At 61.4% G+C, this 55,190-nt stretch carries 58 protein-coding genes, 2 tRNA genes and 1 pseudogene (1 of these 61 running past the window's edge); 29 read left to right on the top strand and 32 right to left on the bottom strand.

Annotated features, from left to right (window positions below):
- The 9 genes and pseudogenes from NKH60_RS22615 to NKH60_RS22575 form a co-directional block, all read right to left on the bottom strand.
- On the bottom strand, positions 1–340 hold the start of the coding sequence (locus NKH60_RS22615) for a DNA alkylation repair protein (RefSeq protein ID WP_352873401.1). 365 nt of this gene lie to the left of the window's left edge; 340 of the gene's 705 nt are visible here — the first part of the coding sequence; the start codon lies at positions 338–340; the stop codon falls past the left edge of the window.
- 9 nt (positions 341–349) lie between these two features.
- Positions 350–1,225 (bottom strand): annotated as a pseudogene (locus NKH60_RS22610) (NAD(P)-dependent oxidoreductase); the annotation flags it as partial.
- 58 nt (positions 1,226–1,283) lie between these two features.
- Complete coding sequence (locus NKH60_RS22605) at positions 1,284–2,111, bottom strand: ABC transporter permease (protein WP_352502421.1); 828 nt, start codon at positions 2,109–2,111, stop codon at positions 1,284–1,286.
- Entirely contained in the window at positions 2,108–2,821 is a 714-nt protein-coding gene (locus NKH60_RS22600; RefSeq protein ID WP_352471895.1) for an ABC transporter permease, read from the bottom strand. Before NKH60_RS22600 ends, NKH60_RS22605 begins: the two co-directional genes overlap by 4 nt.
- A 118-nt stretch (positions 2,822–2,939) precedes the next feature.
- A complete protein-coding gene (locus NKH60_RS22595; RefSeq protein WP_352471894.1) occupies positions 2,940–3,722 on the bottom strand; it encodes an ABC transporter substrate-binding protein in 783 nt (260 codons plus the stop codon).
- Positions 3,723–3,934: 212 nt separating this feature from the next.
- Positions 3,935–4,444: a molybdopterin-guanine dinucleotide biosynthesis protein B gene (gene mobB / locus NKH60_RS22590; protein ID WP_352471893.1), complete on the bottom strand. Its 510-nt coding sequence runs from the start codon at positions 4,442–4,444 to the stop codon at positions 3,935–3,937.
- Positions 4,441–5,070, bottom strand: a complete 630-nt coding sequence (gene mobA / locus NKH60_RS22585; protein WP_352834916.1) for a molybdenum cofactor guanylyltransferase MobA — start codon at positions 5,068–5,070, stop codon at positions 4,441–4,443. Before mobA ends, mobB begins: the two co-directional genes overlap by 4 nt.
- Before the next feature lie 58 nt (positions 5,071–5,128).
- Positions 5,129–6,049, bottom strand: coding sequence for a DMT family transporter (locus NKH60_RS22580; protein ID WP_352873398.1), 921 nt, complete (start codon positions 6,047–6,049; stop codon positions 5,129–5,131).
- Positions 6,050–6,171: 122 nt separating this feature from the next.
- Positions 6,172–6,528 carry a hypothetical protein gene (locus NKH60_RS22575; protein ID WP_352448884.1) on the bottom strand — a complete coding sequence of 119 codons (357 nt, stop codon included), beginning with the start codon at positions 6,526–6,528 and terminating at the stop codon, positions 6,172–6,174.
- Positions 6,529–6,725: 197 nt separating this feature from the next.
- Between NKH60_RS22575 and NKH60_RS22570 the strand changes: the two genes are divergently transcribed.
- Positions 6,726–7,478 carry a hypothetical protein gene (locus NKH60_RS22570; protein ID WP_352873396.1) on the top strand — a complete coding sequence of 251 codons (753 nt, stop codon included), beginning with the start codon at positions 6,726–6,728 and terminating at the stop codon, positions 7,476–7,478.
- Positions 7,479–7,486: 8 nt separating this feature from the next.
- On the opposite strand, the gene NKH60_RS22565 is transcribed toward NKH60_RS22570, so the two are convergent.
- Positions 7,487–7,921 carry a hypothetical protein gene (locus tag NKH60_RS22565; protein WP_352873395.1) on the bottom strand — a complete coding sequence of 145 codons (435 nt, stop codon included), beginning with the start codon at positions 7,919–7,921 and terminating at the stop codon, positions 7,487–7,489.
- 94 nt (positions 7,922–8,015) lie between these two features.
- The gene (moaA, locus tag NKH60_RS22560) at positions 8,016–9,011 is read right to left on the bottom strand and encodes a GTP 3',8-cyclase MoaA (protein WP_352681223.1); all 996 of its coding nucleotides are present in this window, start codon (positions 9,009–9,011) and stop codon (positions 8,016–8,018) included.
- A 199-nt stretch (positions 9,012–9,210) separates the two neighbouring features.
- Here moaA and NKH60_RS22555 point away from each other — a divergent pair, with 199 nt between their 5' ends.
- On the top strand, positions 9,211–9,564 hold the full coding sequence (locus NKH60_RS22555; RefSeq protein ID WP_023717628.1) for a gamma-butyrobetaine hydroxylase family protein: 354 nt from the start codon (positions 9,211–9,213) through the stop codon (positions 9,562–9,564).
- Positions 9,565–9,588: 24 nt separating this feature from the next.
- Here NKH60_RS22555 and NKH60_RS22550 read toward each other — a convergent pair whose 3' ends face one another.
- Positions 9,589–10,017, bottom strand: a complete 429-nt coding sequence (locus NKH60_RS22550) for a nuclear transport factor 2 family protein (RefSeq protein WP_023675023.1) — start codon at positions 10,015–10,017, stop codon at positions 9,589–9,591.
- A gap of 159 nt (positions 10,018–10,176) precedes the next feature.
- On the opposite strand from NKH60_RS22550, the gene NKH60_RS22545 reads away from it, so the two are divergent.
- The gene (locus NKH60_RS22545; RefSeq protein WP_352873392.1) at positions 10,177–10,788 is read left to right on the top strand and encodes a pyridoxamine 5'-phosphate oxidase family protein; all 612 of its coding nucleotides are present in this window, start codon (positions 10,177–10,179) and stop codon (positions 10,786–10,788) included.
- A 26-nt stretch (positions 10,789–10,814) separates the two neighbouring features.
- Here the strand turns inward: NKH60_RS22545 and NKH60_RS22540 are convergent, their stop codons facing one another.
- Positions 10,815–11,267, bottom strand: a complete 453-nt coding sequence (locus tag NKH60_RS22540) for a MarR family winged helix-turn-helix transcriptional regulator (RefSeq protein WP_254817243.1) — start codon at positions 11,265–11,267, stop codon at positions 10,815–10,817.
- A gap of 47 nt (positions 11,268–11,314) precedes the next feature.
- Here NKH60_RS22540 and NKH60_RS22535 point away from each other — a divergent pair, with 47 nt between their 5' ends.
- Positions 11,315–12,223 carry an alpha/beta hydrolase gene (locus tag NKH60_RS22535; RefSeq protein WP_352682765.1) on the top strand — a complete coding sequence of 303 codons (909 nt, stop codon included), beginning with the start codon at positions 11,315–11,317 and terminating at the stop codon, positions 12,221–12,223.
- A 33-nt stretch (positions 12,224–12,256) separates the two neighbouring features.
- On the opposite strand, the gene NKH60_RS22530 is transcribed toward NKH60_RS22535, so the two are convergent.
- Positions 12,257–12,871, bottom strand: a complete 615-nt coding sequence (locus NKH60_RS22530) for a TetR/AcrR family transcriptional regulator (protein ID WP_352471884.1) — start codon at positions 12,869–12,871, stop codon at positions 12,257–12,259.
- Positions 12,872–12,969: 98 nt separating this feature from the next.
- Here NKH60_RS22530 and NKH60_RS22525 point away from each other — a divergent pair, with 98 nt between their 5' ends.
- Positions 12,970–13,716 carry a 3-oxoacyl-ACP reductase family protein gene (locus tag NKH60_RS22525; RefSeq protein WP_352774103.1) on the top strand — a complete coding sequence of 249 codons (747 nt, stop codon included), beginning with the start codon at positions 12,970–12,972 and terminating at the stop codon, positions 13,714–13,716.
- Positions 13,717–13,935: 219 nt separating this feature from the next.
- The gene (locus NKH60_RS22520; RefSeq protein ID WP_352873389.1) at positions 13,936–15,828 is read left to right on the top strand and encodes a L,D-transpeptidase family protein; all 1,893 of its coding nucleotides are present in this window, start codon (positions 13,936–13,938) and stop codon (positions 15,826–15,828) included.
- Between the two features lie 11 nt (positions 15,829–15,839).
- Here NKH60_RS22520 and NKH60_RS22515 read toward each other — a convergent pair whose 3' ends face one another.
- Both NKH60_RS22515 and NKH60_RS22510 read right to left on the bottom strand, forming a co-directional pair.
- Positions 15,840–16,316, bottom strand: coding sequence for a hypothetical protein (locus NKH60_RS22515; RefSeq protein ID WP_352471936.1), 477 nt, complete (start codon positions 16,314–16,316; stop codon positions 15,840–15,842).
- A gap of 127 nt (positions 16,317–16,443) precedes the next feature.
- Positions 16,444–16,695, bottom strand: coding sequence for a PepSY domain-containing protein (locus tag NKH60_RS22510; RefSeq protein ID WP_023675031.1), 252 nt, complete (start codon positions 16,693–16,695; stop codon positions 16,444–16,446).
- 258 nt (positions 16,696–16,953) lie between these two features.
- Here NKH60_RS22510 and NKH60_RS22505 point away from each other — a divergent pair, with 258 nt between their 5' ends.
- On the top strand, positions 16,954–17,166 hold the full coding sequence (locus NKH60_RS22505; protein WP_023717618.1) for a hypothetical protein: 213 nt from the start codon (positions 16,954–16,956) through the stop codon (positions 17,164–17,166).
- Positions 17,167–17,200: 34 nt separating this feature from the next.
- Here NKH60_RS22505 and NKH60_RS22500 read toward each other — a convergent pair.
- Both NKH60_RS22500 and NKH60_RS22495 read right to left on the bottom strand, forming a co-directional pair.
- Positions 17,201–17,275 (bottom strand) — tRNA-Val (locus NKH60_RS22500).
- 103 nt (positions 17,276–17,378) lie between these two features.
- A complete protein-coding gene (locus NKH60_RS22495; RefSeq protein ID WP_352873387.1) occupies positions 17,379–18,062 on the bottom strand; it encodes a phosphoglycolate phosphatase in 684 nt (227 codons plus the stop codon).
- A 144-nt stretch (positions 18,063–18,206) separates the two neighbouring features.
- On the opposite strand from NKH60_RS22495, the gene rpiA reads away from it, so the two are divergent.
- From rpiA to gor, 3 genes are all read left to right on the top strand, one after another.
- Positions 18,207–18,938, top strand: coding sequence for a ribose-5-phosphate isomerase RpiA (rpiA, locus tag NKH60_RS22490; RefSeq protein ID WP_352448900.1), 732 nt, complete (start codon positions 18,207–18,209; stop codon positions 18,936–18,938).
- Complete coding sequence (locus NKH60_RS22485; protein ID WP_352873385.1) at positions 18,925–19,503, top strand: DUF2059 domain-containing protein; 579 nt, start codon at positions 18,925–18,927, stop codon at positions 19,501–19,503. The genes rpiA and NKH60_RS22485 overlap by 14 nt, the downstream gene beginning before the upstream one ends.
- A 117-nt stretch (positions 19,504–19,620) precedes the next feature.
- Complete coding sequence (gor, locus tag NKH60_RS22480) at positions 19,621–21,009, top strand: glutathione-disulfide reductase (RefSeq protein WP_352873383.1); 1,389 nt, start codon at positions 19,621–19,623, stop codon at positions 21,007–21,009.
- Between the two features lie 57 nt (positions 21,010–21,066).
- Here the strand turns inward: gor and mgtE are convergent, their stop codons facing one another.
- Together mgtE and NKH60_RS22470 are read right to left on the bottom strand one after the other, a co-directional pair.
- Positions 21,067–22,431, bottom strand: a complete 1,365-nt coding sequence (gene mgtE / locus NKH60_RS22475) for a magnesium transporter (RefSeq protein ID WP_352774094.1) — start codon at positions 22,429–22,431, stop codon at positions 21,067–21,069.
- Between the two features lie 272 nt (positions 22,432–22,703).
- Positions 22,704–24,593, bottom strand: a complete 1,890-nt coding sequence (locus NKH60_RS22470) for an ABC transporter ATP-binding protein/permease (RefSeq protein WP_352873380.1) — start codon at positions 24,591–24,593, stop codon at positions 22,704–22,706.
- A gap of 628 nt (positions 24,594–25,221) precedes the next feature.
- On the opposite strand from NKH60_RS22470, the gene NKH60_RS22465 reads away from it, so the two are divergent.
- Positions 25,222–25,656 carry a hypothetical protein gene (locus NKH60_RS22465; RefSeq protein WP_352448905.1) on the top strand — a complete coding sequence of 145 codons (435 nt, stop codon included), beginning with the start codon at positions 25,222–25,224 and terminating at the stop codon, positions 25,654–25,656.
- Positions 25,657–25,662: 6 nt separating this feature from the next.
- Here the strand turns inward: NKH60_RS22465 and NKH60_RS22460 are convergent, their stop codons facing one another.
- Positions 25,663–26,340 carry a DsbA family oxidoreductase gene (locus tag NKH60_RS22460; RefSeq protein WP_352873378.1) on the bottom strand — a complete coding sequence of 226 codons (678 nt, stop codon included), beginning with the start codon at positions 26,338–26,340 and terminating at the stop codon, positions 25,663–25,665.
- 23 nt (positions 26,341–26,363) lie between these two features.
- A complete protein-coding gene (locus NKH60_RS22455; RefSeq protein WP_352873376.1) occupies positions 26,364–28,184 on the bottom strand; it encodes an extracellular solute-binding protein in 1,821 nt (606 codons plus the stop codon).
- Positions 28,185–28,415: 231 nt separating this feature from the next.
- Here NKH60_RS22455 and NKH60_RS22450 point away from each other — a divergent pair, with 231 nt between their 5' ends.
- Positions 28,416–29,045: an invasion associated locus B family protein gene (locus tag NKH60_RS22450; protein WP_352873374.1), complete on the top strand. Its 630-nt coding sequence runs from the start codon at positions 28,416–28,418 to the stop codon at positions 29,043–29,045.
- A 110-nt stretch (positions 29,046–29,155) separates the two neighbouring features.
- Here NKH60_RS22450 and hspQ read toward each other — a convergent pair whose 3' ends face one another.
- Together hspQ and NKH60_RS22440 are read right to left on the bottom strand one after the other, a co-directional pair.
- Positions 29,156–29,479: a heat shock protein HspQ gene (gene hspQ / locus NKH60_RS22445; protein ID WP_023675043.1), complete on the bottom strand. Its 324-nt coding sequence runs from the start codon at positions 29,477–29,479 to the stop codon at positions 29,156–29,158.
- Between the two features lie 221 nt (positions 29,480–29,700).
- On the bottom strand, positions 29,701–30,909 hold the full coding sequence (locus tag NKH60_RS22440) for a UbiH/UbiF family hydroxylase (protein WP_352873372.1): 1,209 nt from the start codon (positions 30,907–30,909) through the stop codon (positions 29,701–29,703).
- A gap of 61 nt (positions 30,910–30,970) precedes the next feature.
- Between NKH60_RS22440 and NKH60_RS22435 the strand changes: the two genes are divergently transcribed.
- The 8 genes from NKH60_RS22435 (at position 30,971) to NKH60_RS22400 (ending at position 39,288) form a co-directional block, all read left to right on the top strand.
- Positions 30,971–31,909: a DUF2182 domain-containing protein gene (locus NKH60_RS22435; protein WP_352873370.1), complete on the top strand. Its 939-nt coding sequence runs from the start codon at positions 30,971–30,973 to the stop codon at positions 31,907–31,909.
- Between the two features lie 13 nt (positions 31,910–31,922).
- The gene (locus tag NKH60_RS22430) at positions 31,923–32,537 is read left to right on the top strand and encodes a DUF1326 domain-containing protein (protein WP_352471871.1); all 615 of its coding nucleotides are present in this window, start codon (positions 31,923–31,925) and stop codon (positions 32,535–32,537) included.
- Positions 32,538–32,572: 35 nt separating this feature from the next.
- Positions 32,573–33,349: a phosphatidylcholine synthase gene (gene pcsA / locus NKH60_RS22425; RefSeq protein WP_502893794.1), complete on the top strand. Its 777-nt coding sequence runs from the start codon at positions 32,573–32,575 to the stop codon at positions 33,347–33,349.
- An 18-nt stretch (positions 33,350–33,367) separates the two neighbouring features.
- Positions 33,368–34,345: a quinone oxidoreductase family protein gene (locus NKH60_RS22420; RefSeq protein WP_352736467.1), complete on the top strand. Its 978-nt coding sequence runs from the start codon at positions 33,368–33,370 to the stop codon at positions 34,343–34,345.
- Between the two features lie 152 nt (positions 34,346–34,497).
- Positions 34,498–36,090, top strand: coding sequence for an ABC transporter ATP-binding protein (locus NKH60_RS22415; protein ID WP_502906644.1), 1,593 nt, complete (start codon positions 34,498–34,500; stop codon positions 36,088–36,090).
- Entirely contained in the window at positions 36,087–37,199 is a 1,113-nt protein-coding gene (locus tag NKH60_RS22410) for an ABC transporter permease (RefSeq protein WP_352636755.1), read from the top strand. The genes NKH60_RS22415 and NKH60_RS22410 overlap by 4 nt, the downstream gene beginning before the upstream one ends.
- A complete protein-coding gene (locus NKH60_RS22405; RefSeq protein ID WP_352448916.1) occupies positions 37,199–38,173 on the top strand; it encodes an ABC transporter permease in 975 nt (324 codons plus the stop codon). Before NKH60_RS22410 ends, NKH60_RS22405 begins: the two co-directional genes overlap by 1 nt.
- Before the next feature lie 47 nt (positions 38,174–38,220).
- Complete coding sequence (locus tag NKH60_RS22400; protein ID WP_352873366.1) at positions 38,221–39,288, top strand: BMP family ABC transporter substrate-binding protein; 1,068 nt, start codon at positions 38,221–38,223, stop codon at positions 39,286–39,288.
- Between the two features lie 63 nt (positions 39,289–39,351).
- Here the strand turns inward: NKH60_RS22400 and rimO are convergent, their stop codons facing one another.
- The 4 genes from rimO to NKH60_RS22380 all read right to left on the bottom strand — a co-directional run bounded on the left by rimO (position 39,352) and on the right by NKH60_RS22380 (position 42,431).
- Positions 39,352–40,665, bottom strand: coding sequence for a 30S ribosomal protein S12 methylthiotransferase RimO (gene rimO / locus NKH60_RS22395; RefSeq protein WP_352873364.1), 1,314 nt, complete (start codon positions 40,663–40,665; stop codon positions 39,352–39,354).
- 141 nt (positions 40,666–40,806) lie between these two features.
- The gene (locus tag NKH60_RS22390; RefSeq protein ID WP_352682728.1) at positions 40,807–41,466 is read right to left on the bottom strand and encodes a TerC family protein; all 660 of its coding nucleotides are present in this window, start codon (positions 41,464–41,466) and stop codon (positions 40,807–40,809) included.
- A gap of 190 nt (positions 41,467–41,656) precedes the next feature.
- Positions 41,657–42,064: a DUF930 domain-containing protein gene (locus NKH60_RS22385; RefSeq protein WP_036238130.1), complete on the bottom strand. Its 408-nt coding sequence runs from the start codon at positions 42,062–42,064 to the stop codon at positions 41,657–41,659.
- A 277-nt stretch (positions 42,065–42,341) separates the two neighbouring features.
- Positions 42,342–42,431: transfer RNA gene (locus NKH60_RS22380), tRNA-Ser, on the bottom strand.
- Between the two features lie 460 nt (positions 42,432–42,891).
- Here NKH60_RS22380 and NKH60_RS22375 point away from each other — a divergent pair.
- From NKH60_RS22375 to NKH60_RS22335, 9 genes are all read left to right on the top strand, one after another.
- Entirely contained in the window at positions 42,892–43,623 is a 732-nt protein-coding gene (locus NKH60_RS22375) for a hypothetical protein (RefSeq protein ID WP_352873361.1), read from the top strand.
- A 273-nt stretch (positions 43,624–43,896) separates the two neighbouring features.
- Complete coding sequence (locus NKH60_RS22370) at positions 43,897–45,120, top strand: septal ring lytic transglycosylase RlpA family protein (protein WP_352873359.1); 1,224 nt, start codon at positions 43,897–43,899, stop codon at positions 45,118–45,120.
- A gap of 101 nt (positions 45,121–45,221) precedes the next feature.
- Positions 45,222–46,382: a D-alanyl-D-alanine carboxypeptidase family protein gene (locus NKH60_RS22365; RefSeq protein ID WP_352873357.1), complete on the top strand. Its 1,161-nt coding sequence runs from the start codon at positions 45,222–45,224 to the stop codon at positions 46,380–46,382.
- Positions 46,383–46,446: 64 nt separating this feature from the next.
- Positions 46,447–47,121 (top strand): dTMP kinase, encoded by a 675-nt coding sequence (gene tmk / locus NKH60_RS22360; protein ID WP_352448921.1) that lies wholly within the window; start codon positions 46,447–46,449, stop codon positions 47,119–47,121.
- Complete coding sequence (locus NKH60_RS22355; protein ID WP_352766618.1) at positions 47,118–48,173, top strand: DNA polymerase III subunit delta'; 1,056 nt, start codon at positions 47,118–47,120, stop codon at positions 48,171–48,173. The genes tmk and NKH60_RS22355 overlap by 4 nt, the downstream gene beginning before the upstream one ends.
- Positions 48,174–48,295: 122 nt before the next feature.
- Positions 48,296–49,882 carry a methionine--tRNA ligase gene (gene metG, locus NKH60_RS22350; RefSeq protein WP_352815662.1) on the top strand — a complete coding sequence of 529 codons (1,587 nt, stop codon included), beginning with the start codon at positions 48,296–48,298 and terminating at the stop codon, positions 49,880–49,882.
- Positions 49,882–50,676, top strand: coding sequence for a TatD family hydrolase (locus NKH60_RS22345; protein ID WP_352873355.1), 795 nt, complete (start codon positions 49,882–49,884; stop codon positions 50,674–50,676). Before metG ends, NKH60_RS22345 begins: the two co-directional genes overlap by 1 nt.
- Before the next feature lie 3 nt (positions 50,677–50,679).
- The gene (locus tag NKH60_RS22340; protein ID WP_352873353.1) at positions 50,680–51,498 is read left to right on the top strand and encodes an MBL fold metallo-hydrolase; all 819 of its coding nucleotides are present in this window, start codon (positions 50,680–50,682) and stop codon (positions 51,496–51,498) included.
- Positions 51,499–51,716: 218 nt separating this feature from the next.
- Entirely contained in the window at positions 51,717–52,307 is a 591-nt protein-coding gene (locus NKH60_RS22335; protein WP_352873351.1) for a hypothetical protein, read from the top strand.
- 99 nt (positions 52,308–52,406) lie between these two features.
- Here NKH60_RS22335 and NKH60_RS22330 read toward each other — a convergent pair whose 3' ends face one another.
- The 4 genes from NKH60_RS22330 to NKH60_RS22315 are packed head-to-tail and all read right to left on the bottom strand — an operon-like array spanning position 52,407 to position 55,029.
- Positions 52,407–52,961, bottom strand: a complete 555-nt coding sequence (locus NKH60_RS22330) for a DUF2076 domain-containing protein (protein WP_352873349.1) — start codon at positions 52,959–52,961, stop codon at positions 52,407–52,409.
- A gap of 32 nt (positions 52,962–52,993) precedes the next feature.
- The gene (locus tag NKH60_RS22325; protein ID WP_352448927.1) at positions 52,994–53,701 is read right to left on the bottom strand and encodes a Bax inhibitor-1/YccA family protein; all 708 of its coding nucleotides are present in this window, start codon (positions 53,699–53,701) and stop codon (positions 52,994–52,996) included.
- Positions 53,702–53,725: 24 nt separating this feature from the next.
- Entirely contained in the window at positions 53,726–54,499 is a 774-nt protein-coding gene (locus NKH60_RS22320; RefSeq protein ID WP_352873347.1) for an anti-sigma factor family protein, read from the bottom strand.
- Positions 54,496–55,029, bottom strand: a complete 534-nt coding sequence (locus NKH60_RS22315; RefSeq protein WP_502907763.1) for a sigma-70 family RNA polymerase sigma factor — start codon at positions 55,027–55,029, stop codon at positions 54,496–54,498. The genes NKH60_RS22320 and NKH60_RS22315 overlap by 4 nt, the downstream gene beginning before the upstream one ends.
- Positions 55,030–55,190 lie beyond the last annotated feature (161 nt).

Here is a 55,190-nt window from a genome sequence, read left to right as displayed (position 1 = left end):
CCGTATCGACAAAGAGATCGGAGACCCCGTCGACGATATCCCACGAGCCGAAAGTCGCCGCCCATCGTCTTGCATCCGCGGCGGAGAACCGCTCCGGATCGGCTGTCACGGAAGCGATGAACTGCGCCTCCATGATGCCTGTCTGCCAAAGCTCAAAGGCACGCTCATGGTTGCGCTTGATTTTCTTGGCAATCTGCCGCTGCACGCCATGCGAGATACCGAGCGCACGTTCGATCTTGATGCCGTAGCGCAGCATGCCAAGCCGATTTTCCTCCGAGGCGATCGAGCGCAGATGAGCAACGATTTCATCGGCGCTGGATTGAGGCGAAAGCTCGGCCACGGTGAAGTCCTATTTCTCCAGCCGCGCCAGCAGCGAGGACGTGTCCCAGCGCTTGCCGCCCATCGCCTGCACGTCCTTGTAGAACTGGTCGACAAGTGCCGTCACCGGCAGTTTGGCGCCATTGCGGTCGGCCTCGGCGAGGCAGATGCCAAGATCCTTGCGCATCCAGTCGACGGCGAAGCCGAAATCATATTTGCCGGCATTCATCGTCTTGTGCCGGTTCTCCATCTGCCAGGAACCGGCCGCACCCTTGGAAATCACCTCGATGACCTTTTCGATGTCGAGCCCTGCCTTCTTGCCGAAATGGATGCCCTCGGCCAGGCCCTGAACGAGGCCGGCGATGCAGATCTGGTTGATCATCTTGGTGAGCTGGCCAGCCCCGGCCGGTCCCATCAATCCGACCATGCGGGCATAAGCATCTATGACTGGCTTGGCCCTGTCGAAGGCGTCCGGCTCGCCGCCGACCATCACGGTCAGCACGCCGTTCTCGGCGCCTGCCTGGCCGCCGGAGACCGGGGCATCCAGAAACGAAAAGCCGAGCGCTTGCGCGTGCTGCGCCAGTTCGCGCGCGACTTCGGCCGATGCGGTCGTATTGTCGATGAAGATGGCGCCTTTCCTCATGGAGCTGAACGCGCCTGCGGCGCCGGTCGTCACCGAACGCAGATCGTCGTCATTGCCGACGCAGGAAAAGACAAAGTCCGTTCCCTCGGACGCCTCTGCCGGCGTTGCAGCGAGGCTGCCGCCATGCTGGGCAACCCACTGCTCGGCCTTGGCGCTGGTACGATTGTAGACGGTGACATCGTAACCGCCCTTGTTCTTGAGATGTCCGGCCATCGGATAACCCATGACGCCAAGACCAAGAAATGCCACCGAAGCCATGTTTTCGAATCCCTTAGAAGCCTGCTTTGCGGTCTTCTTACCGGATCAGGCAAGGCGATGGGAGTCAGCGGTGCAGGTGGATGGTGATGCGCCGTTCGATCCACTCGACGCCGTGGCGCAATGTTTCCACGATGATCAGATAGATGATCGCCGCCCAGATATACGACTGAAAGTCGAAGGTGCGCGCATAGGTGAGCCGGGTGATGCCCATCAAATCGTAGACCGTGATAATGGCGACGATTGCCGAGCCCTTGATCATCAGGATGATCTCGTTGCCATAGGGGCGTAGCGCCACAATCAGCGCCTGCGGCAGGATGATTTTCCACATCGTCTGTAGTTTATGCAGGCCGAGCGAGGCGGCACCTTCCCACTGGCCTCTCGGCACGCTCTCGATCGCGCCACGCAAAATCTCGGCCTGGTACGCGGCCGTATTCAGCGAAAAGGCGAAGATCGCGCAGTTGAACGCTTCGCGGAAGAAGCCCCACAGGCCGACCATCTCGAGTTCCGGCCGGAAGGAGCCCAATCCGTAGTAGACCAGGAAGGTCTGCGCCAACAGCGGCGTGCCGCGAAAAAAATAGACATAGGCATAGGCAAACCCCGAGAGGATCGGGTTCTTCGACATACGTGCATAGGCGATCGGCACCGACAGGATCGCGCCAAGCACAATCGAGATGGCAACCAGCAACAGGGTGATGCCGAGGCCGGATATGTAGCCGGGTGCATATTTCTGGAAGAACTCCGGGTTCCAAGCAGCGACTAGGTAGACGACCATGCCGATGCCGAGAGCGATCCACAGGCCGACCAGGACATGGCCGAGGATGCGTTGGCGCGACCAGCCGCGTGCGGGCGGCGGCGGCCGGTCGACCTTCAGCGTGTCGGTGGCCAGGCTCATCTTTTGACCTCGCTGCTGCCGACCGCTCGTTCGATCGCATTGATGCCGAAGGAGGAGACGATCGCCAGCAGGAGATAGATCAGGCCGGCAAAACCGTAAAACAGGAAGGCATGCTTGGTGACGCGAGCGGCAACCCCGCTCTGCCGGAGGATCTCGTTGAGCCCGACGGCCGAGACGAGCGCGGTGTCCTTGAGCAGGATAAGCCAGAGATTGGCAAGTCCGGGCAACGCGATGCGGATCAACTGCGGCAACACGATCAGCCGCATCGTCTGGCCGCTGGACAGGCCAACCGAATAGCCTCCCTCATATTGCCCTTTTGGAATGGCGCGGAATGCGGATAAAAACACCTCGCTGGAATAAGAGGAGAAAATGAAGCACAGCGCGATCATGCCGGCGACGAAGCTGTTGACGTCGGCGGAGGTGCCAGGGCTCACCAGCCGGACAATGTACTGCAGGATCAATGGGATGCCGAAGAAGATGAGAAATAGGGTGAGCAGCTCGGGTATTCCGCGAAAAATCGTGGTGTAGATGTTCCCGGCCAGTCTCAGCGACGGCTCTTCCGATTGTTTGGCCAGCGCCACGAAAAAGCCGAGCGTCAGCCCGAAAGGCAGAGTGGCCAGCGCAAGACATACCGTGACAAATACACCCGCGGCGATGTCGTCGAGCCAGCCTTCGGGTCCCCAACTGAGAAGCGTCAGTGCGCTCTGCATCCGCCTGCCTGTTCTCCTTGAGGCTCTTCGAGACCCGTACCGCATCACCCCTCGTGCGCGGCGTCCTTATAAGAACGGCGGGAATCTCCCGCCGTTCACGTCCTCCTATGTCGGTCGATCAGGACTCGCCGCCATAAACGTCATATTTGAAGTATTTGTCGTTGATTTCCTTGTACTTTCCGTTTGCGCGGATGGCGTCGATCGCCGCATTGAACTGGTTGACCAGATCGGTCTCGCCCTTGCGCACGGCAATGCCGGCGCCCGGACCGTGGATTTCGATAACCGGCTTGATTGTGCCGACCAGCTTGCAGCAGGCGCCGTCCGGCGAATCCAGCCATTGCTGCAGCACGACGACGTCGTCGTTGGCGGCATCGAGCCGGCCATTGGCCAGATCGAGCTGGTATTCCTGTGCGGTCGGGTACGGCTTGACGGTGCTGTCGGTATAAGTCTTGGTCGAATAGTTGAAATGCGTGGTGGACGCCTGCACGCCGATCGTTTTGCCGGCCAAATCTTCCTTGGTGACACCCTTGATGTCGGTGTCCTTGGGCGCGGCGATCGCCGGCGGCGTATTGTAATATTTGTGGGTGAAGTCGACCTTCTCGGCGCGTTCCGGCGTGATCGACATCGACGCGACGATGGCGTCGAACTTGCCTGCCTGAAGGGCTGGAATGATGCCGTCCCAGTCCTGCGCGACGAAGGTGCACTTCACCTTCATCTCGTCGCAAAGCGCCTTGGCGATGTCGATATCGAAGCCCACGAGTTGGCCGTCGGCGGTGAGGTTGTTGAATGGCGGATACGCTCCCTCGGTGCCGATCCTCAAGGTTTTTTCCTGCGCCTGGGCAACGCCAAGCGTCAGCAGCGCAGCCGAAGCGGCGAGCGCGATACGCAGTGCAATACGCATAATGGTCCTCTCTGTTGGTCCCGGCCGTCGTTCCCGAACGGCTCTGTGGGCGGTGCTTTTGACCGCCCGCTGGCGCGATACTCCCATTCTTTCCCAAGAAAAAGCAACTGCAAAACCGTCGCTTGAGGGAAGGTCATGTTCAGAAAACGGTGACGCTGGGTCAAACGCCTGAATGGAGAGAAAGTGGCCGGAAGCCCCCTGCGGCCGCGATCTCAGCGCGTCAGGCCGGTGGCGCGCTCGATGAAGTCAGCTATCGAATTCGTGTCGTCGAGATCGAAGGCCGGCAGGTCTTCGCCGACAATGTGGAAGTCGGACGCGATGGCGACAATGTGTGGATCGCCTGCCGAGAGCGGTGTCCGGTCCTTGGCCTCGAGCCGTCGCGTCTCGATTTTCTTGTGCGCCTCGCGCTTGTAACCCTCGACCAGCACGATATCGGAGGGTGCCAGCCGTGACAGGATCGCGTCCAGCGTCGGCTCGTCCTCGCCGCGCAATTCGTGCATCAGCGCCCAGCGCCTGCCCGACACGACCGCGACCTCCACTGCTCCCGCCTGCCGGTGGCGAAAGCTGTCCGCTCCGGGTTTGTCGATGTCGAAATCATGATGGGCGTGTTTTACCGTCGACACTTTCCAGCCGCGCCGGACGAACTCGGCCACCAGCTTTTCGGTCAATGTCGTCTTGCCGGAGTTCTTCCAGCCGGTGATGCCGAAGACACGTCTTTTCATGGCTCGATGCTCCGCAACAGATGCGCGGCCTGGGCAAGGTCGTCGGGGGTGTTGATGTTGAAGAACGGATCGATCTCGGCCCCGCCGGATTTCAGGATGGGAAATTCTACCTCGACAAAACCGTGCCGGTCGATGAACGCCGCAACGCGCCGGTTGTCTTCCTCGACGAGAAATTGTCGCAAGGCCTGATCTAACCCTGGCGGCCAGAGTGCAAAGGTCGGATGCCGTTTGCCGCCGGAACAGGAGACCGCGATAGAGCCCGGGCGCGCATAGGCTGCCGCGAGCAGCCGCTCGACCATATCCTTGGGCAGGAAAGGCGTATCGCCGGCAGCCGTGACCAGCGCCTGACAAGTCGTGTCGGAAGCCCATTCGAGGCCGGTCAGTATCCCGGCAAGCGGCCCGGCATAACCTTTGACGGTGTCGGCAAGCACCGGAAGCCCCGTCGCGGCAAACCGTGTCGGATCGCCATTGGCGTTTAGCGCAAGCGGACCGACCTGCGGGCCAAGGCGCGAAACGACACGGTCGAGCAGGGTACCGTCGCCAAGCGCAAGCAGCGTCTTGTCGCCGCCGCCCATCCGGCTCGACCGGCCGCCGGCCAGAATGATCCCTGCGATATGTCGGCCCATCGTTTGCTGCCCAGACCCAAAATCCAGTTTTCAAATCAGACAGTCGTCGACAGTCACTCTATATGCCGTCCGGCGCCATGTCCGGTCCAGTGCTTTCGGCGGCTGTTTTTCGCCGGCCGACGATCCGTTCGCGGTAGAGTGCATAGAGGCCTGAGCCGATGATGATCGTGGCACCGAGGATCATCGGCAGATCCGGGACATCGCCGAAGATCGTGAAGCCAAGCAGGATCGACCAGAGCAGGGCGGTGTAGCGGAACGGCGCGATGAAGGAGATATCGCCCACCCGCATCGCCGTGATGATGAAGTGGTAGCCGATGAGCACGAGCACCGCCGCCAGCGCCAGGAACGCCGTGCTTTGTCCTGTCATCGGTGTCCAACCGCCCATCGGTGAAAGCAATGCCGCGCCCAGAAACGTCATGGCAAGGGCGGTGGCGCTCGACACCAGCAATGTCGGAATTGCCTGCGGTATCCGCTTTGTGGCGAGATCGCGCACTGCACAGCATGCCACGCTGGCCAGCGCCAGCAGAGAAAAGACGCTGAACCCTTCGAAGCCCGGCCGCACGATGATCAGCACGCCGGCAAAACCGACGGCAATAGCCAGCCAGCGCCGCCAGCCGACGCCCTCGTTGAACACAAGCGCTGCGGCCATCGTCACCGCCAGCGGCAGCGCCTGCAGCACGGCGGAGACATTGGCGATCGGAAGATGCGCCAGAGCAACCAGGAAGGACACCGTGGCGCCGGCCTCGCCGGCGACGCGCAGCGCAACGGTCGGCTGCAGCATCGAACCTGGCCGGGCAAGCGCGCCGCGTTGCCACGCAAGCAGGCCAACGAAAAGCGAAGCGAAGGCGCCGCGGATCAGCATGACCTGCGCCATGTTCATCGATTCCGACGAGAATTTGGTGATAGCGTCGTTGAGGGTGAAACCAGCCATGGCCACCATCATGAACAACGCGCCGCGCAGGTTTGGCGAAAGAGGCAAGGCGATTACCGGGTGAGTCCTGCAGCAAGCGTCTAGCAGGCACCCGCAAAACAGCAACGTCAAAGGGCTGGGCCACAGCCTTTCTATGGCCCGTAACATCTGTCGCGCAAGAGCGGCAGGGCTTATTTGGGCGTCAGTACCTCAGTGCCGTTGCCTTCCTTGCCGGCAATCGTCCACAGGCCACGCAGCGAGCCGTCGTCCTGCACCTTGTAGACGACAAGACCGACCGCCTTGCCCATGACATAACCGGCGGAGAAGGCATCATCATTGCGCATGCAGATACCGTCCGAGGACGAGCCGCCTGTCTCCCAATGGATCGTGCAGGTCGTCTCGCTGGTCAGCGTGATCGTCGCGTCGCCACCATAGGACGACCCATCGAAATTGGTGCCGGCCACGGCATAGGTGCCGCCGATCGACTGAGCCGCCGCGGGCAGGGCCGCGAGGCTGAGCAATGCAAGAGAAAGAATGAGTTTGCGCATATCGTATTCCCCCACTGGGCGAAGAACCGCTCCAGAGCAGAGGCTAGGCCCGAATGGGCTTGCGGTAAATCCGGTGACCGTTTGCGGACGAGACCTTTTCTGGGTGTGGCCCCAAAAAAGGTGCCGTTCTAAAGGATAGGTCCGGAGGGCAAATTTATCACATTGCGGCTCGAGGAAATATTTCGACGAGATCAAATTTGCTCGGCAAGATTCACCAAATTGGTCATTGTAAGCTTCTGATCGTGTTGGGGAGATGGTCCATGATGAATGCACGAGGCAATGCGGACTGGCTTGGCACAGGCAGCAGGCGGCATGTTTCGTCGGCTTTCCGGTTCTCTTCTGCCCTGGCGGTCATCCTCATGGCGATAGCGCCTGCGTTCGCCGAGAACGGCGCTTCGGCGTCGGCAGTCGAACGGATGTCCACGCCGGGTCACGAAGCGGATGAGCTCGCTCGCCGCGCCGGGAAATGGTCCGTCGTCAACACGATCTGGCCAACGCCCGGTGCGCAGCCGATCGTCATGACCGGGCTGGTGGCCGAGCGCACGATGATCGGTCCCTTCATGCAGGAGGTGATGCGCCCGGCGCCCGGGTCGAAAATGCCGGACTTCCAGCGGATAGCCTATTTGAGCTATGACCGGGTGGAGGGCCGCTGGAAGTATGTCTCCATGGACACCCGTTTCCCGGCAGGGATCATGCCCGCCTGGAGTTTTGGTGGTGAGGAGGACGGCAAGATTTCACTCCTGTTCCAGCCGCTTGGTTTCGTCGGCTTCGGCCCCGAGGTCGAAGGGCGGTTCACGGCCTCCGATTTCGTCATTTCCAGGGGCGGCGACAATCACGAAGTGGCCGAGCAACATTTCCTCCAGGCCAATGGCAGCGGCAAAAAATGGCTTGCCGTACGATATGACTACGCGCCAGCCTTGATTATCAGGCTGCGAATGCTCCAGATGTGACCGAATGCTCATGGTCCTTTGAGGCTGCCGGCGATGGCTCCGACGAACGGGTCGTATTTCGATTTCAGGGTAGGCGGATATTCGATCCAGACCGTATGGATGACACCGTCTTTTCCGAACAGGCGGCGCTCGTAGAAGATGTTCTCGCCTTTGATGCCCGACAGCACCGCCCAGTCCTTGCCGGTCTTGCTGTAGGTGATCCTGTAGCCAGGTTCCTTGCTGGCCCTCTCGGCGGAGACGAAGGCTGTCGGGGTGTCATCATCGATGTTGAGGATACCCGAACAGATCAGGCTGGCGCCATCGGCAGTGAGCCATTGTTGTCCATCGCCATTGTCCGGCTCAGGCTGGCGAAGAGTGAAGATTTCATCCGGAAAGGTGCAGATGGTACCGAAGCGCTCGTTCGTATAGGTAAATGGCGCGGCAACTGCCGTGGTCCCCGCCATCACTCCGAAAAACGTCAGGACTGCAAAAAACCGCTGCACGCCTTGCCTCGCGCCGATACCAAGGCGATTATTCTTGCACGAAATCGGCGAAAAATCAGCCGCCGGTGACGCTCATATGCCGCGACACCGACGGACGGTTGGTGCGGCGATCGATGATGAAGTCGTGGCCTTTGGGCTTGCGGCCGATTGCTTCGTCGATGGCATCGGCGACCAGCTCGTTGCCTTCCGACGCACGCAGCGGCGCGCGCAGGTCGGCCGCATCTTCCTGGCCGAGGCACATGTAAAGGGTGCCGGTGCAGGTCAGCCGGACCCGGTTGCAGCTTTCGCAGAAATTATGCGTCATCGGTGTGATGAAGCCCAGCCGCCCGCCGGTCTCGGCGACTTGGACATAGCGGGCCGGGCCACCGGTCTTGTAGGGAATGTCGCTTAGCGTGAACTGGCGTTCGAGAGCCGCGCGCAGCAGCGACAGCGGCAAATACTGGTCGGTGCGGTCGGCGTCGATCTCGCCCATCGGCATGGTTTCGATGACCGTCAGATCCATGCCGCGGCCATGCGCCCAGCGTAGCATTTCCGGCAATTCGGCGTCATTGAAGTCCTTCAACGCCACGGCGTTGAGCTTTACCTTTAGCCCGGCCGCCTGCGCGGCGTCGATGCCGTCCATGACCTTGTCCAGATTGCCCCAGCGGGTGATCTGGCGGAATTTGTCGGCATCGAGCGTATCGAGCGAGATGTTAATGCGCTTGACGCCGCAGTCGGCGAGCTCGGCGGCAAAGCGGGAAAGCTGCGATCCGTTGGTGGTCAGCGTCAGCTCTTCCAGTGCACCACTCTCGAGATGCCGCGAAAGCTGGCGTACCAGGTGCATGATGTTCTTGCGCACAAGCGGCTCACCGCCGGTGAGGCGGAGCTTGCGCACACCCTTTTCGATGAAGACCGTGCAGAGCCGGTCGAGCTCTTCCAGCGACAGCAGGTCCTTCTTGGGCAGGAACGTCATGTCCTCGGCCATGCAATAGGTGCAGCGGAAATCGCAGCGGTCGGTGACCGACACGCGCAGGTAGGTAATCGTGCGACCGAAAGGATCGATCATATCCATGCGTATGCGCTTTCCGTGGCCGTGAACGGCTTCGTTATATATGGCTATGTGATACGAGCCAACTTGCCATTCAAGATAGAAGCTCGCGATCATCGGTAACATTCCGACGCCGACAGATCATGTCGGAACTTTCCATGCGGCCTTTTCCCTCGACGCGAAGCGGCGTAGGGAAGGGCGGTTCTCCGCAGGATCCACCACCATGACAGCGCCCAAGGAACTCAGGGTCTCGAAGGACCGCAAGCTGCTTTCCGTCACCTTTCCTGGCCATCAGCCGTTCGAATTGCCGGCCGAGCTGCTGCGCGTCGCCTCGCCATCGGCCGAGGTGCAGGGCCATTCGCCCGAACAGCGCGTCACCGTTCCCGGCAAGCGCAATGTAGCGATTCTGAAGATCGAGCCGGTCGGCAATTATGCCGTGCGCATCACCTTCGACGATTTCCATGATACCGGCATCTTCACCTGGAATTACCTGCATACGCTGGGTCATGAGAAGGATGCACGCTGGGCCGCCTATCTCGCCGAACTGGAAGAGAAGGGGCTGAGCCGCGACCGTTGAATGGGATCCCGCAGGACTCTCAGGTCAACGCAGGATCGCCAGTATCTCGCTGGTGTCGTGATAAAACGGCGTGCCTTCGATCAGCCGGTCATCCTTGAAGCGCAAGACTTCGGCAAACGGCTGTTTGATGGTTGCACCATTGGCCCGCGATGTCAGCGAAAGCGAGCAGCTCATGAACACCGTGTCATCGTTTTGGGCGACCTGAAGGTCCTCCACCGCCACGTCGCTCCAGATTTCCCGCATTTTGCGGAAAAGGGCGCCAACGCCGTCGAGGCCGTTCCAGTCACCGGCATAGGGCAGGGAGCGCGGCTCATGCACGACAATCTCGGCATGAAATGCGCCGGCAAGCACATCGAGGCTCTCCGACCCTGATTGCAGGAAACGCATTTCAACATTGAACATGTTTTCAATAAGTTCCATGGCGGTGCGTCGCCGGTCGAGCGGTTTATCCATTTTTGACCTCCGTATCCGTTGGCACGATCATGCAGGTAAAGCGGTTTGCCCCTGTTCGCGTTGCCTCGACACCCGTTTCCTGATGACCGGCAAACGGGCATTTGTCGTGAAAACGTCATCCATCTGGAGTAGCGCCGGCAAAGCTTTGGAGACGAAAACATGTCCATGACCACCAGCATCGAACAGCTTGAAGCGCTCTATGGCCTGCCCGGCGAGGCGTCGGTGGTCAAGGAACTCGACCAGCTGATTCGCGAATACGCAGCTATCATCGAGGCTTCGCCGTTTGCCGCGCTCGCAACCTGCGGGCCAGAAGGGCTGGACTGCTCGCCGCGCGGCGATCTCGCCGGCTTCGTCCGCATCCATGATCCGAAAACGCTGATGATGCCGGACCGGCGCGGCAACAACCGTGCCGATTCGCTAAGGAACATCCTTCGCGATCCGCGCGTCGCGCTCCTGTTCCTGGTGCCGGGTTCCGGCACGACGCTGCGCGTCAATGGCCGCGCCCACATCACCACCGATACCGGGCTCTGCGCCTCGTTCGCCGTCGAGGGCAAGCCGGCGCGCTCGGTGACGATCATCGAGATCGATGCGGTTTATTTCCAGTGCGCCCGCGCCATCCACCGATCGGAACTGTGGAATCCGGCAAGGCATGTCGACCCGAGATCGCTGCCGACTCCCGGCCAAATCCTGGAAATCACCAGCCGCAAGAACATTGACGGCGAGGTCTACGACAAGGAACGGCCAGAGCGCGCGAAAAAATCGATGTGGTGAAGCATTGGTGGTGGAGCACTGGGCTGTCAGGCGGTCTTCAAAACCTCGGCAACCCTACGCATCTGTTCGCCGATCATGTCGCATTGTTCCGGTGTCGACTGGCTCATCGCCTTCTCGATCAGCGCCATATGGACCTTCAGCGCCTGCATCAGCAGTGCCTCGCCGGCCTCGGTCAACGTCAGCCGCAGCACGCGCTTGTCCTTCTCATCGCCCTCGCGGCGCAGCAGGCCGCGGGTCTCCAGCTGCGGCAAAAGCATGGTGATGTTGGAGCGGCCGACCAGCAGCCGGCGAGCGAGGTCGTGCTGCGACATGCCGGGATGACGGTAGAGGTTCATCAGCACGTCGAGCTGCGCCGGCTTCAGGTCGAGCGGTGCAAGCTTCACCGCCAGGGTGCGTTCCAGCACATGGCAGGCGCGCGCCACCGCGACCCAGTTGCGAAAACGCGGGTTGTCCCAGGGCAGGTCTTGCTTAATGTTCATGTTTGAACTATTATGTTCATGCTTGAACCAATGAATGGATCGCCACTATGGCATCATTTGGACTGAAGGTCATCCGCGGCACGTTCGGCGTGGCTGAGCATGTGGCACCGCGACTCACCGGGCGTGCTGCATTCGAGCTGTTCTGCCGCACGCCGCACGAGAAAAGCCTGAGCGAAGGCGAGCGCCGCGCAATCGACCGCGCCGCCGATTTCATGACCCAGGCACGCCATCATCGGCTAAAGACCAGAACCGGCTGCGTCATGGTGCATGAGTTCCGGCCCGAGCCGGGCAGGGCGGCTGCCGGCACCGTGCTCGTCATCCATGGTTGGCGTTCGCGCACCGAATACATGCGCACGCTGATCGAAGCCTATCGCGATGCCGGCTACAAGGTGGTCTCGCTTGATCTGCCGGGCCACGGCCAGTCGCAGGGCCGCCGGCTTACCCTGGTCAGCGCGGTCGATGCGGCACGGGTTGCCGGCGAATGGTTCGGGCCGTTTGCGGCCATTGTCGGCCATTCCTTCGGTGGGGCCGTTGCCGCCAACGCCGTCGCCGGTTCGATCAGGAACATCCCGCGATTGGCGGCCGGGCGGCTGGTGCTTATCGCCGCGCCGAGCTCGCTGCCGGCGATCTTCGCTGATTTCAGCCGCATGCTGAATGTCGGCTCGCGCTCGCAGGCCGCCATGGCCGACCGGGTCGAGCGCATCGCCGGCCGGCCGTTGCACGAGTTCACCGGTGACCGCCAGCTCGCAAGCACGCCGCTGCCGACGCTGGTGATCCACGCGCCGGACGACCGCGAAGTGTCCGCCGAGCATGCAAGGCTCTACACGCGCGCCGGCGACCATGTGCGGCTTTACTGGGCCGACGGGCTCGGCCACCGCCGCATTCTCGCCGACAGGGGTGTGGCGGAGCGTGCCGTTGGCTTCGTTGCCGGCAGGCTCGAGCCGTCTCTGCAGTGACCTGAATATCGTTCTTGTCAGCCGGGTTCGACGTCACGCTGCCCCGGTGCTGGCCATCGCTATCCAAGCCGCCATTGCCCCGGCCACCGTCGCCAGAAGAGCCGAGCGCGACGCGCCGTCGCGCGCCTGGATCGACATGCCGTGCTGCACGGTCGCGTAGAAGGTCGCGGCCGTACCGCAGTCGAAATCGGCCGGCAACTCTCCCTCGGCGACGCCACGCTCGAGGCGTCTCAGCAAGGCTTCGCGGTTTTCGGCGCGGCGACGGCGCAGATCATCGCAGATGGCGCCGCGGCTTGAATCCTGGTGCAATGCGCCGAGCGTGATAAGGCAGCCTTGCGGACGACCGGTCTGTGAATAGGCCCTGGCAGTCTGCCGCAGGAACCGTTCGACGGCCTCGCGCGCGGTCGGCGCCTTTTCCAGCGCGGACCAGATCTCGGTTCCCTCGACCCGCGTGTAAAGCTCGGTTGCCTCGAGAAACAGCGCTTCCTTGCTGGCGAAGGCGGCATAGAGGCTGGGTGAGTTGATGCCCATTGCAGCGGTCAGGTCACTTATCGACGCGCCCTCATAACCCTTGGCCCAAAACACTTCCATTGCGCGCCGCAAGGCGGCGGCTCGATCGAAGGTGCGGGGGCGGCCTCGTTCCGGCATGGCATTCTTTCTGTATTGATCGATACATAATTCCGTTGACGTGGTTCAGCAAGGCTGGCAGATATTTATGTATCAATCACTACAAAATGGAGAAGCAGATGTCATCCAGAAGCTTGAACGGCAAGGCCGCCCTCGTCACCGGCGGCAGCCGCGGCATTGGTGCGGCGATCGCAAGAAGGCTCGCGGCCGACGGCGCAGGCGTGGCGATCACCTATGTGAATGGCGAGGAAGGGGCGCGTGCGGTGGTCAGGGAAATCGAGGCGGCCGGCGGCCGGGCCTTTGCCATCAAGGCCGACAATCGCGATGCTGGGGCGATCGAGGCGGCAGTCGATGAGGCAGCAACAGCCTTCGGACGGCTCGACATCCTGGTCAATAGCGCCGGCATCTGGCGCGCTGCGCCGATCGATGCCCTGTCGCTTGCCGATTTCGACGAGACGATGGAGGTCAACCTCAGAGCCCCGTTCGTCGCCGCCAAGGCGGCAGCAGCGCATATGGGCGAGGGTGGCCGGATCATCTCGATCGGCAGCAATCTGGCCGAGCGTGCCACGGACGCCGGCCTGAGCGCCTACTCGGCCAGCAAGGCTGCCTTGGTTGGCCTGACCAAGGCCTTTGCACGCGATCTCGGTCCGCGCGGAATCACCGCCAATGTCGTCCATCCGGGGTCGACCGATACCGACATGAATCCGGCAGCCGGCCCGCACGCCGAGCATCAGCGCCAGAAGATGGCGATGCCTCGCTTCGGCACGGCCGACGAGATCGCCGGCATGGTCGCCTGGCTTGCCGGTCCCGAAGGGCGCTTCGTGACAGGCACGGCATTGACCATCGACGGTGGCGCCAACGCTTGAGGCTTGGCTCACGGGCACTATCATTATCGGGGGCGATGACGGATTGACTCAACCCGTCACGATCTTGTGAAACCGTTCTGCAACAGACGTTCCGAAATTTATGAAAGCTTAACGAAATCAGTATGAATCAGTGTAGTCACGCCTTACATCCGCCATGCGGTGGGCGAGACCGTGAAAGCGGTGCGGAACGGGATCCGGTTCAACCGGAGCGGGTGATCCATGAAAGTCCTTGGAAACAAAGCAACCGTGCTGCCGTTTGCGGTGGCCGCGGCAATGCTGGCCTTCGGGGCGCCGAAGGCTGAAGCGCAAGGGTTCTTCGACATGCTTTTCGGCGGCGGCGTCAAACACGCACCGCCGAAAGGTGACTTTCCGCCGCCACCGTCAAAATACAAGCCGAAGCCCAAGGCGCCGGCCGCTTCCGGTGGTGGTGCGCAAATCAGCGGCCCGTCCTATTATACCTACAAGAGCGATCCGCTGGTGCGCGTCGATTTTTCGGCACTGTCGGCAGCGCCTGAACCGGCAACGCCTCAGGACGCTGCTTTCGAGCCGGCGGCCACTGGGGCTGCATTCCGCGAAGCCATTGCCGGCCTCGACGGCTATGACCTCTACGCCGAGAAGGACATCGCCAAGGCGCTGATCGCCTATTACTCGGCCAATCCGGATTTCATCTGGGTGACGGGAACCAGTCCCAGCAGCCGTGCCCAGGATGCCGTGCGGGTGCTGGGCGAGGCCGCGAGCTACGGCCTGACGCCCGCCGACTACACCGTCGAAGTTCCGGCAGCAGGCACATTGGCGGGCAATGTCGATGAACGCCTGAAAGAGCTGGTCCGCTTCGAGATGGCGCTGTCGGCGCGTGTCCTGCGCTACGCCCGTGACGCACAAAGCGGCCGCGTCGATCCCAACCGCATGACCGGCTACTACGATTTTCCGCCGAAGCCGCTCGACATGGAAGGGGTGCTGAAGACGCTGGCCCATACCCAGCAAGTGCGCACTTATCTCGAGTCACGGCATCCACAGAATTCCGAGTATCAGGCGCTGCGCGTCGAACTGGAAGCGCTCCAGGCCAGCGCCGAAGACGAAATCACCATCGATCCCGATCTGCTGTTGAAGCCGGGGCAGACCAGCCCCGAGCTGCCGAAGCTTTTGACAAAGATCGCGCGCAATCTCGATGACGAGATGGGCGGCGCCTATGGCGAGGTCCTGGCGAGGCTCGCTACCAGCGAGGTCTACGATCCGGAGCTGGTGCCGGTGATCAAGGCGGTGCAGAAACGGGCCGGCATGAAAGGCGACGGCGTCATCGGCCCGCGTACCGTTGCATCGTTGGCCGGAACGTCCAAGGCCGACAAAGTTCAGAAGGTTCGGGTTGCGCTCGAAGAGTTGCGCTGGTTGCCTTCCGACCTTGGCAGCCCGCGCGTCTTCATCAACCAGCCGGCTTTCACCGCGAGCTATATCGATGATGGCGAGGAGAAGCTGAAGACCCGCGCCGTGGTTGGCAGGCCCACCAACCAGACTGCGTTCTTCTATGACCAGATAGAGCAGGTCGACTTCCATCCCTATTGGGGCGTGCCGCAGTCGATCCTGGTCAACGAGATGCTGCCGCGGCTGCGCCGGGATCCTGGCTATCTCGACCGCGCCGGCTACGAGGTGGTCGATGCCCGCGGCAAGCGCATTCCCTCGTCCTCGGTCAATTGGGGCGCCTACGGCGCAAAGATACCCTACGGCGTGCGCCAGCTGCCGAGCGAGGCCAATGCGCTGGGCGAGCTGAAGATACTGTTCCCCAACAAGCATGCAATCTACATGCACGACACGCCGCAGAAGTCGTTTTTCCAGCGCGACATGCGTGCGCTCAGCCATGGCTGCGTTCGCTTGCAGGATCCGCGCGGCATGGCCGCTGCCGTGCTCGGCACCTCGGTCGACTACATCGAGGACAAACTGAAACACGGACATTCGACCGAGGACGTGACACGCAAGATCCCGGTCTATGTCGCCTATTTCACCGCGTGGCCGGACCTGTCCGGCAAGGTCGAATATTTCAACGACGTCTACGGCCGCGATACAAGGCTGCAGCAGGCGCTCGACAGCACGGAAGCGGTGCGTTCGCCGGCAAGCTGACGAATGCGGTTCTAGCGCTGAAACAGTGGGCGCCGGAAACCGGCATCGCGTCCGGCGATGAGCCAATAGACCAGGCCCGCGACAATGCCTGCGGCGGCAATGATGCCGATATCGGCCCAGCGCTCCGGGTTCGTGTCATCCGGTACACTGGGCCAGATCAAGGCGAAGCCGCCAACAGCGGCCGCCGCGCCGAAGACCATGTGCAGCCAAAAACTGCGCAGCGAGAAAAACTCGGCAATCAGTGCGAAGATCAGCGTCTGCAGGCCGGTCAGCACGATCGTCAGAAAATAGATGAACATGCCGAGCGGCGGCAACAGCAGCACCGCAATGGGGGTGACACCCATGACGTCGAAATAATTCGGCGCATTTGGCAGCGAACTCAGCCCGCCATAGATCGCCGCCACCGCGATCAGCCCAACCAGTACCGCTATGAAATAACCCGCGAGCATCATCAGAAAGCGTTTCAATACGTGCTTTACCGCCGCCATGCCCACCCCCGCGCGCAATGATAGCACCCAGTCAGCCATCAAAGTCATGTCTACGCAAGCGTGTGCCGAAGGCCGGGGGCCTTCGAGGCGCGCCATTTTTTAGAATCTGGACCGTTGGCGGCCAGCTTCATTTCGGCGCGGCTGTCACCGGATCATAGGTGATTTCAACTTTGGCCTTGTCGCTCGTGTAATAAATGACGGTGTAGCCATCGCTGTCCCAATCGATTTCCTTGATGTAGCGGAAGTCGTCGCGCTGCTCGACCTTGGCGATGATTTCCGACAGCTTCTTGGCATTCTGCGGCGGCACCGGATTTTCGTCCGCGGCAAAGGCCGATCCGCCGACAAGCAGCACGGCGGCCGCCAAAACAAGTCTGGACATGGCTTTCCCTCACATTTCGATGAGCAGAAACTCGTTTCCATGCAGGTTTGTTCCGGGATCGCGGAGCGTTGCGCTACAAGGAGGCGCCGGCCGTACCTGATTTATGGCCGCCGAAAGAACACGGCGACTGCTTAAAATCATGATGCGTCGCCTCAACATCGCGGCCATAATACTGCCGGCGGTCATTCGGGGGTCTACATGCAAATGCGTCATGCCATCATATTTGTACTTTTCATACTTTCCATCTCGGCCGTTTCGATGCCCGTGCAGAAGGCCGAGGCGCTGGAACCTGAACGCTATACGGTCTATTGCGCCGACGACCGTATCGAGGTTTCGTTCTGGGATATCGAGCAGATGAAGGTGCGGGCCGGCTCCAACGTTTGCCAGTTCCAGAGCTATACGAGCTACAGCAGCGCCTTGAATTTCGCCCAAAAGAATTTTGGCGGCGAGGGCGCGACCTGCAGCTGCTAGCCGTTCTGGCTTGGAATTGATTCAGGAAAGCAAATGGTGGGCGATGCAGGGATTGAACCTGCGACCCCACCCGTGTGAAGGGTGTGCTCTCCCGCTGAGCTAATCGCCCGCTCGTTGCCCGAAGGCCAAGCGCGCCGCGATATAAGGGAGGCCGGCCTGCTAAGTCAACCACTTGTCGGTCGGCATTTGGCGGTCCGCCCGATGACCGGCTTTCAGCCCTCTGCCGCGGCCATCAGTCTTTGTGCCAGATCGAGCGTCAGCGAATCGAAATGCGAGATTACCGCCGACGGCTCGAACTCTCGCACATGACGATCGGTGTAGCCGAAATCGACTGCCACCACCGGAATCCCGGCGGCTTTCGCCGTGTCGATGTCGGTCTGCGAATCACCGACCATCAGTGCACGGTGCGGATCGCCGCCGGCGCGCGCGATGGTCTGCGTGAGATGACGCGGGTCGGGCTTGCGGAACGGAAAACTATCCTGACCGCAGATCGCCGCGAAATGCCTGGTCATACCGAGCGCCTCGATCAGCGCCACCGAATTGGCCTCGTATTTATTGGTGCAGATGGCCAGCAGGTAACCGGCTGCCTCGAACCGTGCGATCGCCTCGGGGACGCCGGGGTAGGGGCGCGATTTGCCGGGGATGTTAACGGTGTAATGGTCCAGAAACAGCTTGAGCAGGCGGTCGTGCTCCTCCACTGCCAGCGACCTGTGCTGCGCTGCGTGAGCACGCTCGATCATCACCCGGCCGCCATGGCCGACGAAGCGCTTGAAGCCGGCTTCGTCGACGGCCGCGAGCTGGCTGGCGGCAAGGCTGTGGTTGAGACTGTCGAGCAGGTCCGGCGCCGTGTCGATCAGCGTCCCGTCGAGGTCGAACACGATGATCGGTCGGGTCATGGCCTGTCCTGTGACGATTTGATTGCCGGCAGGCGATAACCGCTGCGGCCCGTTCAGGCAAGACGGCTTATCCACCGCGGGCAAGGTCCTTTGACCAGCCCGGCAAAAATGCTACGAGCGCCGAAACAAATCTCGGGACCCGGCATGGATGCGAGGCAATTGAAGGTTGAGGCCGCGCGGGCAGCGCTTGCCCATGTCACGGATGGCATGCGGCTCGGCATCGGCACCGGCACCACAGCGGACGAGTTCGTACGGCTGCTCGCCGACAAGGTCGCCACCGGCCTGACTGTCATCGGCGTTCCGACCTCGGAGCGCACCGCCGTCCTTTGCAGCGAGCTTGGTGTGCCGCTGTCGACCCTCGAGGAAACCCCCGAGCTCGACCTCACCATCGACGGCGCCGACGAGATCGATCCGGCGCTGACATTGGTCAAGGGCGGCGGCGGCGCGCTGCTGCGCGAAAAGATCGTCGCGGCGGCCTCCGCCCGCATGATCGTCATCGCCGACAGCTCCAAGATGGTCGAGATGATCGGCCGTTTTCCGCTGCCCATCGAAGTCAACCGGTTTGGCCTGCGCGCCACCGAAATTGCGGTCGGCGCGGCGGCTGCGAACCTTGGCCTTTCCGGCCCTGTTACATTGAGGATGACGGGGAGCCAGCCATTTGTTACAGACGGCGGCCATTTTATCCTCGATGCATCTTTTGGCCGCATTCCGGATACAAGAGCGCTTTCGAATGCTCTCCACGCCATTCCGGGCGTGGTCGAGCATGGTCTTTTCATCGGGCTGGCATCAACGGCCATCATAGCCGGCGGCGACGGCATCCAAACCGTCCATGCCGCCCGAAAATCAGGGAGTTTTACCGATCATGATGTTGCATAACCGGGTTGGCCGCTTTTTTGCCATTCTGGCGGCCTCGGCCGTTTTCGCGTTTTCGTCGCCTGCGTTTTCGCAGGACGTCACCGATGCGCATTTGAAGGCGGCGCGCGCCGCCGTCGCGGCGATCCATGCGACGGATACGTTCGACAGCATCCTGCCGCAAGCGGCCGCGGCACTGGAGCAGCAGCTGATTCAGAAGAACCCGGATATGCAGGAACTGATCGCCAAGACGATCAACGAGAAGGCGATGGCCTTGGCATCGCGCCGCGCCGACCTGGAAAAGGAAGCGGCGCTCGCCTATGCAAAGGTATTCTCGGAAAAGGAACTCAATGAAATCGCCGCCTTCTACAATTCCGATTCCGGCAAGAAGCTGCTCGACAACGGCCCGATCGTGACGCGCGAACTGGTGAAGGCTGCCGAGATCTGGCAGAACGGCCTGGCTCGCGATCTCGCCCAGCAGGTCGGCGAGACCCTGGGCGCGGCGGCGAATGCCAAGGCGCCGGCTGCACCTGCCGACGGTACCGCTCCGGCCGATGGCGCAGCTCCCGCGGACGCTACACGGAATTGATTGCGGACTTCCGGGCCGCCTGACCGCCACTGGACCAAAAGCCCGGCAAATCCGGGCTTTTCTTTTGATAGTCGGCAGCCTACCTGTCTCGGGGTTTGAGGGGCAAGGAGTTCAGCCATGGCCGGTTACGACTACGATCTTTTCGTCATCGGCGGCGGCTCCGGCGGGGTGAGGGCGGCGCGCGTCGCGGCCGCACTCGGCAAGCGTGTCGGCATTGCCGAGGAATACCGCTATGGCGGCACATGCGTGATCCGTGGCTGCGTGCCGAAGAAGCTCTACGTCTACGCCTCGCAATTCCCCGAGCATTTCGCCGACGCCGCCGGTTATGGCTGGACGGTGCCTGAGGCGCGTTTCGACTGGCAGACGCTGGTCGCCAACAAGGACCGCGAAATCAGCCGGCTGGAGGCCATCTACAAGAAGAACGTGCAGGGCGCCGGCGGCGAGGTCTTTCATTCGCGCGCCATCCTGGTCGATCGGCATGTGGTGCATCTTCTTGGTGAGGATCGCACCGTTACCGCCGACCAGATCCTGATCGCTACCGGCGGGCGACCGGCGCCGCATCCGGCATTGCCCGGCCATGAGCACTGCATCTTTTCCAACGAGGCCTTCGACCTCAAGGAACTGCCGAAGGCAATCATGATCGAGGGCGGCGGCTATATCGCCGTCGAATTCGCCAACATCTTTCACGGCCTCGGCGTCGACACGACGCTGGTCTACCGCGGCAAGGAGATCCTCAGCCGTTTCGACATGGACCTCAGACGTGTGCTGCACGAAACGATGGAAAAGAAGGGGATAAAAATCCTCTGCCACGCCGTGTCCGAGTGGGTCAGGAAGCGGCCTGACGGCCGGCTCGACGCGCTTGTCACCGGCGGCACGGTGCTGACGGTCGACCAGGTCATGCTCGCCATCGGCCGCATTCCCAATACCGAGAACATGGGCCTGGAAGGCGTCGGCATCGAGATGACCAAAACCGGGGCAATCCACGTCGACGAATACTCCCGCACCAACATCGACAACATCTGGGCAATCGGTGACGTCACCCATCGCGTGCAATTGACGCCGGTGGCAATCCACGAGGCGATGTGCTTCGTCGAGACCGCCTTCAAGGACAAGCCGACGGCGCCCGACCATGACACGATCGCTACCGCAGTCTTTTCGCAGCCCGAGATCGGTACGGTCGGCCTGTCGGAGGATGAGGCGGCAAAGCGCTTTTCGGATGTCGAAATCTACCGCGCCACCTTCCGGCCGATGCGGCACACACTTTCCGGCCGCGACGAAAAGATGCTGATGAAGCTGGTCGTCGACGGCGCCTCGAAAAAGGTCCTCGGCGCCCACATCCTCGGGCCGGATGCCGGCGAAATGGCGCAGCTTCTCGGCATACCGCTGAAGGCCGGCCTGACCAAGGATGATTTCGATCGCACCATGGCGGTGCATCCGACCGCCGCGGAAGAACTCGTCACCATGTACAAGCCGACTTACCGGGTGAGAGATGGTGAGCGCGTCTGACGCGACAAGAACCCATCGCGGCAACGAAATTGCCGCGATGGAAGCGCGTGAGGTTTTTTACAGCAGCGTTCCGCGCAGGATCACCAGCGCCACAGAAAAATAGATCACCAGCCCGGTGACGTCGACCAGCGTGGCGACGAACGGGGCCGATGCGCTGGCCGGGTCGAAGCCGATGCGCTTCAGGGCGAACGGCAGCATCGATCCAGACAGCGAGCCGAAGGTGACGATGCCAACCAGCGTGGCGCCGATCGTCATTGCGATCAGCGGCCAGTGCGGGCCGTAGTCGTAGAAGCCGAGATACTGCCAGAGCGCGATGCGGCAGACGCCGACTACGCCAAGGATCGAGCCAAGCACCAGGCCGGTGGGCAGCTCGCGCAATGCCACCCGCCACCAGTCGCCAAGGCCGATCTCGCGCAGCGCCAGCGCCCGGATGACGAGCGAGGTCGCCTGCGAGCCGGAATTGCCGCCGGAGCTCATGATCAATGGAATAAATAGCGTCAGCACGATCGCCTTTTCCAGCTCGCCCTCGTAACTCTGCATAGCGTTTGCGGTCAGCATCTCGCTGACAAACAGCGCGCACAGCCAGCCGGCGCGTTTCTGGATCATCGCCAGAAAGCCCATCTTCATATAGGGCTCGTCGAGAGCCTCCATGCCGCCGAAACGATGCACATCCTCCGTCGTTTCCTCGATCATCGTGTCGATAATATCGTCGATGGTAACGATGCCGAGGAGCTTGCCGTTGTCCACTACCGGAACGGCGAGCAGATCATATTTCGAGATCAGCTGAGCAACCTTTTCACTATCGGTCAGCGGTGAGACGGTGATAGGCGCACGATCCGGCGCGATTGCCATGATCAGCTCGTCGGGCCCGCCAGCGATCAGCCGGCGCAGGCTGGTCGAGCGCAACAGGACATGCGTTTGCGGATCAACGATGTAGATCGCGTAGACGGTTTCGCGCGTCCGCTCCACCTTGCGGATATAATCCAGCGTGCGGGCTACGCTCCAGTCCGGCGGCACGCTGACATATTCGGTCGTCATGAGCGAGGCGGCGCTGCCCTCGGGGTAGCCGAGAATAGCAAGCAGCGTCGCGCGCAGCGGTGGCGCCAGGCCACCAAGCAGTTCGGAACGAGCCGGCTCGTTCAGATCGCGCAGTATGTCGGCGGCGCGGTCGACCGACATGGCGGCAAGCAGTCTGCCTGCCTTGATGCGGGGCAGCGCCTCGACCAGTTCGAATGCGCCGTCGAGTTCAGGCTGGTCGAAGATCTCGACCAGCCGCCCGAACGGCACTTCGCAAAGCAGCTCCGATGCCGTCTCGCGGGGCTCCTGGTTCAAGGCCTCGACGATGTCGGCGACGTGGTCGTTGGCAAGTACGCGAGCGATGGCGATGGCATCGCCGCCCGCGACAGGGGAAAACTCGTTCATGGCTCACTCCTTGCCGTCCGGCAGGACGTGAGCCTGTCAGGTCACGTCAAGCGGACGGCGGTTGCGTTCGACTGTGACTGTCGCCAGGCATGGCGCGGTGACCTTTCTGCTCGCGGGTTCGAGTTGAGATTCTGCAAGCCGGCGCAACATAGGAGCGCGCCTTGCCGAGTCAATCGCGAGAGCGGGTTAAAGCGGCGGCAAACCGACTGGATCGCGAGACTGTGATCGGGCGACGTGGCAGGCTGGCTGGATGCCGGCAGTGGTGCGCGCGGCTATCTCTGCTTCAGCCGGCGGGGAAAGCGCAGCCACTTGTCCTCGGCCGGCCGCGTCGGCTGCGTGAGGATGGTGGTGAGCTCTACCGGCAAGCTCGGAACCAGCGGCTTCTTGGTGGCGACGCCGTCGGCGATCGCAACCACGCTGTGGTAGAATTCGGTGCCCGCGAGCGATCTCGGCGGCGTCGCCTCATGCATGATCGAGATCACAGTTGCATCAGGGCAATTGTCCTTGATCGCCTGGTGGAAGGCGATCCGTCCATCGGGGTCGAGCGCGCCGGTGGCTTCATCGAGGAACAGCAATCCCGGCTGCTGCAGCACGATACGGGCGACAACAAGCTTCTGTTTCTGCCCACCCGAGAGAACCTGATCCCAGATCTTTCCTTCACGACTCTCATCGGCCAAATGCTCGATGAAATCGCCGAGGCCGGCCTTGTGCAGGGCGGATGCGACCTGCAGGTCGGCGTAATCATGCTCGGAACCGGGCAGGCAGACCAGTTGCTTCAACGAGACCTGCTGCAGCTTCACCTCCTGGGCGGCGTAGAAACTCCTGACCCCTTCCGGGAAGACGATGGTACCGCGGCCATAAGGCCACAGCCCGTTGATCGCCTTGATCAGCGAGGTCTTGCCGCAGCCGGATTCGCCCTTGAGGAAAGTCCACTCGCCACGCCGGAAGCGCAAATTTGCAGCACTCAGGAAGGGCGTTGCGTCCTCGCCCTGATGCGCCAGTTCGAGCTTCTGGATGGTCAGGCCGAAAACCGGGTTTTGGCGGTCGTAGCGAAAATCGGAGCGGCCGGTCTGCTGATAAAATTCCTGCGGGTGCTGGACGTTTTCGATCGCCTGCGCCAATTCAATGACGCGCAAGCTGTTGGCGCGCAACGTGGCAAGACTTGGCATGACATGGATGAACCACGAACATTTGCTGATCAGCGCGTTGACCTGTTCGGAACCTGTTATGTAACCCTTGAGGTCGAGGCCGTTATGGATGAACGGCACAAGGCCAGGCCCGAAGGCGACAATTTTGGCACCGACAAAGTTATAGACCGATTCGAATCCCGAATAGATGGTGTTGACGATGTTGAACTTCGACCAAGTCCTATCGATGTCGAGATAGAGCTGGCTATGTATCGTCTTCTGCACGACTTCGCCTTGCGAGGCCGCCACATGAAAGCTGCGGCGCAATAACGTGATCAGTTCGCCCCGATAGCTGCCTTCAGCCTTCTGCATCCTGATGTTGAGCCACTCCAGCATTCCGCCGATTTTGACTGCGATCCAGGTGTTGAACGGCACGTAGAGAGCGACCGCCAGCAGAGCAAGCACGACACTCCCGTAGCTGCCGAGGAACTCGAGTCCTTTTACCTCCACAGAATTTGCCAACAAAGCTCCACCGACAAAGTAGAGCGAGGTAAAGACACTGAATACTCCCATGGCAAGCCCAATAGCGCCGCCTGTCATGTCCTTGATCGATTCCTGCACGCGCTGGTCGATGTTGTCGGGCGCTGCCGTGCCGGACGAGCCATGCTGGGCGTGGTAGTGTGAATGGTTGGGGTCGAGTAGCGCCGCATTGAAGCGGCTATCTAGCCAGCCGCGCCATTTGCGATGCAATGTCGCCGATACAAACTTGCATGTACTGGTAATGCCCATGTCCTTGAGCACAACCAGCAGCACGAGCAGGCCGGCATTGGTCAGCAGCGTTTTGAGCGGCGTGGTATTCGCGGCGTCGTGAAAAAAAGCGATTGAGGTATATAGTTCAGCCGCCGCCACGGTAAACCAGACGTCGGCTTTGCTGGAGAGCCCTGTCAGCAAGCCTATTACCAAGGTGAGCGTCCAGGCTTCCACCCACCGGTCCGAGAACCAGTAGGCCCGCATCAGTCCCCAGAAGCTGCGCATCGACGATACGGGCGTCAGGGGCGACGGCCTTGCGGCACCGCGGAGCCATTTTTCCGATATTGAATGTCGCGTTGGTCTATCGACCCGAATCACTATCCCGCCCAAACGATTTTTCTTTTGTTACGGACAGTAACACCAATTGATCATTTTCCATTAGCTTTTCACCAGTCGCAGGTGGCTTAGCTTGCCGGCCGTTGCAGTGGAGCAACAGAATGAATGATCACGGCGCTGTGCCGTCACGTTTCGAGGGGCGGAATACCAACGCAATTTCAAATAGTTACTTGCCTACGCCCGAGCAAGTAGAGATCTTCCCCAAGGGAAGGTCTTCACACAGCTTTGTGAACATAGAAGCGCCTTCCAGCGGCCGATCTTCACAGCCTGAACCGCCTTCACGGCCAGTCCGGCCTCGTCGGCGGCCAGGACGTGACCGTATGATTCGTGTTTGAAGCCGCCTTGTCAGGAACCCGTAATCGGCCAAGCAATGACTTTGCCGACACAGTCCAGGATGCGGATCAATATCAATTGGCCCGTGCTTTTTTAAAAGCGCGCCCAAACCTCGTTTGACAAAGATGCGCTTCGGATCGAACCTGCCGGACGCATCCAGGTTTGAACCGGGGGGAAGTTCTTCATGCTTGCACGGACATTGTTTGCGGCGATGCTCGCAACGTTCGCCTGGCTGCCGCAAACATATGCCGGCAGCCAGGCCGTTCCCGCAAACGCCGAGGGACAGATCGAGTTCAACACGCCGTCCGGCAATATTGGCTGCATCTACACACCGAAGGGCGGCACCAGCACCTACGAGCCGCAGGATGGCGGACCGGAACTGAGTTGTTCGCGCGTCGAGCCCAGCTACGTCACGATCATCCTCGGCCCGAAAGGCCCGGCGACGCTGATCAAGAATCCGGGCGAGCAAGGCTGCTGCGGCGGCGTCACCAGGCTGGCCTACGGCAACAGGTGGAGCAAGGGGCCATTTTCCTGCCAGTCATCCACCAAGGGATTGACCTGCACCGGCAAGCATGGCCATGGCTTTTTCGTCAGCAAGGCCAAGGTGACCGTGAAATAGTCCGACTCAGTTCGCTGTTTCCAGTTCGCCGCGTGCCTTGGCCGCGGCGACCTGGCGGAGTGCATCGGCGAGCGTATCGGCGTCCTGGGCACCCATCACCGCATATTTGCCTTCAAGCAGAAAGCACGGCACACCCGATATGCCCATGCGCGAAGCGGTGGCGATTTCGGTGCGCACGGCCTCTACATCGGCGTCGGTCGGCAGAAGCGTTTCGACCACGGACGCATCCATGCCGGCCTCGCGGGCGGCTTCGATCAGCACGGCATGATCGCCGAGATTGGCGCCTTCCTCGAAATTCAGCTGGAACAGCCGGCGCACCAGCCGGTTCTGAATGGCCTCGCCGGCCGTGCCGGCCCAGCGAATGAGACGGTGCGCATCCAGCGTATTGGGCGCGACCTTGATGGCGTCGAATGCGAAGGAGATGCCTTCAGCCTCGCCCAGCGGTTCGATCCGGGCATGGATTTCGCGGATGCGTTGCTCGCTGCCGAATTTCGCCACCATATAGTCGCGGCGGTTCTTGCCTTCGGGCGGGATTGTTGGGTCGAGTTGGAAGGGCCGCCAGCGTATGTGAACGTCGATATTGACGGCGGCAATCGCCTTGTCGAGCCGTTTCTGGCCGATAAAGCACCAGGGACACACGACGTCGGAGACCACATCGACGGTAATCGAGCTCTCGTCGTTCATCTTGATCTCCTGTTGTGAAGAGGTCACTTCGGTTTGCGCCACCAGGTCGGCAACTGATAACCGTATATGGGCGTCTTTTGCGGATGTTCCAGATAGTTCCAATAAGCGAGCCATTGCTGGTTGTTGTGCTGCGTCGGCACCATGTAATTGCCGGAGATCAGCAGCCGGTCGAGAACGCGGACGGCCGCTACATAGTCCTCCTTCGAACGAGCTCTCAGCATCGCCTCGATCGCCGCATCCACTGCGGGGTCGGCGACACCCGCCAGGTTGAACGAGCCTTCGGCCTTGGCGGCAGCGGATCCCCAGCGCCCGGTTTGCTCGATACCGGGCGACAGCGAGTTGTTGAAACCGGTCGAGCCGACCAGCACCTCGAAATCGAAACGCTGCTTGCGCGACTGGATCTGATCACCGTCGAGGCTGCGGATGCCGACATCGATGCCGAGCTTCTCAAGGGTGCGCTGATAGATAGCGGCAAGTCGCTCTTCGTCCTGCGAGGCGGTCAGGATCTCGAAACCGAACGGCTTTCCCTCGGGATCGAGCATCGCGCCGTCCTGCACCGTATAGCCCGCGCTCTTCAGCAGCTCGAATGCCGCCTTCAGCACCTTGCGGTCCTGGCCGGAGCCGTCGGTAGCGGGCGGCCTGTAGGTGCCGTCCATGACATCTGCGGGCACTCGGCCGGGGTAGGGGGCCAGCAGGGCCTTTTCCTTTTCGCTGGCCGGGTGGCCGAGCGCGGACAGCTCGGAATTCTGCCAAAAGCTCATCGTGCGCGTGTATTTGCCGCCGAACAGATTCCTGTTGGCCCATTCGAAATCGTAGAGCATGCCGAGCGCGCGCCGCACGACCGGATTGGAAAATTTCGGCAGCCGCGTGTTGAACAGGAAACCGTTGACCACCGGCGGAATGCCGGTATCGAAAGTTTCGGCGATGACCTCGCCCCTGTGGAAGGCCGGAAAATCGAGATCGCGCTCGCGTTTGACCGGGTCGCTGTCGTCGTCGATGGCGCAGATGCCTTTCTTGAACGCTTCCTGCTTGGCGTTGGCGTTGAGGAAATATTCGATGGTGATCTGGTCGTAATTGTCGAAGCCGCGCTTGGACGGCACGTCCTTGCCCCAATAGTCCGGATTGCGCTTGAACACGATGCGCTGACCGGGCACGACTTGCGCCACCGTGTAAGGCCCGCTGCCGATCACCGGCTTTAGCGTCGTCCTGTCGAAGGTGTCCTTGTTGAAGGCGTGTTTCGGGATGATCGGCGTCAGCGCAATGATCAAAGGAAATTCGCGGTCGGCCTTGTCGTTGAAGGTGAAGCGCACACTGCGGTCGCCGGTCTTTTCGAGCTTGGCAATCGCTTTCATTCGCTGGCTGTAAGGTGGGCGGCCCTTCTCGGTGAAGACGTCATAGGTAAACAACACGTCTTCCGGCGTCACCGGCTCGCCGTCCGACCATTTGGCGTTGGGATCGAGGTGGAATTCGATGCTCTTGCGCTCGGGATCCATGTCGGCGGTATCGGCGAGCAGGCCGTAGAGACTGAAGGCCTCGTCGTAGTTGCGCTGCATCAACGGCTCGAAGACAAGATTGCCAAAGGCTTGATCCATCATGCCGCGCGCGGTGGTGCGCAGGCTTCTCAGGATGAACGGATTGAGATTCTCGAAGCTGCCGACGACGCAATAGGTAATGCTGCCGCCTTTCGGCGCGTCGGGATTGACGTAATTGAAATGATCATAGTCGGCCGGCAGCGCCGGCTCGCCCTGCATGGCAAGCGCGTGCTTCGGTTCCGACAGAGCCGGCTGCAGGGAAAGGCCGACAAACAAGATTGCGGCGATCAGCCAAACGACAACGCGGCCCATGACCGTCTCCTTCCCGATTCGATGCGCAGCATACATGAGCCGGTCGTGCACCGGCCAACCCCTTGAGCCTATCCCTTGGCCAAGATTCGCGAGACCCGGGCTGGATTCGGCACCGCTTGCAGTGTAACACGCCGTCCGAAGTCATTCTGTTGCCTCATTTCGGCAACAGGTAGCTGGACCACACGGCATCAAACAAGCCGGTTCCGGGATCATTTGAGAGGAATGCACGACATGACGAGCCTGAACAGCAACGCGCACCGCCTGTCGGTCATGGCCGCTGGCGTGGTCGGCATTCTGGGCGCCGGGATTCCCGCTGCTTCCGCGCAGCAGCAACAGCAGATTCCGCAAGGCTGGTTCAAGGCCTGCACCAAGCAGGAAGACGTCGACATCTGCAATGTCCAGAACATCACCACCGCTGGCAACGGCCAGCTCATCACCGGCGTCAGCCTGATCGAATTGAAGGGCAAGGTGAACCGCAAGGTGTTCCAGGTGACGGTTCCGACCGGCCGTCTCGTTCCTCCCGGCATCGGCCTCCAGATCGACGGCGGCAAGGCGCAGAAGCTCGACTATGTGATTTGTTTTCCGGATCGCTGCGTGGCGGAAGTGCCGCTGAGCGATCAGCTTGTCGCATCCTTCAAAAAGGGATCGGCGCTGACGCTCACCTCGGTCAATTTCCAGAACCAGCCGAACCCGATCAAGATTGCGCTGACCGGCTTCAGCGGCGCCTTCGACGGCCCGCCGCTGCAGCAGTCGGACATCGAGGACCGGCAGAAGAAGCTCCAGGAGTTCGTCGCCAAGAACAATCAGGACTTTGCCAAGAAGCTCAAGGAAGAGCAGGAAAAGGCGAAGGCCGCCAACTGATCGACGGGTTTCGGACGAATAAAAAAGCGGGTTCATGCCCCGCTTTTTTCGTTTGGACCGGCTGTTTGTCGGGTCCAGCCATGTCTCAGGCCAGCCAGATTCCGACTAAGTCAATGTCTCAATTGGTGCTTCGGCTCGTAGCGCCCGTCCGGCTTCTTGTCGAACATTTCACCAATCTGCGGATGCCGGACCGGTTCGCCCGACCGGTCCTCGAGTAAATTCTGCTCGGACACATAGGCGATGTATTCCGTTTCGGAATTCTCGGCGAGCAGATGATAGAAAGGCTGGTCCTTGCGCGGCCGCACGTCAGCGGGGATCGCCTCGTACCATTCGTCAGTATTGGCGAATTGCGGATCGACGTCGAAAATGACGCCGCGGAACGGAAACAGCCGGTGCCGAACCACCTGTCCGATCGAGAATTTGGCTGTCTTCATCGCACTCACCACTTGAACTTCTTGAACGCCACGCATCTCGGAACACGCAAGGAACGCTCCAGGACTTTAGATTCTTACGCACCGGTCCGGCAAAGATTGGCCCAGACCTTAAGGTCGACATCGTCATTATTTGGCGCAGACGCGGCGTCAATTCAATCCCGATCCCCTTGATGCCGGGTTGAGCATCGCGAGATGCGGATCAAGGGCGGTGGCCAAGATCGCTATCGCTCAGCCGGTTTTCGAAATCCGCCAAAAAACGCCGCAAAACCGCTGCCGGGTCGAAGACCCTCGCGCATGAAAAACGCCCGTAACGGCGCAAACCCCTCAAGCGCGCCCAGGCCAGCGCTGCGCACCAGCTGGGCCGGCAGCATGTCGGAAAGCAGCGACATGTTGAGCAGGTTGACCGCGCTGCTGCGCGCCAGAATGTCCGGCCGCCGCTTGAAATCATAGGCTGCAAGCGCCTTGGCGGCGCCCGGGTCCGAGCGGTTTCTGCTTGCGGCACCAATCAGGTCGTCGATGTCCCGGATGCCGAGATTGAGGCCTTGCGCGCCAATTGGGGGAAACACGTGGGCGGCTTCACCGACAAGTGCCACGCGGCGATGCGCAAACCGCCACGGGCTCACCGCTGAAAGTGGGTAGACCTGCCGGCCGGGCTCAACCGACACGCGGCCCAACATCGATTGCATTCGCTGTTCGACCCGCGTCGAAAGCTCGGCGTCGTCGAGTGCTGCAAGGTCCTTGGCGATATCGGGTTCGAGCACCCAGACAAGGCTGGACCGGTTGCCGGGCAGGGGAACCTGTGTGAACGGACCGGTCTCGGTGTGGAATTCGGTCGAGGTGAAGGCATGGTCGCTGCGGTGACCGAAATTGAGCACCAACGCCGCCTGCGGATAGGATCGGATCGAGGTGCGGATGCCGGCTGCCTCGCGGGCCGGCGACTGACGGCCATCGGCGGCAACTGCCAACGATGCCTCAACCTCGCTGCCGTCGGCGAGAACGGCATGGGCATGGTCGGCATCGAGGCGCCATGCCTCCACCAACGACTTTCGCCATTCGATGCCCGAATGCGCGACAGCCTCGGCTAGCATGCGGTTGAGAACGCTGTTGGGCAAGTTCAGCCCGAATTGCTCTTCGTTGATCTCGCTGGCGCGAAAGGTCACTGTCGGGCTGCGGATCAGCCGGTTGGTTGCGTCAACGATACGCATCACCTTGAGCGGCGCTGCGTGCGGCCTGATTCCGTCGAAGATCCCTAGCCGTTCGAACATCTTCAGGGCAGGGTTCATCAAGGCTGTCGTCCGGCCGTCGGGGCCGGCGGCGTCGGGTCCGACGAGCGTCACGGGAAAACCCGCCTCGGTAAAGCCAAGCGCCGCGATCAGCCCCGCAGGGCCGCTGCCAGCGACCAGTATCCGTGCTGTTTCCCGATGGTTCAAATTCGGCTTCCGGATTGCGAGGTGAGGCCCGTCCGGCCTGCTGGTCCATATAGGTCAGGTGATGCGGCTTGATCAACGCGGCGATTCGGCCCATTCGGTTGCCATGACCGGCCGACAAGACGATTTCAGCCACCTCGACGGCACCGGCCGCGCGATGGCGAGCGTTGCATGCAGCCCTCGACTGACGGTGGGCGTCATTGCCGGCATGGGCATCGCCGTTGCCTGGCTCCTTCTCGGCGCAATGGCAGTTCGGGGGGCGGTGAGCCGGCTCCCGGGCGCCGATGTACCCGGCGACGCCGTGCTGGAATACCTGCCGCAACTGCCGCTGCCGGATTTCCTTGCGCGTTTCTTCGCCCTTTGGCTTGCGCCGGCGCCGCTTCGCGCAAGCGTAGGCGCGCAAGGCGGGGCACTCACCGCGATGTGGCTGTTGATGGCCATCGCGACCATGCTGCCCTCCGCGGCGCCGATGATCCGCACCTATTGCGAGATCGCAGATACCGCCCGGATCAAGGGGGAACCCGTTGCCCATCCGCTGATCCTGATCGCTGGATATTTGAGCGTCTGGCTTGCCGCCTCGGCAATATTCGCTGCCCTGACGCTCGCAGTCCATGCATTCGTGTCATCCGGGCAGATGCTCGATCCGCTGCTTGGAATTGCCGGAGCAGCCGCGCTGTCGATCGCTGGTCTCTATCAGTTCAGCTGGCTGAAGGAAGCCTGTCTGGAGAAGTGCAGAAATCCGTTCTCGGTCCTGTTCGCCAACTGGAGCGCCAGGCCCATTCGCATTTTCCGGTTCGGTATAGAGAAGGGCCTGTGGTGCCTTGGATGCTGCTGGGCGCTGATGCTGGTAATGTTTGCCGTCGGTGTGATGAACGTGTTCTGGATGGCGCTGATCGGCTTGTTTAGCCTGGTCGAAAAACAGACGGCAGGCAATCTGCCGACGCGGTTGGGCGGTGCGATACTGCTTGTCTGGGCAGCCGCGCTACTAGTAGTCTCGGCATGAGGGGGAGAATTCGATGACAGATCAAAACTGGGCAATGAAGGGAGAGCTCATACTTTCCTGCAATTGCACGGTTTTTTGCCCTTGCGTTCTGTCGCTCGGCAATCATCCGCCTACGGAAGGCTATTGCCAAACCTGGGCGGGGTTCCGGATCGATGCCGGCCATTTCGGCGAGGTCGACCTGTCCGGCCTCAATCTTGGGCTGGTCATGGAAATCCCCGGTTATATGAGCCGCGGCAACTGGACGGCGGGCCTGTTCATCGACAAGCGCGCCTCGGTTTACGCTGTGAAGGGACTGACGAAGATATTCACCGGCAAGGCCGGTGGAACCACATCGCTGCTCTCCATCCTGGTCGGACAGTTCCTCGGTGCCGAGCAGGTGCCGATCACCTACGAGACGCGTGAGAAAACACGCATCTTTCAGATACCGAAGATCATCGATGGTGCGGTGACGCCAATTACCGGCAAGGATCGCGACAAGGATACGGTCATCAGCAATTCGGAATACTGGATTGCGCCGGAAATCATCGTCGCCAAATCCGACAAGAGCAAAATGCGGGCCTTTGGCCGCAACTGGAACTTTGCTGGCCGTTCGGCCGAAATCTGCAAGCTGGACTGGCGGGGCCCGTGAGCAAGAAGACGACGGCCAGGAAAATCGCCGACCGGATTCCGCGGCCGAAGAAGAAAGTCACATGGCCTCAGGCGCGGGCGTTCTCGGTCCATCTCTTGACCGCGTCGGGCTCATTCCTGGCGTTTCTGTCGCTAGTGGCAGCAAGCGAGCAGCGCTGGACGGCGATGTTCTGGTGGCTGGGGCTGGCGCTTTTCGTCGACGGCATCGACGGGCCGATCGCCAGGAAGCTCGATGTCAAGGAAATCCTGCCGACTTGGTCGGGCGAACTGCTCGACAACATCATCGACTACGTGACCTACGTGTTGATTCCGGCCTTTGCGCTCTATCAGCGCGGCTTCATGGGCGAGCGCCTGTCGTTCCTGTCGGCGGCGATCATCGTGGTGTCGAGCGCAATCTACTATGCCGATACCGGCATGAAGACGAAGGAGAATTTCTTCAAGGGCTTTCCGGTCGTCTGGAACATGGTGGTGTTCACGCTGTTCGTCATCGAGCCCGGACAATGGGTTTCTTTCGCCGTGGTCGTGGTGGCCGGCATTCTCACCTTCGTGCCGATCAATTTCATCCATCCGGTGCGGGTGAAGCGGCTGCGGCCAATCAATCTCGGTATGACGCTGCTTTGGTGCGCTTTCGGCGCGCTGGCGCTGGCGCAGGCCGCACTTGCCTCCTTCTACGACCAGATCGGCGTGCTGGGCGAGCAGGTCAGCGATTTCATCAAGATCGGGATTACGGTCACCGGGCTTTACCTCGCTTGCATCGGCGCTATCATGCAGTTCTTCCCAAATCTCGGCGCCAAGCCGGATAAGAAAGCCTGATCCCAAGAGAGCCAGAAAATGTCCAAAGCGATCCGCATCCATGCCCATGGCGGCCCCGAGGTCCTGACCTATGAGGATGCCGATCCCGGGCAGCCGGGCTCGGGACAGATCCTGGTCAAGCATACCGCGATCGGTCTCAATTTCATCGACGTCTATTATCGCTCTGGCCTTTATCCGCCGCAGGGCGGATTTCCGCTGATCCCTGGCGGCGAGGCGGCCGGCGTGGTCTTGGATGTCGGCTCGGATGTCGACTGGCTCAAACCCGGCGATCGCATCGCCTACGCCGTGACGACCGGCGCCTATGCCGGGCAGCGCGTGATCGCCGCCGACCGCGTGGTGAAGGTGCCGGACGGCATCAGTGACGAACAGGCCGCAGCCATGATGCTAAAGGGCATGACCGCCGAATATCTGTTGCGCCGTACATTCAAGGTGAAAGCCGGCGACACGATCCTGTTTCATGCGGCGGCCGGCGGTGTCGGGCTGATCCTCGGCCAATGGGCCAAGCATCTTGGCGCGACAGTGATCGGCACGGCGAGTTCCACCGACAAGATCGAGCTCGCCAAGGCGCATGGCTTCGACCACGTGATCAACTATCGCGAACAGGATTTCGTGGCCGGCGTTGCCGCTATCACCGGTGGCGAGAAATGCGACGTTGTCTACGATTCAGTCGGCAACGACACATTTCCAGCCTCGCTCGATTGCCTGCGGCCGCTCGGCACTTTCGTCAGCTTCGGTCAATCGTCTGGGCCGATCCCGCCCTTCAGCATCTCGTTGCTGGCGCAGAAGGGCTCGCTGTTCGCAACGCGGCCGACACTGTTCGTCTATAATGCCAGGCGCGAAGACCTCGAGGTTTCCGCCGCTGCCTTGTTCGACGTGGTGCTCAGCGGCGCCGTCAAGATCAAGATAAACCAGCGTTACGCGCTCAGCGAGGCCGGCAAAGCGCATTCCGATCTCGAAGGGCGCCGGACCACCGGGACAACAATACTTATCCCTTAGGTGCCCGCCGTTTCGGGCCGCCGACGCCGGCGTTCTTGCGAACTGCTCTTTACCGCTTGAGTTTCCGCTGAAATTCTTGAAGCTCTTTCAAGTCGTGAGGCGCTTACCGTAGAGAGCAGCCCGCGCATACGATGCTTGCGGGAACACAGAACATGTCTGGCAAACCAGATGGAGGCACCGTGAGTGCAGATCAGGACGGCGCAAACCTGCTTGAGGTTCGCGGCCTCACAAAGATATTCGGCACGTTGACGGCGTGCGACCATGTCGATCTCAACATCGCCAAGGGCGAGATCCATGCGTTGCTTGGCGAGAACGGCGCTGGCAAGTCGACCCTGGTGAAAATGCTATTTGGATCGCTGGAACCGAATTCCGGCGAGATTTTCTGGAATGGCCAGGCGGTCAGGATCACCAGCCCCGGCACCGCAAAAAAGCTCGGCATCGGCATGGTTTTCCAGCATTTTTCCCTGTTCGAAGCGCTGACGGCGGCGGAGAACATCGCGCTGTCGCTGGATGACGGCTCGCCGATCAGTACGATCGCGGCCAAGGCGAGGGCGCTCTCCTACAGTTACGGCCTGCCTCTCGATCCGCTATCGCTGGTCGGTGATCTGTCGGTCGGCGAGCGTCAGCGCATCGAAATCATCCGCTGCCTGCTGCAGACGCCGCAACTTATCATCCTCGACGAACCAACTTCGGTGCTGACGCCGCAGGAGGCCGATAAGTTGTTCGAGACGCTCGAACGGCTGCGTTCGGAAGGAAAGTCCATCCTCTACATTTCGCACCGGCTGGAAGAGGTCAAACGGATCTGCGACCGCGCCACCGTGCTGCGTCACGGCAAGGTGGTCGGCCATTGCAATCCGCGCCAGGAAACCGCGTCTTCGTTGGCGCGGATGATGGTCGGCAACGAGGTGCTGGCCGTGGTGCGGGCGCCGGCCGAGGGTATCGAGACCGCGCCGGTGCTGCTTCAAATCCGCGAACTCACCCGCAAGCCGGCGACCCCGTTCTCGATCCCGCTCAGGAACATCAATCTCGAGGTCCGCGCCGGCGAGGTGATCGGCATTGCCGGTGTGGCCGGCAACGGCCAGGGCGAATTCTTCGAATCCGTTTCCGGCGAGGTGCTGCAGCAGGATGCCGGCTCGGTCCGCATCCGCGGCAAGGATGCCGGTGGCCTCACCATCACCGGCAGGCGTCTGATGGGCGCTGCCTTCGTCCCGGAAGAGCGGCTCGGCCATGGCGCAGCACCGCGCATGAAGCTTTCGGAGAACCTGCTTCTGTCGCGCCACGCCACCGATGGCAAGATGTTTGTCGGCACCGGTGGAATGGTCAAAGGCGATGCGATCCATACCGCTGCCCAGCGCATCATAAAGGCAATGGACGTGCGCAAGAGCGCGCCGGATCCGGAGGCAGCGGCTCTTTCGGGCGGCAATCTGCAGAAATTCATCGTTGGCCGCGAACTCGACCGCCGGCCAAGCGTCTTGGTGGTCAATCAGCCGACCTGGGGGGTCGACGCGGGTGCGGCGGCCCACATCCGCCAGGCGCTGATCGAACTGGCGCGCAGCGGCTCGGCGGTGCTGGTGATTAGCCAGGACCTCGACGAGCTGTTCGAGATTTCCGATGCGATCACGGTCATGCACAATGGCGAATTGTCGAAGCCGCTACCGATAGCTGAAGCGACATTCGAGAAAATCGGGCTGCTGATGGGCGGCGCCGAACCCGGTCATGCCGAACATACGCTGGAGACGGCCTGATGCGCCTCGAACTTGTAAAACGCCCGCAGCGCTCGATGCTGTTTTCGGCACTCTCGCCTTTCATCGCTTTCGTTTTGACGATCATTGCCGGTGCCATCATGTTCGCGCTGCTCGGCGTCAACCCGTTGACCGCGTTCCGCATCTACTTCATCGAACCGATCAGCCAGGTCTGGCAGTTGCATGAGCTGGCGATCAAGGCCGCCCCCCTGATCCTGATCGCGGTCGGACTGTCGGTCTGCTACAAGGCCAACATCTGGAACATCGGCGCCGAAGGCCAGTTCATCCTGGGCGGCATTGTCGGCTCGATCATCCCCGTGCTGTTTCCGCAGTTCGAAGGCCCATTGGTGCTGCCGCTGATGCTTCTGCTCGGCATGGTCGGTGGGGCCGCCTATGCTGCAATCCCGGCACTGCTGAAGACGCGCTTCAACACCAACGAGATCCTGACCAGCCTGATGCTGGTCTATGTCGCCCAGCTCTTCCTCGATTGGCTCGTACGCGGGCCGTGGCGCGATCCGCAGGGCCACGGTTTCCCGCAGACCATCCAGTTCAACGACTCGGCCATACTGCCGGAACTCCTCCCGGAATCCGGCCGGGCAAACTGGGGATTTGTCTTCGCGCTGATCGCGGCGATACTGATCTGGATCCTGATGAGCCGTATGTTGAAAGGCTTCGAGGTCCGCGTGCTCGGCTCAAGCCCGAGGGCAGGGCGCTTCGCCGGGTTTGGCCTTAACCGCATGGTCTTCTTTGCCTTCCTGCTGTCGGGCGCACTGGCCGGACTTGCAGGGATTTCGGAGGTCTCGGGAGCCATCGGACAATTGCAGCCGGTGATCTCGCCCGGCTACGGATTTACCGCTATCATCGTGGCATTTCTCGGCCGGCTCAATCCGCTCGGCATCGTCGCCGCAGGCCTTGTGCTGGCGCTGACCTATCTGGGCGGCGAGGCAGTGCAAAGCGCGCTCGGCATCTCCGACAAGGTGGCGCGCGTGTTCCAGGGCATGCTTTTGTTCTTCGTGCTCGGCTGCGACACGCTCATCCATTACCGCATTCGCCTGACCGGCTTTTCCGCGCCGAAGCTCGAGGCAGCGCCGAAGCTGGAGGAAGCCCGCTGATGGACATCACCGTCAACATCCTCTTGACCATCGCGACGGCGGCGACGCCGCTGCTGATCGCGGCGATCGGCGAACTGGTGGTCGAACGTTCGGGTGTGCTCAATCTCGGCGTCGAAGGAATGATGATCATGGGTGCCGTCGGCGGTTTCGGCGCCGGCTATCTCACCGGCTCGCCTTGGATAGGGCTGTTGGCGGCAATCACCATGGGGGCGGTGTTCTCTCTGCTGTTCGCCGTCATGACGCTGTCGCTGGCCACCAATCAGGTGGCCACCGGCCTGTCGCTGACACTGCTCGGCCTCGGCCTTTCCGGCATGATGGGAACGAATTTTGTCGGCCAGCCCGGCGAAAGGCTGCCAAACCTCGATATTCCCGGCCTGACCGCAATCCCGGTCGTTGGCAGGCTGCTGTTCGGCCAGGATCCAATCTTCTACATCTCGATCGCGCTGACCGCCGCCGTCATGTGGTTCCTGTTCAAGACCCGCACCGGGCTCACGCTGCGCTCGATCGGCGACAGCCATGCATCCGCCCATGCGCTTGGCATCCACGTCATCCGCTACCGCTATCTCTCAGTGATTTTCGGCGGCGCTTGTGCCGGCCTCGCCGGCGGTCACCTATCGCTGGTCTACACACCGCAATGGGTGGAGAACATGACCGCCGGCCGCGGCTGGATCGCGCTGGCTCTGGTCGTCTTCGCCTCCTGGCGGCCATGGCGGGTGCTGGCCGGCGCCTATATTTTCGGCGCGATCTGGGTTGGCCAGCTTCACGTCCAAGCCATAAATCTGCAGGACTTCGTCGACGCGCCCTGGTTGCTCTACAAGTTAATTGCGTTCTTAAAATCGTTTCCCTCGCAACTGCTTTCTTCGCTGCCCTATCTGGCAACCGTCGTGGTTCTCGTTCTAATCTCGCGCAACAAGCGTTTGACGATGATGAACACGCCGGCCTCCTTGGGCCAGCCATTCGTTCCGGATCGTTGACAACAAAAAGACGGAAGCTCCAAGGCTTAACTCAGAGAGGTAACACAATGAAAAAACTGCTTATTGCCGTGATGGCGACGACGGCCGCATTGTCGCTGGCGGCATCAGCCGAGGCGGCGGACAAGCTGAAGGCGTGCTGGGTCTACACCGGCCCGATCGGCGATTTCGGCTACTCCTACCAACACGACCAAGGCCGCCTCGAGGTGGAAAAGGCACTCGGCGACAAGGTCGAGACCGCCTATCTCGAAAACGTCTCCGAAGGCCCCGATGCCGACCGCGCATTCGAGCGCCTGGCGCGCGAGGGATGCAAGATCATTTTCGGCACGTCCTTCGGCTTCATGGACCCGGAAGTGAAGATCGCCAAGAAATTCCCCAAGGTGATGTTCGAGCACGCCACCGGCTACAAGACGGCCGAAAATCTCGGCATCTACAATGCGCGTTTCTACGAAGGCCGCTACGTGCTTGGCCAGATCGCCGCCAAGCAATCGAAGTCGGGCGTCGCCGGCTACATCGTTTCCTTCCCGATCCCGGAAGTGGTGATGGGCATAAATTCCTTTATGCTCGGCGCACAGTCGATCAACCCGAACTTCAAGGCGAAGATCGTGTGGGTGAACTCCTGGTTCGATCCGGGCAAGGAGGCCGATGCTGCCAAGGCATTGTTCGATCAGGGCGCCGATATCATCGTCCAGCACACCGACTCGACCGCTGCCTTGCAGGTGGCGGAAGAGCGCAAGCTGCACGGCTTCGGCCAGTCCTCCGACATGATCAAGTTCGCGCCGCACGCGCAGCTGACCGCGCTGACCGACGAGTGGGGTCCCTACTACATCAGCCGGGTCCAAGCGGCGCTCGACGGCACCTGGAAGCCCGATAATGTCTGGCTCGGCATTAAGGACGGCGCCGTCAAGCTGGCGCCGTTCACCAACATGCCCGACGATGTCAAGGCGATGGCCGAAGCCACCACCAAGAAGATTGCCGACGGCTGGAACCCCTTTACCGGGCCGGTCGCCAAGCAGGACGGCACACCTTGGCTGAAGGAGGGCGAGGTCGCCGACGACGCCACGTTGCTCGGCATGAATTTCTACGTGAAGGGCGTCGACGACAAGCTGCCGCAGTAGGCGGTCGGAAACATATCGAACGAAAGGGCGCCACGCGGCGCCCTTTTCATTTTGGACGGAATATCAGACGGCTGAGCCGTAAAGGTCGTAAGCGTCGGCGCGCTCGACCTTGACCGTGACGATGTCGCCGGCGCGCAGTGGCCGCCGCGACTGGATATGGACCGAACCGTCGATTTCGGGCGCATCGTATTTGGTCCGGCCCTTGGCCGAATTGCCATGCGCCTCGTCGATCAGGACCGGCAGTCGCTTGCCAATTTTCTTGGTTAGCTGCGTTGCCGAAATCTTCTGCTGGCGCTGCATGAAGCGGTGCCAGCGGGCTTCCTTGATCTCCTGCGGCACTTGCTCGAGGCCGAGCTCGTTGGAGCGGGCGCCTCTGACCGGCTCGTATTTGAAACAGCCGGCGCGGTCGATCTTGGCCTCGTCCAGCCAGTCGAGCAGCATCTCGAAGTCGTCGTCCGTCTCGCCGGGGAAGCCGACGATGAAGGTGGAGCGGATGGCAAGGTCCGGGCAGACGTCGCGCCAGCCGCGAATGCGCTCGAGCGTCTTTTCGCCATGAGCGGTTCGGCGCATGTTCTTCAGCACCTGCGGCGAGGCGTGCTGGAATGGGATATCGAGATAGGGAAGAATCTTGCCTTCGGCCATCAGTGGGATGACGTCCGCGACATGCGGGTAGGGATAGACATAGTGCATGCGCACCCAGACACCGAGCTTGCCCAGTTCTTCCGATAGATCGAGGAATTTCGCCCGCACTTCGCGATCGCCGAACATGCTGGTCTGGTATTTGATATCGATGCCGTAGGCGCTGGTATCCTGCGAGATGACGAGGATCTCCTTGACCCCGGCCTTGGCCAGCTTCTCGGCTTCGCGCAACACGTCGGCCGCCGGCCGCGATACGAGGTCGCCACGCAGCGCCGGGATGATGCAGAAAGTGCAGCGGTTGTTGCAGCCTTCCGAGATCTTGAGATACGCATAGTGGCGCGGCGTGAGCTTGACCCCTTGCGGCGGCAAAAGGTCGATGTAGGGATCGTGGCTCGGGGGGGCGGCCTCATGCACCGCCCTCATCACGCTTTCATAAGCTTGTGGTCCGGTGATGGCGAGGACGTTCGGATGTCTTTCACGGATGATGTCCGGCTCGGCGCCGAGGCAGCCGGTGACAATAACTTTGCCATTCTCCGAAAGTGCCGAGCCGATGGCATTGAGCGATTCGTCGCGAGCCGAATCGAGGAAGCCACAGGTGTTGACGACGACCAGGTCGGCGCCGTCGTGCTTGCGGGCGATCTCGTAGCCTTCGGCGCGCAGGCGCGTGATAATGCGCTCCGAATCCACAAGGGCTTTCGGGCATCCAAGGCTGACGAAACTGACGCGAGGGGCGGACATCAAAGCTTTCCGGATTTTCAGGATTGGCGGCGCAGTACCACACTTGTCGCGGCATTGGTATGGGCTGCGGCTGCGGCGAAACGCAACCGCCAGCGTCGCCGAAGCTGAAAGGCCCGGCCGATGCGAGTTCGAGTCGATGCGTCAGCTCATCGCACTGCTGACATGCGGCAATACTTCCACAGCGCCTCGATAGATCATATCGAGTGCGACATAGAAGATGATCAAAAGGCCGATGTAGGCGATCCAGCGATGGCGGTGCAGCAGCTTGGCGATAAAGCTCGCGGCAAGGCCCATCAGCGCGATCGACAGGACGAGGCCGATCACCAGCACCTGGAAGTGATCGCGCGCCGCGCCGGCGACCGCCAGTACGTTGTCGAGCGACATCGACACGTCGGCGATGACGATCTGCAATGCCGCCTGACCCAAGGTCTTCTTGCGCGCCTTGCCGGCCACCATATCATCGCTGTTGATATCGGAATTGGACAGCGCTTCGGTCGCCTCCACCTCGTCGGCATACGACGTGCGCAGCTCGCGATACATTTTCCAGCACACCCACAGCAGCAAGATGCCGCCGGCCAGCAGCAGGCCGACAATCTGTAACAGGGTGACGGTGATCGCAGCAAAACCGATACGCAGCACCGTCGCCGCCACCACGCCGATGAGAATCGCTCTCTTGCGCTGCTCGACCGGCAAGCCCGCCGCGGCCAAGCCGATGACGATGGCGTTATCGCCTGCAAGCACGAGGTCGATGGCGATGACCTGGAGCAGGGCAGAGAAGCCCGCGGCAGTGAAAATTTCCATCGACTGGAAGTCCCTTGCTGGTTGGCCGACCGTTCGCGTCGAATGCCTGGAGGGCCTAACGTGTATGGTTCCCGCGCGTCAAGGGACTGGTTGGAACAAGGTCGGCAAACCGCCCGTTATTGCGGCAATATACAGAGTTTGCGACGATCGGCCCGAACACCGGCAAAATGCGGCCACAGGTCGCGAATGCCTAGTTATAGAGATTGTATTTGGGCCAGTCGCTTTCCGGAATTTCATCACCGATCCGATAGCGGAGCTGCAGGACTTCCATATGGTCCGGCGCTGTTTCGCATTTGAATTTCAGCCGGTACCACTGTCCCTTGCTGCGAAACGCAGCACCCGGGCTCTTGATCGCATCGGCGCCCATTTCGGGCGTCGCAAAAGCGTAGGCGACGACACGATCGGCTTTGTATTTGTGGTCGTCGCGGGTAATCCGGTCGAGAATTTCGGCGTCGCATCGCTGCTCCAGCCGGGTTTGCGGATCGAGTTTCAGCAGGCCGGCGCGCAATGCGCTGTCCATTGCGCTGGCCGGCCAAGCCACTATCGTCCATGCGAGGACCGCAGAAAATAGTTTATTCATGGGCGGGAGAAGCATCATATTCGGGCGGAGAAATCAACCCGACGAAGCGCGGCTGCGCGGCGGGCGACAGTCTTCGCTTTGTGGCAGGTTGTTGATTACGCAATGGTGTCACCGGTACTTTGGTATCGTTGCCACGATCAGCACCTGTCGCATCTCAGCGACGCCAGAGGTGGCGCGCTGCATGGGGCAGAGCGGCGGTTCCCCCCCCGAAGCGGACCGGCCTGTTAAACCCAGGCAGTCGAGAATCCGACGAGCGGAAAACTCGACGTCATGCCTGCAGGATTGAAGACGGATATGGCGGAGGGAGTGGGATTCGAACCCACGGTGGGCTTGCACCCACGCCGGTTTTCAAGACCGGTGCCTTAAACCGCTCGGCCATCCCTCCAAGGTGATTTTTCAATCACTTAGGATATCGCGAGAGGAGCGGGTTCGAGTTGTCGGTACCGGATTGGCACCAGGACGTTCCCCGACCGGTTCGCGCTCCATTCCTGTAAAGCCGCATTCAGCGCCAAGTCAACCGTGGCGGCCGCACCTTTCGGCGCGATCCAGGGCGGTGAGCAGCGTCATGGCGAGCTGTGTTTGTGCTGAGTGTGGAAAATCGTTTTTAAAACCCGCACGGACTATTAATCGTTGAGCGCTGATATGTTGGGCGCGTTAGGCACATGTAAGTAAATCGTATTCTGGAGTTGATTTTGGCCGTACTTGGCGCTCTCCCGCCCGGTCTTCGCTGTAGACCAGTCCGCGAAACCGACTGGGAGGGAGTGGTTGATTGCCTGTGCAGGGGCTTTCCGGCGCGTAATCGGAGTTACTGGATACACGCTCTGACCCGCTTGTCGCAGCGGCCTGTGGTTGCCGAGTTCCCACAATATGGCTTTGCTTTGGAGCATGCCGGTCGGATCGTCGGCGTTGTGCTCACCCTTTATGCTCGCTATCAGGGGTCGGAGAGCGAGGAAATTCGCTGCAATCTTTCAAGCTGGTCAGTCGATGCAGATTTCCGTCCCTATGGCGCCATGTTGGTTGCGGCGGTTCTCAAGCGGAAGGACGTGACCTACACGAACATTTCGCCGGCACAAGCGACATTGAAAGCCAACCGGGCGCTCGGCTTTCGGCTCTTCTCCAGCGGACAATTTACCTTCTTGCCGGCTTTGAGTTCGGCGCAGCGGTCATGTCGCGTGGTCGAAGTGCGTCCCGATCTCCCGGAATTGGCGATGCTGCCCGAGAGTGAGAGATACATACTGTCGGAACACGCCGCGCTGGGCTGCCTGTCGTTGATCTGCATTTGCGACGGAGTAGCGTTCCCCCTGGTGTTGATGCCGCGCCGAATGTTGCACGGTGTTATCCGATGCCACCAAGTCATCTATTGCCGCTCGCTTGCGGATTTGAGCCGCTGCGCCGGCGCGATGGGGCGCTTTCTCTTGCGAAGCGGAATCCTGGTTTGCTTTGTCGACGCCAAGGAGCCGATTCCAGGCTTGGTGGGATGGTACCGCCCCAACAAGGGGCTGAAATACTTCAAAGGTCCCAGACCACCCGCACCTGGAGATCTGACGTTCACCGAACTTGTGATATTCGGTCCCTGAATCTGCGCTCGCAGCCACGCCAAGCCAGGGGCAAAGTGCGCCACGAATGGCGTTTCTGATCGATAAGCGATGATTTTCATGCCGATCAGCGAGGCGGTCCGTGCCACAATCTCGCCCGGTTCCGACCACAATCGGTTAATACGGTGATAAACAATTCCTGCGCACAAAAAGGATTGGGGTAGGGCGTCGCCGGCGTTTCTGGAGTGGGTGCTTTGGCATCGCTGACGTTCATGCTGCGGTGCCTTCGTCGATGCTATAGGGGACAATCAAAATATGCAGACCACGGCGCGCCCGCGTCTTCGTCGCGCTTCCGCTTTCGCGCTGTTTGCCTTGTCGGCAGCCTTTCTTGCAGCATGTGCCGGGCCGCAGCAAAGGGCGATGGTCAACAAGAAACCTCGCTCCAAGGAATATTTTTCCGAAGCCGAATACGGCGTGAGAGCCAGCCCGCGCGTCATGTTCAAGACGTCTCGCGGACGCGACCAGCTCGGCAAGCCCTATCAGGTGCGCGGCAAGTGGTATTATCCGAAGGAAGACAAACGTTACGCCAAGGTTGGCCTCGCATCCTGGTACGGTGAGGCCTTCCACGGCCGGTTGACGGCCAACGGCGAAGTCTACGACATGGCAGATCTGACGGCGGCGCATCCGACCATGCCGCTGCCGAGCTATGCGCGGGTCACCAACATGAAGACCGGCAGCTCGGTGATCGTGCGCGTCAACGACCGCGGGCCCTATCATGATGGACGCATCATCGATGTGTCGAAGCGCGCTGCTGAAATGCTCGATTATGCCAATGTCGGTACGGCCGAGGTGAAGGTCGAATATGTCGGCCGTGCGCCGCTCGAAGGCAATGACGGGCAGTATCTGGTGGCTTCGTATCGTCCAGGCAACAGGGCGCCGGATCCGTCGGACGGTCTGCCCAGCGGCGTCATGGTCGCGATGAATGGGCCGTCGCCAAGCCTGCCGGTGAGCGCTGCTGCCGTGCCGTTCCCCGGTCAGCTGACGAATTCCGGGCAGGGATCCGATGCACGGCCTGTCATGGCGGTGCAAGCATCTGCTTCGGGAGACATTGTACTGCCCGATTTCGGCCCGATCGTGCCGGAGCGTCCGGAGATCAACCTGCCGGCGCAATCGCCGTTCACCATGGCGTCGCTGTCTTACGCCGACGAGCGCGTGCAGCGCGCCTCCAACGCGTTTGCCGGGCTGGATGGCGCCGGCATGTCGCCCGCCGAGCTTCTTCAACCGTGGAAGCGGCAAGCCCCTCCAGCCGGGTCGCCCACCGCCTATGTCGCGGCGGGTTCATTCGAGAATGCCGCCGAAGCGGAGCGTGTGGCGGCCCAGCTTTCCAGCTTCGGCAAGACCGAAATCCAGCGCTCGGAACTTGAAGGCAAGGACTGGTACTCGGTCAACCTCTTTGCCGACGGTCGTGGCAGCCTGGACGAGATGCTGCAGGCAGCTTGGTCGCATGGTGCGCCGGATGCGCTTGCTGTACGCAACTGAGCTTGGGGCTGCCTGGTTTTTTCGCGCGCGATTGATCCGCCAGGCAAAAGCCTGATAGCTTCTGCCAACTTGCAAAAGCGCCGGCTCATTGGTCGAACCTGATGAAATCTTTTCACCCTTTCACCGGGCTTGTGGCGCTCGGCCTGCTGCTGCTCTCGCTTGCGCAGGCCTCAGCTCAGCTTTTCGAGACCAAGGCCGCCCAGGCCTTCATGATCGATGCCGAAACCGGAACCGTGCTGTTTTCCAAGGACGCCGACAGGTTGATCCCGCCGGCCTCGCTGGCCAAGCTGATGACGATGGAAGTGGCTTTCGACGCCATCAAATCAGGGCGCATGACGCTCGATGACACCTTCGTGGTGAGCGAGAACGCCTGGCGCAAAGGCGGCGCTCCTTCGGGGACATCGACCATGTTCGCCAAGCTCAAGTCGACGATCCGGCTGGAAGACCTGATCCAGGGCGTGACCGTGCAGGCGGCCAATGACGGCTGTATCGTCATCGCTGAAGGGATGGCCGGGTCCGAAGCAAACTTCGCGGCGCAGATGACCGAACGTGCCCGCCAGATCGGCTTGCCGAAATCGACTTTCGTCAATTCCACCGGTCTGCCGGCCGATGGGCAGCAAACGAGCGTTCGCGAACTCGCGCTTCTGGCGCTGCATATCTGGCGCAACTACCCGGATCTCTACCGCTATTACGGCCAGAAGGATTTTACCTGGAACAAGATTTCCCAGAGGAACCGCAATCCGCTACTGGCCATGGACATAGGCGCCGACGGGCTCGCGGTCGGTGCCAGCGAGCAATCCGGGTTCGGCATTGTCGGCTCGGTCAGCCACAACGGCACAAGGGTGATCGCGGCGATGAGCGGTCTGGCAAACGACCGTGAGCGGGCTGAGGAAGCGCGAAAGCTGCTCGACTGGGGCGTTCGCTCCTTCGAGAAGACTGAAGTATTCGCCAAGGACGAAGTGGTTGGCGAAGCCCAGGTCTTTGGCGGTGCCAAGTCCGGTGTCGCGTTAAAGGCAAAAGGACCGGTGCAGATCTTCCTGCCGATCACCAACCGCGACAAGCTCACCGCCAGGATCGTCTATGACGGACCGGTGGCAGCGCCGGTGGAGGAGGGGCAGCCGGTGGGTACGCTGCGCGTCTGGATCGGCGAGACGCTGAGCCAGGAGACGCCGCTGTTTGCCGCCGAGTCGATCGGTGTCGGTTCGCTGCCGCAGCGCGTGCTCGACGCCGCCAAGGAACTGGCCGTCGGCTGGCTGCGTTAGCACCGTCGCGGTGGACCTTTTTTTCCGCCGGGACTATACGGTCCCCGAAGTATGGACAAAGGCTTTGGCGCGCGGATTTTTCATCACTTTTGAAGGCGGCGAAGGAGCAGGCAAGTCGACGCAGATCGAGCGGCTGGCAAAGAAGATGCGCGCCAAGAAATACGATGTGCTGGTGACACGTGAGCCGGGTGGCTCGCCGGGCGCGGAGGCGGTCAGGCATGTCCTGCTTTCAGGCGCAGCCGAGCCGTTCGGCCCCAAGATGGAAGCTCTGCTTTTCGCCGCTGCGCGTTCCGACCATGTCGAACAGGTCATCCGGCCGGCAGTCGAGCGCGGTTCGGTCGTACTTTGCGATCGTTTCATGGATTCCTCGCGCGTCTACCAGGGCGTCACCGGCGGCCTCGACCCGGCATTCATGGACGCATTGGAGAAGGTCGCCATCAACGGCATGGTGCCGGACATGACACTGATCTTCGACATCGACCCCGCCGAGGGCCTGAGGCGCGCTACCGCCCGGCGGGGCAGCAGTGACGGACCGGACCGCTTCGAGAAAGAAACATTGGCCATCCACCAACGCCGGCGCGAGGCGTTTCTCGCGATCGCCTCAGCTGAACCCGAACGCTGCGTTGTCGTCGATGCCTCAGCCGACCTAGATGCGGTGGAGGATGTCGTTACCGCCGCGGTCTTCGCGGCTCTCGAGAGGATGATGCCGGCGCAAAGAAGGCAGGCGGCGCCAGCATGATTTTCGAACGCATCGCGCCCGAACAGCACGACACGCTGGACGGGGTGCCCGAGCCATCCGAGACGCCGCGTCTTGTCGGTCACCTGCAGGCGGCCAACATGCTCGCCACCGCTTACCGCTCGGGAAAGCTGCCGCACGCACTGATCTTTGCCGGACCGGTTGGCATCGGCAAGGCGACGCTGGCCTTTCACCTGGCGCATCATCTGTTGAAGCACCCGGCCTTCGAGCAGGCGCCGGAAAGCCTTGCCGTTCCAGATCCGGCTTCGTCGCTGTTTCGACAGATCGCCACCGGCGCGCATCCTTCGGTGCTGCATCTTACACGCCCGGCGAACGACAAGACCAAGAGCTTCAAGACAGTGGTCACGGTCGACGAAATCCGCAAGGTCAGCCGTTTTCTGTCGCTGACCTCGCACGACGGCAGCTACCGGGTGGTTATCGTCGATCCCGCCGACGACATGAACACCAATGCTGCCAATGCCTTGCTGAAGAATCTTGAAGAGCCACCCGCGCGCACCTTATTCATCCTCATCGTCCATGCGCCGGGCAGTCTGCTGCCGACGATCAGGTCGCGCTGCCAGATGGTGCGGTTGGCGCCGCTCGATGCCGAGAGCTTGATGACGGTTCTGGAGGGCATCGAGCCGCCGCCACCGGCGGATCCTGCGGCGCGCGCGGCGCTGGCGGAGCGGTCAGGGGGCAGCGCGCGCAATGCGATCCTGTTGACGCAGTATGGCGGGCTCGAAATCGCCGCCACCCTCGACGCTCTGGTGATGTCCAAGAAGTTAGATGTCGCGGGCGCCTACCGTCTTGCCGAGGCGGTCGCCGGCCGCGACCAGGCGATCCCGTTCGAGATATTCAATCGCCGTGCGCTTGATCTGCTGTCGGCCGGCGCCAGCCAGGCCGCGCTCGCCGGCGATCTCGCGCGAGCCAAAACGCTGTCGGATACTTGGCACGCGGCTTTGAACGCTATATCTGAAACCGAGACCTACAACCTCGACAAAAAGCAGCACGCCCTGACCATGATCGACCGCCTGAATTCTGCAATGCGAATGTGACGGCCGCTGGCGTGGCTTTTGAAGCCCCTGAGTATTGATTCCCAATCAATCGCAGGAACTTCGAAGCCACCACATTGGCGTCGGATGGCAATTGCCGTTTCGATGCGATATCTCACCGCGACATCTTTCATTCAGACATTCATGACGGCTCATCCATGGCACGCGAAAAATACTACGTCACGACGCCGATTTTCTATCCGAACGGCAAGCCGCATATCGGCCATGCCTACAATGTCATCGCCAGCGACACGCTGGCCCGCTTCCAGCGGCTCGATGGCAAGGACGTCTTCTTCGTCTCGGGAACCGACGAGCACGGTTTGAAGATGCAGCAGACGGCGGACGCCGAAGGCCTGACGCCGAAAGCGCTTGCCGATCGCAACTCGGCGATCTTCCGCTCGATGCTCGAAGCGACCGGTTGCTCGAACGACGTTTTCATCCGCACCACCGAAGAGCGTCATTACAAGGCCTGCCAGGCGATCTGGACGCGCATGGCTGAGAATGGCGACATCTACCTCGACCGCTACAGTGGCTGGTATTCGGTGCGGCAGGAAGCCTATTTCGACGAGGCCGAAACCAAGGTCGGTGACGACGGCGTGCGCCGCGAACCGCTCGGCTCGCCTGTCGAATGGACCGAGGAAGAGAGCTATTTCTTCCGCCTTTCCGCCTATCAGGACAGACTGCTCGCGCTCTATGAGAACAGCCCCGAGTTCGTCGGACCGGCGGAGCGGCGCAATGAAATCATCAGCTTTGTCAAATCCGGCCTGAAGGATCTGTCGATCTCGCGCACCACATTCAAATGGGGCGTGCCGGTGCCCGGCGATGAGAAGCATGTGATGTATGTCTGGGTCGATGCCCTAACCAATTACATCACCGCCGCCGGTTATCCGGATCCGACCAATGAGAGATGGTCTTTCTGGCCGGCGAACGTCCACGTCATCGGCAAGGATATCATCCGCTTCCACGCGGTCTACTGGCCGGCATTCCTGATGTCGGCCGGCATCGAATTGCCGAAGCGCGTGTTTGCGCATGGTTTTCTGTTCAACCGTGGCGAGAAGATGTCGAAGTCGGTCGGCAATGTCGTCGACCCGTTCGCGATGATCGAGCACTACGGCCTCGACCAAGTGCGCTATTTCTTCATGCGCGAAGTGCCGTTCGGCCAGGACGGCAGCTACAGCCATGATGCAATCGTCAACCGCACCAATGCCGACCTCGCCAACGATCTCGGCAATCTGGCGCAGCGCTCGCTGTCCATGATCGCCAAGAACTGCCGCGGCGTGGTGCCTAAGCGCGGCGAATTGAGCAATGCCGACAAAGCGATCCTCGATCAGGCAGATACCGCCCTTGTCACGGCGCGCAGGACGATGGCCGACCAGGGCATCCACTTTGCTCTGGCGGCGATCTTTGGCGTGGTGGCCGAAGCCAACCGCTATTTCGCCGGGCAGGAGCCATGGGCACTGAAGAAGACCGATCCGGCGCGCATGGAAACGGTACTGTGGACGACCGCTGAGGTGATCCGGCGTGTCGGGTTGCTGTGCCAGCCCTTCATTCCGCAGTCGGCGGCAAAGCTACTAGACCTTTTGGCGGTGCCGGCCGGCAGCCGTAATTTCGAGCATGTCGCGGAAGGCCATTCGCTGGTATCCGGTACGCCGCTGCCGGCGCCGGAACCGGTATTTCCACGCTATGTCGAGCAAACGGATACAAGCGCCTGATGCTGGTCGACAGTCACTGCCATCTCGACTTTCCGGATTTCGCCGAAGAGCGGGCGGCCATTGTCGCCCGCGCCCTAGCGGCCGGCATCGGCCGAATGGTGACGATCTCGACGAGGGTGAAGCGATTTAACCAAGTGCTTGAGATTGCAGAGACTTTCGATGAGGTCTATTGCTCGGTCGGCACCCATCCGCATAATGCGGCCGAAGAGCTTGATGTCACTGTCGATGATCTGGTGCGGCTCTCTGCTCATCGCAAAGTGGTGGCGATCGGCGAGGCCGGACTCGACTATTTCTACGATCATGCGCCGCGCGACGCACAGGCGCAGGGCTTTCGCACCCACATCGCCGCGGCGCGCGTGACCGGTCTGCCGCTGGTCATCCATTCGCGCGACGCCGACGACGACATGGCTGATATCCTCGAAGAAGAAACAGGGAAGGGCGCCTTCCCCTTCATCCTGCACTGTTTTTCGTCGGGACGCCGGCTGGCCGAGATCGGCGTGGCGCTCGGCGGGTACGTCTCGTTTTCCGGAATCCTGACCTTCAAGAACTCCGCCGAGCTGCGCGCCGTCGCCGCCGATGTGCCGCGCGACCGTCTGCTGGTCGAAACCGACGCGCCATACCTGGCGCCGATCCCGTTTCGCGGCAAGCGCAATGAGCCCGCCTATGTCGCGCATACAGCCAAGGTGCTGGCCGAGACGATCGGCGTCAGCGATGCCGAGATCGCTGACATCACCACGGATAACTTCTTCCGGCTGTTCAGGAAAATGCCGCGCCCGAGCGCGCCGGGCGCCTGACGCATGAGCGACCGGTTACGTCTTACCGTCCTCGGCTGCGGCTCATCGCCGGGCACGCCACGCATCACCGGCGACTGGGGCAATTGCGATCCCGCGAACCCCCGGAACCGGCGCACGCGCACCGCAGCGCTTGTCGAGCGGATCGCGGCGAGTGGCGCCCGGACCACGGTCGTCATCGACACCGGCCCGGATTTCCGCGAGCAGATGCTGCTGGCATCCGTCAAGCGCATCGATGCGGTGGTCTATACACATCCGCATGCCGACCATATCCACGGCATCGACGATTTGCGCGGCTTCGTGCTCGAGCAGCGCCACCGGATCGACATCCATGCCGATCAGGCCACCATGCTGCGCCTACGCGAGGCGTTCCACTACTGTTTCGAAACACCGAAAGGCAGTTCGTATCCGCCGATCGTCAATGCCCATATCATCGACCACCACAGGCCGGTGGTGATCGCAGGCGAGGGCGGCGCCCTCACCCTCGAACCGCTGCTGCAGCTCCATGGCGACATCACCTCGCTGGGTTTCCGCATCGGCGGGCTGGCCTATTGCCCTGACGTCAGCGACTTTCCGGAGTCGACCGCCAAGCGTTTGCGCGGGCTGGACATGCTGGTCATCGACGCGCTTCAATACACCGTTCATCCGAGCCATCTGTCGCTTGGCCAGGCGCTTGGCTGGATCGAAAGACTGGCGCCGAAGAACGCGGTGCTGACGCATATGCATGTTCCGCTCGACTACGCCACGGTAATGGCCGAGACGCCGGCCAACGTCGAGCCTGCTTATGACGGCATGACGATCGAAATCCCTTACGAATCAGCGTGAAGGGCGAGGTTTTTACGGCTGGGTTCCCGGGTTTGGATCTCGCGGAGTGCTATCTTCACGCACATCCAATCGGCTACGCCAGTTCCATAATCTATCTTATGCGACTAGGCCTTATGCGACTACGCCTATAGCATCCGTTGGCGGCGAGATTAGACCGGTCACTCTTAGACATTCGCAACAGCGCTGTGGAGGTAACGGGCATGCTAGGGTTACGAATCATGAAGACGCTCCCCCTGCTTGCAAGTCTTACCCTCACCCTCGCCTGCGCGCTAACTGGCGCGCGAGCGCAGGACCTTGATCGTACGCCAGGCGAGAACGACCTGGCTTTCGCCAAACGTGTTGTTGGGTTCGCCGACAATGCTGATCCGCACACCACAGCCGTGAGCTGGAACGGCCTCCAGACACTCTTCGTCGATTACCAGACCGCCGAGGAATATCCGGAACGCCCGCTCGTCGCGCTGCAACGGCTAGCTGACAACAGATATCGCGCAATCCAGGTCACGATCGGTGAACAAGAGGGCGACACACCGGACATCGCGCTCGGCCTCGCCAACGCCGACCACGACCCGGCAAAGGAACTGATCGTGATACTTTCCTGGGCTCAGATGCACTACGATGTCGAAGGGACGCTCTACGAGGTTCGCATCTTCGATGGCCCCAAGCCAGGCCAGAAGGCGCTGACTCAATTGAAAGCGAGCCGGAAGTTCGATGCCACATGCGACTGCCATTGGCGCGACGGCACAACGAAGCGCTTCCGCTTCAAGACGATCGCGGCGGTCAAGGCTGAACTGAAGCGCCTGGGCTATTAGCCGCCGGCGAGGCTCGCTTCCCGGATGTTGCCCTCGCCACCTCGCCTATGCTGACCCGCAATCGTCACCAGCGCCAGCACAGGCAGACTGGGTCGCTCGTCAGAACTCCATATCACCGAAGTCACCGCCATTATCGGAGCTGGAATCGCCTGCCTGATCGGCTTCGTCCGGCTGCGGCGACGGCTGTTCAGCTGCCTTCGCTTCGCTGCCGCCAAACACGCCGGCGATCGCGTTGCCGAGCAGCACGCCGCCCGCCACGCCCATCGCGGTCTGCGCGGCGCCGGCAAGAAAACCGCCGCCTGCCCGCTGTGGCGTGTCCTGCGGCCCTTCAGTTGCAACGGAGGCGGTGCGCCCTACCCGCGGAACCGAGCCTAAGCGCCTGCCGTCGCTGCGGCCGAAGAAGCCGCAGAGCGGTCCACCGCCGGCCGGCTGCCGCGCCTGCTCCTCCAGTTCTTCTATGCGCGCCTGAGCTGCGTTCAGGGCCTGCTCCTGCACCACGATCGTCTGGGCCATGTAATATGGCGCCCCAGGCTGCTGGGTGATCTGGTCCTGGATGAAGCGCTCTGCTTCGGCATCGCGCGGCGGCGCCTGGCGCTCGGCGCTTGCCAACTTCTCGAAGAGCTGTCCGATCGCTTGCTGATCATTTCTGTCCATGATGTCCAACTCCGGTCTTGGTTCAACGCCGGCTATTCGCGCTCGCCGGTGAAGTTCAACAGCAGTTGGAAGATGTTGATGAAGTTCAGATAGAGCGAGAATGCACCGAAGACAGCGAGTTTCTGCTGTGATTCCGCGCCGAAGTTTTCCGCGTACTGCTCCTTGATCGTCTGGGTATCCCAGGCGGTGAGGCCGATGAAGACGGCAATGCCGATCACAGAGATCGCGAATTGGAGCGCGGTCGAGCCCAGGAAGATATTGACGATGCTGGCGATCACCACGCCTATCAGGCCCATGATCAGGAACGACGAAAACTGCGTCAGGTCGCGTTTGGTCGTGTACCCGTAAAGGCTGGTCGCGCCGAACATGGTGGCGGCGATGAAGAAGGTGCGTGCGATGCTGGTGCCGGTAAAGACCAGGAACACGGAAGCCAGCGACAGGCCCATGACCGCGCAGAATGCCCAGAACATCGCCTGGGCGCCGGCTGCCGACATCGCCTGCATCCGAAACGAGAACAAGAGCACAAAGGCCAGCGGGGCCAGCATCACCACCCATTTCAGCGGTGTGGAGAAGATCGGCACGTAAAGAGCGGGCGTGGAAGCCACCACGAACGCGATCACGCCCGTAACGACGAGGCCAAGGCCCATATAGTTATAGACGCGCAGCATGTGCCGGCGCAGGCCTTCATCGTAGACGGCTCCGGCTCGGGCTCCGGCCCCGATATATCCGAGATTGTTCATGTGGTTCTCCTTCTTGCAGGTCGATCAGTAAAGCGTTTTGGCGAGGGCTTCGGCCGTGCGATCGAGACCGCCGACATCGCTGCGTCCGACGACCGCGTAGGCGACCTCGCCGATCTGGAAATAAGCCGAGGAAACTTCGCCCGAGGGAACGACGGTCGGCTTGACGACGTCGAATGTTCCGGGCCTGATCGCGAACAACGAGACCAGCCCCATCTCTTTCGTCTCGACAGCCATCTCGACGCTCGGTCCGAATTGCGATGGATAGATCTGCACGTCACGGACCGTCCAGTCCGCTGGCAGCGATGGCATCACGATCGCCGTCGCGGCGCGGATTTCGTCGGCATTGTAGCCGGGCGCTTCGGGTTGCGACGACATCGCCTCGCGCACGAGCATCGTGCGGTGCGCCCGGACCGCATCCTCCACATAGGCCGGCGGATGGGTCGAAGCGACGACTTCCGTCACCGATATCGGTCCGATGAGCCCGTTCGCAAGCCAGCCGGCAGCGACGAAGACAGCGACTGCCGCAGCTCGCTGCAAAGCACCAAGGACGCGGCCGCGCGCCAATCCCCGCTCCAGCCGCCGTGCAGCATCGGCCGTCGCGGGCCGCGCCATGCCTTTCGATCCGGCAAGTGCCACGCGCAATTCGTCACGCATCCGTAAGTCGGACATCACCCGCGCGGCCGCGTCCGGGCGGGCCGAAAGGAACGCCTCGACCTCGATGCGACGAGCCACGTCCAGCTGATCGTCGACATAGGCGTCGAGATCGGCGTCGGTCACGGGATCGCGCAGTTGGTTCATGATCCACCTCCGACGATCTTCAGATGGCCTTTCGCGCGTGCCGGCACCGCGTCCTCCATCTCGCGCAGGGCCGCACGCGCCCTGCCGATGCGCGACATCAGCGTGCCAAGCGGCACGCCACTCACCTCAGCGGCCTGGCTGTAGCTAAGCCCCTCGATGGCGACGAGATGCAACGCCGAACGCTGCTCCTCCGGCAATTCGAAAAACGCTTCGCGCACCTGCGCCAGACGGACCGAATGTTCCTGCGGCGCCGGGACATTCGCCTCGGCGAAATAGCCGGCCTGTTCGATGCGCATCGCTTCGGATTTGCGGGACCGCAGACCGTCGATGAATGCATTATGGACGATCGACAGCAGCCATACGCGAAGATTTCCGCCGGAGCGGAAGCTGCCGCGTCGCTCATAGGCACGCACCAGCGCATCATGCACCAGATCCTCTGCATCGGCGCTGTCGCGCGTCAGCGAGCGTGCATAGCGGCGCAGCGAACCGAGCTGTCCCAGAATATCGAAGCGTGGCATCGGCCGTTTCATGTCCTGTTTACGGAGCAGGTCGGGATGTTAATCCCGCTCTCCCCGAAATTTTCTTACGGCTCGCCGCGTTCTCGTCCTAGGTCGTGTGGACACTTATCTGATCCAGAGGACGGTTGCGGCGATGGTGACGATGGCGAGGTAGTTTCGGGCTGTCTTCTCGA

The organism is Mesorhizobium sp. M1006 (genome assembly GCF_040318825.1).
In the GTDB taxonomy this organism is placed as follows: Bacteria; Pseudomonadota; Alphaproteobacteria; order Rhizobiales; family Rhizobiaceae; genus Mesorhizobium.
The sequence above is the reverse complement of the archived record's forward strand: the minus strand, read 5'-3'. Positions and strand labels throughout refer to the sequence as shown.

Bases quoted from the DNA above. Each gene is read 5' to 3' on its own strand.
- NKH60_RS22605 (WP_352502421.1), bottom strand. From the start codon at position 2,111: ATGAGCCTGGCCACCGACACGCTGAAGGTCGACCGGCCGCCGCCGCCC.
- NKH60_RS22600 (WP_352471895.1), bottom strand. From the start codon at position 2,821: ATGCAGAGCGCACTGACGCTTCTCAGTTGGGGACCCGAAGGCTGGCTC.
- NKH60_RS22595 (WP_352471894.1), bottom strand. From the start codon at position 3,722: ATGCGTATTGCACTGCGTATCGCGCTCGCCGCTTCGGCTGCGCTGCTG.
- mobB (WP_352471893.1), bottom strand. From the start codon at position 4,444: ATGAAAAGACGTGTCTTCGGCATCACCGGCTGGAAGAACTCCGGCAAG.
- mobA (WP_352834916.1), bottom strand. From the start codon at position 5,070: ATGGGCCGACATATCGCAGGGATCATTCTGGCCGGCGGCCGGTCGAGC.
- NKH60_RS22575 (WP_352448884.1), bottom strand. From the start codon at position 6,528: ATGCGCAAACTCATTCTTTCTCTTGCATTGCTCAGCCTCGCGGCCCTG.
- NKH60_RS22565 (WP_352873395.1), bottom strand. From the start codon at position 7,921: ATGGCGGGGACCACGGCAGTTGCCGCGCCATTTACCTATACGAACGAG.
- moaA (WP_352681223.1), bottom strand. From the start codon at position 9,011: ATGGATATGATCGATCCTTTCGGTCGCACGATTACCTACCTGCGCGTG.
- NKH60_RS22555 (WP_023717628.1), top strand. From the start codon at position 9,211: ATGACAGCGCCCAAGGAACTCAGGGTCTCGAAGGACCGCAAGCTGCTT.
- NKH60_RS22550 (WP_023675023.1), bottom strand. From the start codon at position 10,017: ATGGATAAACCGCTCGACCGGCGACGCACCGCCATGGAACTTATTGAA.
- NKH60_RS22545 (WP_352873392.1), top strand. From the start codon at position 10,177: ATGTCCATGACCACCAGCATCGAACAGCTTGAAGCGCTCTATGGCCTG.
- NKH60_RS22540 (WP_254817243.1), bottom strand. From the start codon at position 11,267: ATGAACATTAAGCAAGACCTGCCCTGGGACAACCCGCGTTTTCGCAAC.
- NKH60_RS22535 (WP_352682765.1), top strand. From the start codon at position 11,315: ATGGCATCATTTGGACTGAAGGTCATCCGCGGCACGTTCGGCGTGGCT.
- NKH60_RS22530 (WP_352471884.1), bottom strand. From the start codon at position 12,871: ATGCCGGAACGAGGCCGCCCCCGCACCTTCGATCGAGCCGCCGCCTTG.
- NKH60_RS22525 (WP_352774103.1), top strand. From the start codon at position 12,970: ATGTCATCCAGAAGCTTGAACGGCAAGGCCGCCCTCGTCACCGGCGGC.
- NKH60_RS22520 (WP_352873389.1), top strand. From the start codon at position 13,936: ATGAAAGTCCTTGGAAACAAAGCAACCGTGCTGCCGTTTGCGGTGGCC.
- NKH60_RS22515 (WP_352471936.1), bottom strand. From the start codon at position 16,316: ATGGCGGCGGTAAAGCACGTATTGAAACGCTTTCTGATGATGCTCGCG.
- NKH60_RS22510 (WP_023675031.1), bottom strand. From the start codon at position 16,695: ATGTCCAGACTTGTTTTGGCGGCCGCCGTGCTGCTTGTCGGCGGATCG.
- NKH60_RS22505 (WP_023717618.1), top strand. From the start codon at position 16,954: ATGCCCGTGCAGAAGGCCGAGGCGCTGGAACCTGAACGCTATACGGTC.
- NKH60_RS22495 (WP_352873387.1), bottom strand. From the start codon at position 18,062: ATGACCCGACCGATCATCGTGTTCGACCTCGACGGGACGCTGATCGAC.
- rpiA (WP_352448900.1), top strand. From the start codon at position 18,207: ATGGATGCGAGGCAATTGAAGGTTGAGGCCGCGCGGGCAGCGCTTGCC.
- NKH60_RS22485 (WP_352873385.1), top strand. From the start codon at position 18,925: ATGATGTTGCATAACCGGGTTGGCCGCTTTTTTGCCATTCTGGCGGCC.
- gor (WP_352873383.1), top strand. From the start codon at position 19,621: ATGGCCGGTTACGACTACGATCTTTTCGTCATCGGCGGCGGCTCCGGC.
- mgtE (WP_352774094.1), bottom strand. From the start codon at position 22,431: ATGAACGAGTTTTCCCCTGTCGCGGGCGGCGATGCCATCGCCATCGCT.
- NKH60_RS22470 (WP_352873380.1), bottom strand. From the start codon at position 24,593: ATGCGCAGCTTCTGGGGACTGATGCGGGCCTACTGGTTCTCGGACCGG.
- NKH60_RS22465 (WP_352448905.1), top strand. From the start codon at position 25,222: ATGCTTGCACGGACATTGTTTGCGGCGATGCTCGCAACGTTCGCCTGG.
- NKH60_RS22460 (WP_352873378.1), bottom strand. From the start codon at position 26,340: ATGAACGACGAGAGCTCGATTACCGTCGATGTGGTCTCCGACGTCGTG.
- NKH60_RS22455 (WP_352873376.1), bottom strand. From the start codon at position 28,184: ATGGGCCGCGTTGTCGTTTGGCTGATCGCCGCAATCTTGTTTGTCGGC.
- NKH60_RS22450 (WP_352873374.1), top strand. From the start codon at position 28,416: ATGACGAGCCTGAACAGCAACGCGCACCGCCTGTCGGTCATGGCCGCT.
- hspQ (WP_023675043.1), bottom strand. From the start codon at position 29,479: ATGAAGACAGCCAAATTCTCGATCGGACAGGTGGTTCGGCACCGGCTG.
- NKH60_RS22435 (WP_352873370.1), top strand. From the start codon at position 30,971: ATGCGGCTTGATCAACGCGGCGATTCGGCCCATTCGGTTGCCATGACC.
- NKH60_RS22430 (WP_352471871.1), top strand. From the start codon at position 31,923: ATGACAGATCAAAACTGGGCAATGAAGGGAGAGCTCATACTTTCCTGC.
- NKH60_RS22420 (WP_352736467.1), top strand. From the start codon at position 33,368: ATGTCCAAAGCGATCCGCATCCATGCCCATGGCGGCCCCGAGGTCCTG.
- NKH60_RS22415 (WP_502906644.1), top strand. From the start codon at position 34,498: ATGTCTGGCAAACCAGATGGAGGCACCGTGAGTGCAGATCAGGACGGC.
- NKH60_RS22405 (WP_352448916.1), top strand. From the start codon at position 37,199: ATGGACATCACCGTCAACATCCTCTTGACCATCGCGACGGCGGCGACG.
- NKH60_RS22400 (WP_352873366.1), top strand. From the start codon at position 38,221: ATGAAAAAACTGCTTATTGCCGTGATGGCGACGACGGCCGCATTGTCG.
- rimO (WP_352873364.1), bottom strand. From the start codon at position 40,665: ATGTCCGCCCCTCGCGTCAGTTTCGTCAGCCTTGGATGCCCGAAAGCC.
- NKH60_RS22390 (WP_352682728.1), bottom strand. From the start codon at position 41,466: ATGGAAATTTTCACTGCCGCGGGCTTCTCTGCCCTGCTCCAGGTCATC.
- NKH60_RS22385 (WP_036238130.1), bottom strand. From the start codon at position 42,064: ATGATGCTTCTCCCGCCCATGAATAAACTATTTTCTGCGGTCCTCGCA.
- NKH60_RS22370 (WP_352873359.1), top strand. From the start codon at position 43,897: ATGCAGACCACGGCGCGCCCGCGTCTTCGTCGCGCTTCCGCTTTCGCG.
- NKH60_RS22365 (WP_352873357.1), top strand. From the start codon at position 45,222: ATGAAATCTTTTCACCCTTTCACCGGGCTTGTGGCGCTCGGCCTGCTG.
- NKH60_RS22355 (WP_352766618.1), top strand. From the start codon at position 47,118: ATGATTTTCGAACGCATCGCGCCCGAACAGCACGACACGCTGGACGGG.
- NKH60_RS22345 (WP_352873355.1), top strand. From the start codon at position 49,882: ATGCTGGTCGACAGTCACTGCCATCTCGACTTTCCGGATTTCGCCGAA.
- NKH60_RS22340 (WP_352873353.1), top strand. From the start codon at position 50,680: ATGAGCGACCGGTTACGTCTTACCGTCCTCGGCTGCGGCTCATCGCCG.
- NKH60_RS22335 (WP_352873351.1), top strand. From the start codon at position 51,717: ATGAAGACGCTCCCCCTGCTTGCAAGTCTTACCCTCACCCTCGCCTGC.
- NKH60_RS22330 (WP_352873349.1), bottom strand. From the start codon at position 52,961: ATGGACAGAAATGATCAGCAAGCGATCGGACAGCTCTTCGAGAAGTTG.
- NKH60_RS22325 (WP_352448927.1), bottom strand. From the start codon at position 53,701: ATGAACAATCTCGGATATATCGGGGCCGGAGCCCGAGCCGGAGCCGTC.
- NKH60_RS22320 (WP_352873347.1), bottom strand. From the start codon at position 54,499: ATGAACCAACTGCGCGATCCCGTGACCGACGCCGATCTCGACGCCTAT.
- NKH60_RS22315 (WP_502907763.1), bottom strand. From the start codon at position 55,029: ATGAAACGGCCGATGCCACGCTTCGATATTCTGGGACAGCTCGGTTCG.